This is a genomic window from Lachnobacterium bovis DSM 14045 (genome assembly GCF_900107245.1).
In the GTDB taxonomy this organism is placed as follows: domain Bacteria; phylum Bacillota; class Clostridia; order Lachnospirales; family Lachnospiraceae; genus Roseburia; species Roseburia bovis.
In genome coordinates this window covers 121634-179304 of the sequence record NZ_FNPG01000006.1, presented here as the reverse complement: position 1 = coordinate 179304, position 57671 = coordinate 121634, and the positions used below count along the sequence as shown (strand labels likewise).

46 protein-coding genes, 1 pseudogene and 1 other annotated feature (2 of these 48 running past the window's edge) are annotated in these 57671 nt (G+C 32.5%); of the genes and pseudogenes, 4 read left to right on the top strand and 43 right to left on the bottom strand.

Features of this window, described 5'->3' with window-relative positions; all coding sequences use genetic code 11:
- The 15 genes from tuf to rpmG form a co-directional block, all read right to left on the bottom strand.
- Positions 1-842: the 5' portion of an elongation factor Tu gene (gene tuf, locus BLV79_RS02895; protein ID WP_022749943.1), read on the bottom strand. The gene continues 346 nt to the left of window position 1, outside the view; the window shows 842 of its 1188 coding nt (coding positions 1-842); its start codon is at positions 840-842; its stop codon lies off the left edge, out of view.
- 107 nt (positions 843-949) lie between these two features.
- On the bottom strand, positions 950-3067 hold the full coding sequence (fusA, locus tag BLV79_RS02890; RefSeq protein ID WP_074716023.1) for an elongation factor G: 2118 nt from the start codon (positions 3065-3067) through the stop codon (positions 950-952).
- Positions 3068-3190: 123 nt separating this feature from the next.
- Positions 3191-3661, bottom strand: a complete 471-nt coding sequence (rpsG, locus tag BLV79_RS02885; RefSeq protein WP_207637420.1) for a 30S ribosomal protein S7 — start codon at positions 3659-3661, stop codon at positions 3191-3193.
- Positions 3662-3876: 215 nt separating this feature from the next.
- Positions 3877-4296, bottom strand: coding sequence for a 30S ribosomal protein S12 (gene rpsL, locus BLV79_RS02880; RefSeq protein WP_022749947.1), 420 nt, complete (start codon positions 4294-4296; stop codon positions 3877-3879).
- A 187-nt stretch (positions 4297-4483) separates the two neighbouring features.
- The gene (gene rpoC, locus BLV79_RS02875) at positions 4484-8281 is read right to left on the bottom strand and encodes a DNA-directed RNA polymerase subunit beta' (RefSeq protein WP_074716021.1); all 3798 of its coding nucleotides are present in this window, start codon (positions 8279-8281) and stop codon (positions 4484-4486) included.
- A 15-nt stretch (positions 8282-8296) separates the two neighbouring features.
- Positions 8297-12238 (bottom strand): DNA-directed RNA polymerase subunit beta, encoded by a 3942-nt coding sequence (gene rpoB / locus BLV79_RS02870; protein WP_074716019.1) that lies wholly within the window; start codon positions 12236-12238, stop codon positions 8297-8299.
- Between the two features lie 442 nt (positions 12239-12680).
- Positions 12681-13850 carry a CgeB family protein gene (locus tag BLV79_RS02865; protein ID WP_074716017.1) on the bottom strand — a complete coding sequence of 390 codons (1170 nt, stop codon included), beginning with the start codon at positions 13848-13850 and terminating at the stop codon, positions 12681-12683.
- Positions 13851-13867: 17 nt separating this feature from the next.
- The gene (locus tag BLV79_RS02860; protein WP_074716015.1) at positions 13868-15040 is read right to left on the bottom strand and encodes a glycosyltransferase family protein; all 1173 of its coding nucleotides are present in this window, start codon (positions 15038-15040) and stop codon (positions 13868-13870) included.
- A gap of 245 nt (positions 15041-15285) precedes the next feature.
- On the bottom strand, positions 15286-15660 hold the full coding sequence (gene rplL / locus BLV79_RS02855; RefSeq protein ID WP_074716013.1) for a 50S ribosomal protein L7/L12: 375 nt from the start codon (positions 15658-15660) through the stop codon (positions 15286-15288).
- Positions 15661-15727: 67 nt separating this feature from the next.
- A complete protein-coding gene (rplJ, locus tag BLV79_RS02850) occupies positions 15728-16261 on the bottom strand; it encodes a 50S ribosomal protein L10 (RefSeq protein ID WP_074716012.1) in 534 nt (177 codons plus the stop codon).
- Positions 16262-16320: 59 nt separating this feature from the next.
- Positions 16321-16464 (bottom strand) — a sequence feature (ribosomal protein L10 leader region).
- Positions 16465-16539: 75 nt separating this feature from the next.
- Positions 16540-17235, bottom strand: a complete 696-nt coding sequence (gene rplA, locus BLV79_RS02845) for a 50S ribosomal protein L1 (protein ID WP_022749956.1) — start codon at positions 17233-17235, stop codon at positions 16540-16542.
- Positions 17236-17400: 165 nt separating this feature from the next.
- Entirely contained in the window at positions 17401-17826 is a 426-nt protein-coding gene (gene rplK, locus BLV79_RS02840) for a 50S ribosomal protein L11 (RefSeq protein ID WP_074716011.1), read from the bottom strand.
- Between the two features lie 13 nt (positions 17827-17839).
- Complete coding sequence (nusG, locus tag BLV79_RS02835) at positions 17840-18358, bottom strand: transcription termination/antitermination protein NusG (protein ID WP_074716009.1); 519 nt, start codon at positions 18356-18358, stop codon at positions 17840-17842.
- Between the two features lie 16 nt (positions 18359-18374).
- Entirely contained in the window at positions 18375-18590 is a 216-nt protein-coding gene (secE, locus tag BLV79_RS02830; RefSeq protein WP_074716007.1) for a preprotein translocase subunit SecE, read from the bottom strand.
- Positions 18591-18616: 26 nt separating this feature from the next.
- Complete coding sequence (gene rpmG, locus BLV79_RS02825) at positions 18617-18766, bottom strand: 50S ribosomal protein L33 (RefSeq protein ID WP_022749961.1); 150 nt, start codon at positions 18764-18766, stop codon at positions 18617-18619.
- 568 nt (positions 18767-19334) lie between these two features.
- Here rpmG and BLV79_RS02820 point away from each other — a divergent pair.
- Positions 19335-20633: a hypothetical protein gene (locus BLV79_RS02820; RefSeq protein WP_074716005.1), complete on the top strand. Its 1299-nt coding sequence runs from the start codon at positions 19335-19337 to the stop codon at positions 20631-20633.
- A gap of 308 nt (positions 20634-20941) precedes the next feature.
- Positions 20942-22105, top strand: coding sequence for a glycosyltransferase family protein (locus BLV79_RS02815; protein WP_083354410.1), 1164 nt, complete (start codon positions 20942-20944; stop codon positions 22103-22105).
- A gap of 129 nt (positions 22106-22234) precedes the next feature.
- On the opposite strand, the gene BLV79_RS02810 is transcribed toward BLV79_RS02815, so the two are convergent.
- From BLV79_RS02810 to sufC, 25 genes and pseudogenes are all read right to left on the bottom strand, one after another.
- Positions 22235-25120: a glycosyltransferase gene (locus BLV79_RS02810; protein WP_074716001.1), complete on the bottom strand. Its 2886-nt coding sequence runs from the start codon at positions 25118-25120 to the stop codon at positions 22235-22237.
- Positions 25121-25129: 9 nt separating this feature from the next.
- Positions 25130-26254, bottom strand: a complete 1125-nt coding sequence (aepY, locus tag BLV79_RS02805) for a phosphonopyruvate decarboxylase (protein ID WP_074715999.1) — start codon at positions 26252-26254, stop codon at positions 25130-25132.
- A 14-nt stretch (positions 26255-26268) separates the two neighbouring features.
- Entirely contained in the window at positions 26269-27210 is a 942-nt protein-coding gene (locus BLV79_RS02800) for a LicD family protein (RefSeq protein ID WP_074715997.1), read from the bottom strand.
- A gap of 16 nt (positions 27211-27226) precedes the next feature.
- Positions 27227-28336, bottom strand: a complete 1110-nt coding sequence (locus BLV79_RS02795) for a CDP-glycerol glycerophosphotransferase family protein (protein WP_159429319.1) — start codon at positions 28334-28336, stop codon at positions 27227-27229.
- A 46-nt stretch (positions 28337-28382) separates the two neighbouring features.
- Positions 28383-29825, bottom strand: coding sequence for a lipopolysaccharide biosynthesis protein (locus BLV79_RS02790; protein WP_074715993.1), 1443 nt, complete (start codon positions 29823-29825; stop codon positions 28383-28385).
- Entirely contained in the window at positions 29826-30776 is a 951-nt protein-coding gene (locus BLV79_RS02785) for a glycosyltransferase family 2 protein (RefSeq protein ID WP_074715992.1), read from the bottom strand.
- A gap of 16 nt (positions 30777-30792) precedes the next feature.
- The gene (locus BLV79_RS02780; RefSeq protein WP_074715990.1) at positions 30793-31950 is read right to left on the bottom strand and encodes a glycosyltransferase family protein; all 1158 of its coding nucleotides are present in this window, start codon (positions 31948-31950) and stop codon (positions 30793-30795) included.
- 85 nt (positions 31951-32035) lie between these two features.
- The gene (locus tag BLV79_RS02775; protein WP_074715988.1) at positions 32036-32848 is read right to left on the bottom strand and encodes a flagellin N-terminal helical domain-containing protein; all 813 of its coding nucleotides are present in this window, start codon (positions 32846-32848) and stop codon (positions 32036-32038) included.
- Between the two features lie 304 nt (positions 32849-33152).
- Positions 33153-33965, bottom strand: coding sequence for a flagellin N-terminal helical domain-containing protein (locus BLV79_RS02770; RefSeq protein ID WP_074715986.1), 813 nt, complete (start codon positions 33963-33965; stop codon positions 33153-33155).
- Positions 33966-34146: 181 nt separating this feature from the next.
- Complete coding sequence (gene flgN, locus BLV79_RS02765) at positions 34147-34623, bottom strand: flagellar export chaperone FlgN (RefSeq protein ID WP_074715984.1); 477 nt, start codon at positions 34621-34623, stop codon at positions 34147-34149.
- Between the two features lie 32 nt (positions 34624-34655).
- On the bottom strand, positions 34656-35054 hold the full coding sequence (fliS, locus tag BLV79_RS02760; RefSeq protein ID WP_074715982.1) for a flagellar export chaperone FliS: 399 nt from the start codon (positions 35052-35054) through the stop codon (positions 34656-34658).
- Positions 35055-35134: 80 nt separating this feature from the next.
- The gene (gene fliD / locus BLV79_RS02755) at positions 35135-36616 is read right to left on the bottom strand and encodes a flagellar filament capping protein FliD (protein WP_074715980.1); all 1482 of its coding nucleotides are present in this window, start codon (positions 36614-36616) and stop codon (positions 35135-35137) included.
- A gap of 37 nt (positions 36617-36653) precedes the next feature.
- Positions 36654-37085 (bottom strand): flagellar protein FlaG, encoded by a 432-nt coding sequence (locus BLV79_RS02750; RefSeq protein ID WP_074715978.1) that lies wholly within the window; start codon positions 37083-37085, stop codon positions 36654-36656.
- 226 nt (positions 37086-37311) lie between these two features.
- Complete coding sequence (csrA, locus tag BLV79_RS02745; protein WP_074715976.1) at positions 37312-37560, bottom strand: carbon storage regulator CsrA; 249 nt, start codon at positions 37558-37560, stop codon at positions 37312-37314.
- A 2-nt stretch (positions 37561-37562) separates the two neighbouring features.
- On the bottom strand, positions 37563-38060 hold the full coding sequence (fliW, locus tag BLV79_RS02740) for a flagellar assembly protein FliW (protein ID WP_074715974.1): 498 nt from the start codon (positions 38058-38060) through the stop codon (positions 37563-37565).
- A 146-nt stretch (positions 38061-38206) separates the two neighbouring features.
- Complete coding sequence (locus BLV79_RS02735; RefSeq protein ID WP_074715972.1) at positions 38207-39709, bottom strand: flagellin N-terminal helical domain-containing protein; 1503 nt, start codon at positions 39707-39709, stop codon at positions 38207-38209.
- A gap of 21 nt (positions 39710-39730) precedes the next feature.
- Positions 39731-41575 carry a flagellar hook-associated protein FlgK gene (gene flgK, locus BLV79_RS02730; protein ID WP_074715970.1) on the bottom strand — a complete coding sequence of 615 codons (1845 nt, stop codon included), beginning with the start codon at positions 41573-41575 and terminating at the stop codon, positions 39731-39733.
- A 12-nt stretch (positions 41576-41587) separates the two neighbouring features.
- Positions 41588-43447, bottom strand: coding sequence for a flagellar hook-associated protein FlgK (locus tag BLV79_RS02725; RefSeq protein WP_074715969.1), 1860 nt, complete (start codon positions 43445-43447; stop codon positions 41588-41590).
- Positions 43448-43491: 44 nt separating this feature from the next.
- The gene (locus BLV79_RS02720; protein ID WP_074715967.1) at positions 43492-44004 is read right to left on the bottom strand and encodes a flagellar protein FlgN; all 513 of its coding nucleotides are present in this window, start codon (positions 44002-44004) and stop codon (positions 43492-43494) included.
- A gap of 72 nt (positions 44005-44076) precedes the next feature.
- On the bottom strand, positions 44077-44352 hold the full coding sequence (gene flgM, locus BLV79_RS02715; RefSeq protein WP_074715964.1) for a flagellar biosynthesis anti-sigma factor FlgM: 276 nt from the start codon (positions 44350-44352) through the stop codon (positions 44077-44079).
- Positions 44353-44787: 435 nt separating this feature from the next.
- A complete protein-coding gene (gene sufU / locus BLV79_RS02710; RefSeq protein WP_074715962.1) occupies positions 44788-45210 on the bottom strand; it encodes a Fe-S cluster assembly sulfur transfer protein SufU in 423 nt (140 codons plus the stop codon).
- Positions 45200-46408: an aminotransferase class V-fold PLP-dependent enzyme gene (locus BLV79_RS13275; RefSeq protein WP_074716037.1), complete on the bottom strand. Its 1209-nt coding sequence runs from the start codon at positions 46406-46408 to the stop codon at positions 45200-45202. Before BLV79_RS13275 ends, sufU begins: the two co-directional genes overlap by 11 nt.
- 105 nt (positions 46409-46513) lie before the next feature.
- A pseudogene (locus tag BLV79_RS13270) lies at positions 46514-47578 on the bottom strand (SufB/SufD family protein); the annotation flags it as partial.
- Between the two features lie 96 nt (positions 47579-47674).
- A complete protein-coding gene (gene sufB, locus BLV79_RS02695; RefSeq protein WP_074715960.1) occupies positions 47675-49087 on the bottom strand; it encodes a Fe-S cluster assembly protein SufB in 1413 nt (470 codons plus the stop codon).
- A 75-nt stretch (positions 49088-49162) separates the two neighbouring features.
- A complete protein-coding gene (gene sufC, locus BLV79_RS02690; protein WP_074715957.1) occupies positions 49163-49912 on the bottom strand; it encodes a Fe-S cluster assembly ATPase SufC in 750 nt (249 codons plus the stop codon).
- A 236-nt stretch (positions 49913-50148) separates the two neighbouring features.
- Here sufC and BLV79_RS02685 point away from each other — a divergent pair, with 236 nt between their 5' ends.
- Both BLV79_RS02685 and BLV79_RS02680 read left to right on the top strand, forming a co-directional pair.
- Complete coding sequence (locus BLV79_RS02685; protein ID WP_074715956.1) at positions 50149-51678, top strand: sodium/proline symporter; 1530 nt, start codon at positions 50149-50151, stop codon at positions 51676-51678.
- Between the two features lie 148 nt (positions 51679-51826).
- Positions 51827-52930, top strand: coding sequence for an iron-containing alcohol dehydrogenase family protein (locus BLV79_RS02680; RefSeq protein ID WP_074715955.1), 1104 nt, complete (start codon positions 51827-51829; stop codon positions 52928-52930).
- A gap of 213 nt (positions 52931-53143) precedes the next feature.
- Here the strand turns inward: BLV79_RS02680 and BLV79_RS02675 are convergent, their stop codons facing one another.
- From BLV79_RS02675 to BLV79_RS02665, 3 genes are all read right to left on the bottom strand, one after another.
- On the bottom strand, positions 53144-55006 hold the full coding sequence (locus tag BLV79_RS02675) for a bifunctional homocysteine S-methyltransferase/methylenetetrahydrofolate reductase (RefSeq protein WP_143470204.1): 1863 nt from the start codon (positions 55004-55006) through the stop codon (positions 53144-53146).
- A gap of 111 nt (positions 55007-55117) precedes the next feature.
- Positions 55118-57562 carry a homocysteine S-methyltransferase family protein gene (locus tag BLV79_RS02670; RefSeq protein WP_074715951.1) on the bottom strand — a complete coding sequence of 815 codons (2445 nt, stop codon included), beginning with the start codon at positions 57560-57562 and terminating at the stop codon, positions 55118-55120.
- On the bottom strand, positions 57555-57671 hold the final stretch of the coding sequence (locus BLV79_RS02665; protein WP_074715949.1) for a vitamin B12 dependent-methionine synthase activation domain-containing protein. The gene runs 555 nt beyond the window's last position; 117 of the gene's 672 nt are visible here — the last part of the coding sequence; its start codon lies off the right edge, out of view — the gene reads right to left on this strand; it ends in the stop codon at positions 57555-57557. Before BLV79_RS02665 ends, BLV79_RS02670 begins: the two co-directional genes overlap by 8 nt.

Sequence of the window (57671 nt, the reverse complement as noted above, 5' to 3'; positions counted from 1 at the left end):
CGAAGTAAAGCACCGATGTTATCACCAGCCATAGCTTCGTCTAACTGTTTACGGAACATTTCGATACCAGTTACAACAGTTTTACCAACTTCTTCTTTAACACCTAAGATTTCAAGTTCATCGTTAAGGTGTAATGTACCACGCTCTACTCTACCAGTAGCAACAGTACCACGACCTGTGATTGTGAAGATATCTTCTACAGGCATTAAGAATGGTTTATCTGTTTCACGTTCTGGATCTGGGATATACTCATCAACTGTTGACATAAGTTCCATGATTTTATCTCCCCATTCTCCGTTTGGATCTTCAAGAGCTTTTAAAGCTGATCCTTGGATGATTGGGCAATCTTCGAAACCATATTCCTCTAACTGCTCTGTTACTTCCATTTCTACTAATTCGATAAGTTCTGGATCATCAACCATATCACATTTGTTTAAGAATACAACGATATATGGTACACCTACCTGACGAGAAAGTAAGATGTGCTCTTTAGTCTGAGCCATTACACCGTCAGTAGCAGCTACTACAAGGATAGCACCATCCATCTGAGCAGCACCTGTGATCATGTTTTTAACGTAATCAGCATGTCCAGGACAGTCAACGTGAGCATAGTGTCTGTTATCTGTTTCGTACTCAACGTGAGCTGTAGAGATTGTGATACCTCTTTCTCTTTCTTCTGGAGCTTTATCAATATTTGCGAAATCTACAGCAGCATTACCTTCTACTCTTGCAGATAATACTTTTGTAATTGCAGCTGTTAATGTTGTTTTACCATGATCTACGTGACCAATAGTACCAATGTTACAATGTGGTTTTCTTCTTTCGAACTTAGCTTTTGCCATTTTAAACGTCCTCCTTAATTTGTCTGCTCAAAAAGAGCATAGTTTTTATTTACTCGACTATAAGTGATTATAGTAAATAATTATTAGCTTTTCAATACTCAAAACAATTAATTTGCTTTAGAATTAATAATTTTTTCTTGAACACTCTTAGGTACTTGTTCATATCTTTCAAAGAACATTGAGTAGTTACCACGACCCTGAGTTGATGAACGAAGATCTGTAGCATATCCGAACATTTCTGCTAAAGGAACATATGCTTTAACAATCTTACCATTACCAACATCTTCCATACCTTCGATACGTCCACGACGAGAGTTGATATCGCCGATAACATCACCCATGTATTCTTCTGGCATTGTTACTTCAACTTTCATAATTGGCTCTAAAATAGCTGGTTCAGCTTTTGTCATAGCCTCTTTGAAACACATTGAACCTGCAATGTGGAATGCCATTTCTGAAGAATCGACTTCATGGTATGATCCATCATAAACTGTAGCTTTAATACCAAGTACTGGGAATCCAGCAAGGATACCTGACTGAGCAGCTTCTTCAATACCAGCACCAACTGATGGAATATATTCCTTAGGAATAGCACCACCAACGATAGCTGATTCAAACTTGAATAAGTCTTCACCGTTAGGATCCATTGGCTCAAATTTAACTTTACAATGTCCGTATTGTCCACGACCACCTGACTGTTTAGCATATTTATACTCTTGATCAACTGGTTTAGTAAATGTTTCTTTGTAAGAAACCTGTGGAGCACCTACGTTTGCTTCTACTTTGAATTCACGTAACAAACGATCAACGATGATATCTAAGTGTAACTCACCCATACCTGCGATAATTGTTTGTCCTGTTTCTTCATCAGTATGTGCACGGAATGTAGGATCCTCTTCTGCTAATTTAGCAAGAGCTTCACCCATCTTCTGCTGTCCAGCTTTTGTCTTAGGCTCAATAGCTAACTCAATAACTGGTTCTGGGAATTCCATTGATTCAAGAATAACTGGATGTTTTTCATCACAAATTGTATCACCAGTTGTTGTTGTCTTAAATCCAACAGCAGCTGCGATATCACCAGCATATACTTTATCAATTTCCTGTCTCTTATTAGCATGCATCTGTAAGATACGACCTACACGCTCTTTTTTATCTTTTGTTGCATTAAGAACATATGAACCTGAGTTCATTGTTCCTGAATATACACGGAAGAATGCTAATTTTCCAACGAAAGGATCTGTCATAATCTTAAATGCTAATGCTGAGAAAGGTTCATCATCTGATGAATGTCTTTCGATTTCGTTACCATCCATATCAACACCTTTGATATCTGGAATATCTGTTGGAGCTGGCATATATTCAACGATCGCATCGATTAATTTCTGAATACCTTTATTCTGATGAGCTGATCCACAACATACAGGCACACCTTTGTTATCAATTGTAGCCTGACGAAGTGCAGCCTTTAATTCATCAATTGTTGGTTCTTCACCATCTAGATATTTCATCATCAAATCATCATCAAATTCGCAAATCTTCTCTACTAATTCTAAATGATAAGCTTCAGCTTCTTCTTTCATGTTTTCAGGAATTTCAACAATTGAAATATCTTCACCCTTAGCATCATTATAGATATAGGCTTCCATTTCAAATAAATCAATAATTCCTTCAAAGTAATCTTCTTTACCAATTGGTAATTGGATTACAACAGCGTTTTTACCAAGTTTAGTACCAATTTCATCAACTGTGTTGTAGAAATCTGCACCTAAAATGTCCATCTTGTTAACGAACGCCATACGAGGTACATTATATGTGTCAGCTTGACGCCATACATTCTCAGACTGTGGTTCAACACCACCTTTAGCATCAAATACACCAATAGCACCATCAAGTACACGAAGTGAACGCTCTACTTCAACTGTAAAGTCAACGTGTCCTGGTGTATCAATGATATTGATACGATTCTCTAAAGCTCCTGGTTTAAGCTTAGCATGATCCTGTAATGTCCAGTGACAAGTTGTAGCTGCAGAAGTAATTGTGATACCTCTTTCTTGTTCCTGTTCCATCCAGTCCATTGTAGCTGTACCTTCGTGAGTTTCACCAATTTTATAATTTACACCAGTATAATAAAGGATACGCTCTGTTAATGTTGTCTTACCAGCATCAATATGAGCCATGATACCAATATTTCTGGTTCTGTCAAGTGGATACTCTCTTCCTGCCAAGATTCTTTCCTCCTAATGTTATTGAACTGCTTTATATAACACAAAGCCTGTGATTAAACCATACATGATTTAATCACAGAATTACTGATTAACTTCAAAAAGTAATCAACAAACGACTCAAAACTAGAATCTATAATGTGCAAAAGCTTTATTAGCCTCAGCCATTTTGTGCATATCTTCTTTACGTTTAACTGATGCACCTGTATTGTTAGCTGCATCCATAATTTCGTTTGCAAGTCTTTCTTCTTGAGTTTTTTCTCCTCTAGCACGTGAGAAATTTGTTAACCAACGTAAACCTAATGCTTGACGACGATCTGGACGAACCTCGATAGGTACCTGATATGTAGCACCACCGATACGTCTAGCTTTTACTTCAAGTTGAGGCATAACATTGTTCATTGCCTCTTCAAAAACCTCAAGGGCTGGTTTACCAGTTTTTTCTTCTACTCTAGCGAAAGCTCCGTATACAATTTTCTGAGCAACTCCTTTTTTTCCATCTAACATGATGTTGTTAATAAGCTTAGTTACTACTTTGTTATTGTACATTGGATCTGCTAAAACATCTCTTTTCTGAATATGTCCTTTACGTGGCACGGTACTTCCCTCCTTAATCATGTATTTCTTGCATTTGCAAGTCTGTTTTTCGATTAATTCAACGGTACTCACATGTGTCTTTCTAATGTGTTCGTGCGGAATATTTATCTTCTAGTGAAAATCCCTCTCGGGCAATCCCAACACTAAACCTTTAGTTCTGTTTGTGAGACTATTGCTTGTAAATAATAAATAAATTATTGCTTTCTTAAATAAAATTATTTAGAAGCTTTTGGTCTCTTAGCACCATATTTAGAACGAGCCTGTCTTCTATCAGCAACACCTGCAGTATCAAGTGTACCTCTGATTACGTGATAACGTGTACCAGGTAAATCCTTTACTCTACCACCACGAATTAAAACAACGCTATGTTCCTGTAAGTTGTGTCCCTCACCTGGAATATATGAAGTAACTTCAATACCGTTTGAAAGACGAACTCTGGCAATTTTTCTAAGAGCTGAGTTAGGTTTTTTAGGAGTAGCTGTTTTAACAGCTGTACATACACCACGTTTTTGTGGAGAAGAATTAGCTACAGATTTTTTCTGTAATGAGTTGTAACTTCTCTGAAGTGCTGGTGCAGTAGACTTTTTAGTTGTAGTCTTACGTCCTTTTCTTACTAACTGGTTAAATGTTGGCATTATTTTCACCTCCTATAATCTTATCAATGTGTAATTTTATACACACTAGTATAGTATATATTTAGACATTAAAAAAGTCAAGCATATTTATACTATTAGTATTTCTTTTTATGCTTTTTTAATAATTTTGTTGTTTTATAACAAAAAGATTAGGTGCAAAATGCACCTAATCTCATCAAATCATCAATTATTCTTCTGATGTTGTATCAAATGAAACTATTTCTTGATCATCAAACGAAATCTCTTCATCTTCAATTATTTCACTATCTAATCTTACGTCTCTGTATCTCTTCATACCTGTACCAGCTGGAACAAGTTTACCAATTAATACATTTTCTTTCATACCTATTAATGGATCAATTTTACCTTTAATAGCTGCATCTGTAAGAACTTTTGTAGTCTCTTGGAATGAAGCAGCTGACAAGAACGAATTTGTTGCTAAAGAAGCTTTTGTAATACCAAGTAATACCTGTGATCCTTCAGCTAACTCTTTTCCTTCTTCTTCTAGTTTTTCATTTAACTCTAAGAAATCAAGAGAATCAACCATAATTCCTGGTAATAAATCTGAATCTCCTGGATTTTCGATTCTAACCTTCTGTAACATTTGACGAACTAATACTTCAATATGCTTATCATTGATGTCTACACCTTGTAAACGGTAAACTCTTTGAACTTCTCGTAACATATAATCTTGAACAGCTCTAACACCTTTAATCTTAAGAATGTCATGTGGATTTACTGAACCTTCTGTAAGTTCATCACCAGCTTCAAGCTTCTGACCATCTGTAATCTTAATGTGTGAACCATATGGAATCAAATATGTTTTTGTATCGCCAGTCTCTGAATTTGTTACAATTACTTCACGTTTTTTCTTTGTATCTTTAATTGTCGCAATACCAGCAATTTCTGTAATAATTGCTAAACCTTTTGGTTTACGAGCTTCAAAAATCTCCTCAACACGAGGAAGACCTTGTGTAATATCGTTTCCGGCTACACCACCAGTATGGAACGTACGCATTGTAAGCTGTGTACCAGGCTCACCAATTGACTGAGCAGCAATAATACCTATTGCTTCACCAACTTGTACAGCCTGACCTGTTGCCATGTTTGCACCATAACACTTAGCGCATACTCCCATGTGTGATCTACAAGTTAAAATAGTACGAATCTTCACTTCTTTGATAGGTTGACCATCTTTTCCTACTCCTCTAGAAATAACTTCTTGAGCTCTAAGAGGTGTAATCATATGGTTAGCTTTTACTATAATGTTTCCATCTTTATCTACAATATTTTCGCATGCAAATCTACCTGTAATACGATCTTGAAGTGACTCAATCTCCTCTTTTCCGTCCATAAACGCCGAAACATACATACCAGGAATCTCTCTTCCTGTTCCTTCGCAGCAATCTGATTCACGTACTATCATATGCTGCGATACATCAACCATTCGACGTGTTAAGTATCCTGAATCGGCTGTACGTAAAGCTGTATCTGAAAGTCCTTTACGAGCACCATGCGCAGACATGAAATACTCCAATACATCAAGACCTTCACGGAAGTTTGATTTAATAGGCAACTCAATTGTCTTACCTGTTGTATCAGCCATCAAACCACGCATACCTGCAAGCTGTTTGATCTGTTTATCAGAACCACGGGCTCCGGAATCAGCCATCATGAAGATATTATTATATTTATCAAGACCTGTTAATAGGGCTTTTGTTAACTCATCATCAGTTTCTTTCCATGTTTCAACAACTTCTTTATATCTTTCTTCTTCAGTTATTAAACCACGTTTATATTGTCTAGAAATCTTATCTACTGTATTCTGAGCATTCTCAATCATTTGAGGCTTCTGAGGTGGTACAGTCATATCTGAAACTGATACTGTCATAGCCGCTCTTGTCGAATAACCATATCCCATAGCTTTAACCGCATCTAATACTTCTGCTGTCTTTGTCGAACCATGAATATTAATAACTTTTTCAAGAATTTTCTTAATCTGTTTTTTACCAACATGGAAATCAACCTCTAACTTAAGAGCTTCATCTGGATTTGATCTATCAACGAAACCTAAATCCTGAGGAATTACTTCATTGAAAATCAATAAACCTAATGTTGTTTCAACAAAACCTGAAATCTTTTCACCATTTGTCATTTCAACTGTTCTATATACATAAATCTTCTGGTGTAAAGTAATCTCCTTGTTCTCATAAGCAAGATAAGCTTGATTCATGCTACCATATCTGTATCCAATTAAATCGATTGGTTTACATAATACTTTTCTATTGTTATCTTCAATATCTTCGAACCAAATATAATCATATAAACCTAATTCTGCTTCATCATTCGCGTTTTTAGGTTCTACAAGATTCTTGATTTCTTCAATATCAGTATAAACCTTATCTGATACAGCATTAATTGACTTGTCATCAGAATAATCAGCCAATTTACGCATTGTTAAGTAATATAATCCTAAAATCATATCTTGAGATGGAACAGCAACCAAACCACCATCTGATGGTTTCAATAAGTTGTTTGGTGACAATAACATAAATCTACATTCTGATTGTGCCTCTACAGATAATGGTAAATGCACAGCCATCTGATCACCATCGAAATCGGCATTAAAAGCTGTACAAACTAATGGATGAAGTTTAATAGCCTTACCTTCTACCAAAACTGGCTCAAATGCTTGAATACCTAATCTATGAAGTGTAGGAGCACGGTTTAACATTACTGGATGCTCTTTAATTACATCTTCTAAGACATCCCATACTTCTGTTTGTAATCTTTCTACCATTTTCTTGGCTGATTTAATATTATGTGCTGTACCATTGGCTACTAATTCTTTCATAACGAAAGGTTTAAATAATTCAATTGCCATTTCTTTTGGTAAACCGCATTGATAAATTTTCAATTTTGGTTCTACACAAATTACGGAACGTCCTGAATAGTCAACACGTTTTCCTAATAAGTTCTGACGGAAACGTCCACCTTTACCTTTTAACATGTCTGATAAAGATTTAAGTGCTCTATTACCTGGACCTGTAACTGGGCGTCCTCTTCTACCGTTATCAATTAAAGCATCAACAGCTTCTTGAAGCATTCTTTTCTCATTTCTAACAATAATATCAGGTGCTCCAAGATCTAATAATCTTCTTAAACGGTTATTTCTATTAATAATTCTTCTATATAAGTCATTTAAGTCAGATGTAGCAAATCTACCACCATCTAATTGTACCATTGGTCTTAAATCAGGTGGGATTACAGGAATTACTGTCATAATCATCCATTCTGGACGATTTCCAGATTCTCTGAAAGCTTCAATTACTTCAAGTCTCTTAATAATTCTAGCTCTCTTCTGACCTGTTGCATTCTCTAATTCAGCTTGTAATTCTGCGGATTCCGCATCTAAATCAATTGCTTCTAGTAATTCTCTAATTGCTTCTGCACCCATTCCAGCTCTAAATGCACTTCCATACTGTTCTCTTGCTTCCTGGAAATCAGCTTCTGTTAAAATCTGTTTATATGAAAGGTTTGTATCTCCTGGATCAAGTACAACGTATGCAGCAAAATATAGTACTCTTTCAAGAACTCTAGGTGATAAATCTAAGATAAGTCCCATTCTTGAAGGTATACCTTTGAAGTACCAAATGTGAGATACTGGAGCAGCAAGTTCAATGTGGCCCATGCGTTCTCTTCGAACGCTGGCCTTTGTAATTTCTACTCCACATCTATCACACACTACACCCTTGTATCTGATTTTCTTATATTTTCCACAATGACATTCCCAGTCTTTAGTTGGTCCAAATATTTTTTCACAATAAAGACCATCTTTTTCTGGTTTAAGTGTTCTATAGTTAATTGTCTCTGGTTTTTTAACTTCACCATGTGACCATTCTCTAATCTTTTCTGGAGAAGCCAAACCAATCTGAATTGCATCAAATTGTACTGCTTGATTCATTTCTTCTTTTATATCTGGCATTTATAATACTCCCTTCTACTCAAGGTCTGAAACATCTAGTGAATCGTCAAACGCGTCATCTAGTTGTTCATCATCAGTATCTTCTATATTGACTAACTCTTCTTTTTCAGAATCAAATTCTTGTTTTGTAAAGCCGTGCTCTTCAAATGATTCTTGATTCTCAAATGCAAAGTTCTTATCATTTCCAATTATTGCATTAAGATCTGTGTTTCCATATTCGCTAGTTTCCATAAGTTGTACTTCATCACGATTTTCATCCAATAATTTAACATCAAGTCCGAGCGCTTGTAACTCTTTAAGGAGTACCTTGAATGACTCTGGAATACCTGGTTCAGGAATATTGTCGCCCTTAATAATAGCTTCATATGTCTTAACACGACCAACAACATCATCGGATTTTACAGTTAAGATTTCTTGTAATGTGTAGGCTGCTCCATACGCTTCAAGAGCCCAAACCTCCATTTCTCCGAATCTCTGTCCACCGAACTGTGCTTTACCACCTAATGGCTGCTGTGTAACTAATGAGTATGGTCCAGTTGAACGTGCATGAATCTTGTCATCTACTAAGTGATGCAATTTCAAGTAATGCATGTGTCCAATTGTTACTTTTCCATCAAAGAACTCTCCGGTACGTCCATCTCTAAGCTGAACTTTACCATCTCTAGAAAGTGGAACACCTCTCCACTCTTCTCTATGAGCTCTATTAGTATATAAGTAATCAATAACTTCTGGTCTTAATATGTCTTTATATTTTTCTTCAAAAATACCATCGAAATCATCAACACTCTTGTCCTCTTTAGCAGCCCATGTTTCGGCTTCTTCTCTATTGAATGGCCAATTAACATAATCATTTGCTACTTCAAGAATATCTCCGATATCTTCTTCGTTTGCACCGTCAAATACTGGCGTTTCAATATTAAATCCAAGTGCTTTTGCTGCAAGTGACAAGTGGATTTCAAGGACCTGTCCAATATTCATACGCGATGGTACACCCAAAGGATTTAATACAATATCTAATGGTCTACCATTTGGTAAAAATGGCATATCTTCAACTGGTAACACACGTGAAACTACACCCTTATTACCATGTCGTCCGGCCATCTTATCACCAACTGAAATTTTTCTCTTCTGAGCTATATAAATTCTAACAGATTGATTTACTCCTGGTGGTAATTCGTCTCCATTTTCTCTTGTAAATACTTTTGCATCTACAACAATACCGTATTCACCATGTGGAACCTTTAATGAAGTATCTCTTACTTCACGCGCTTTTTCACCAAAAATAGCTCTTAATAATCTTTCTTCTGCAGTTAATTCTGTTTCTCCCTTTGGAGTAACTTTTCCTACAAGGATATCACCCGCACGCACCTCAGCACCTACACGAATAATTCCTCTCTCATCAAGGTCTTTAAGAGCATCTTCACCAACACCAGGAACATCTCTTGTTATTTCTTCTGGTCCTAACTTAGTGTCTCTAGATTCAGATTCATATTCCTCTAAGTGAACTGATGTGTAAACATCATTCTGTACAAGTTTTTCACTAAGTAAAACGGCATCCTCGTAGTTGTAACCTTCCCAAGTCATGAATCCAATTAATGGGTTCTTTCCTAAACCTAATTCACCATTTGATGTAGAAGGACCATCTGCAATAACTTCTCCAGCTTTAATTCTATCTCCTTTAAATACGATAGGTCTCTGGTTATAACAGTTAGATTGGTTAGAACGTGCAAATTTTGTCAACACATATTCTCTTCTGTTTCCATCATCTTCTTTTACAACAATTCTATTTGATTCAGCACTTAAAACTACACCATCAGCTTTTGCTACAACAGAATCTCCAGAGTCAACAGATGCTTTTGTTTCCATTCCTGTACCTACTGCAGGTGCTTCTGTTGTCAACAATGGTACTGCCTGACGCTGCATGTTTGATCCCATTAACGCACGGTTCGCATCATCATTCTGTAAGAATGGAATCATCGCTGTCGCAACAGAAAATACCATCTTAGGTGATACATCCATGTAGTCAAACATTGATTTATCATATTCTTGTGTTTCTTCTCTATAACGACCTGATACAGAATTTCTAACGAAGTGTCCTTCTTCGTCTAATTTTTCGTTAGCCTGAGCTACATGATAATTATCTTCTTCATCTGCAGTCATATAAACTACTTCATCTGTAACTTTTGGATTTTCCGGATCAGTTTTGTCAATCTTACGATATGGTGCTTCTATAAAGCCATACTCGTTAATTCTTGCATAACTAGCAAGTGAGTTAATCAAACCAATGTTAGGACCTTCAGGTGTCTCGATAGGGCACATTCTACCATAATGTGAATAATGTACATCTCGAACCTCGAATCCAGCACGATCTCTTGATAAACCACCTGGTCCTAATGCTGATAAACGTCTTTTATGTGTAATTTCTGATAAAGGATTGTTTTGATCCATGAACTGTGAAAGTTGTGATGAACCAAAGAATTCTTTAACAGCAGCTGTAACAGGTTTAATATTAATCAATGATTGTGGAGATATTGTTTCAATATCTTGTGTTGTCATTCTTTCACGAACAACTCTTTCTAATCTTGATAAACCAATTCGATATTGATTTTGTAACAACTCACCTACTGCACGAATACGTCTGTTTCCTAAATGATCAATATCATCATCTTTTCCACATCCCCACTCTAAATGCATATTGTAGTTAATTGAGGCAAAAATATCTTCTTTTGTAATATGTTTTGGAATCAAATCATTAATATTAGCTTTAATCCTATCAATCTTACTCATTGAATCATCTTCTTGCTCTAATAATTCAATTAACGCAGGATAATATACAAGCTCTTTAATTCCTAGTTCTTCTGGATTTTCAATTTCAGGAACCCATTTTGTAATATCTACCATCATAGATGATAAAATTTTTACATTTCTTGTTTCTGTTTGAATCCACACATAAGGAACAGCAGCATTTTGAATCTCATCTGCTAATTCTCTTGTTACTATATCTCCCTTTTCAGCGATAAATTCACCAGTTGAAGGATCTGTAACATTTTCAGCAAGAACTTGACCACTAATTCTATTTTTAAGTGCTAACTTCTTATTGAATTTATATCTACCTACTTTAGCCAAATCATATCTTCTTGCATCAAAGAACATTGACGAAATTAAACTTTCCGCACTATCTACAGAAAGTGGTTCACCTGGACGAATCTTCTTGTAAAGTTCCAATAATCCGCCTTCATAACTTCCCTGTGGATCTTTTTCAGTAATAGTTGGATCCTTTTCAAAAGAAGCTAAAATCTTTGGTTCTTCACCAAATAATTCAACAATCTGCTGATTTGTACCAATTCCAAGAGCTCTGATGAACACTGTAATAGGTACCTTTCTTGTTCTATCTACACGAACATTGAAAACGTCATTGGAATCAGTTTCGTATTCTAACCATGCACCGCGATTTGGAATTACTGTACATGAAAAAAGTTCTTTTCCAACTTTATCATGATCTATTCCATAGTAGATACCTGGCGAACGAACTAATTGACTTACAATTACTCGCTCTGCACCATTGATAACAAAGGTACCAGTCTCTGTCATTAAAGGTAAATCTCCCATGAATATTTCATGCTCATTTATTTCATCTGTCTCTTTATTATGAAGTCTTACCTTAACCTTCAAAGGAGCAGCATATGTAGCATCTCTTTCTTTACATTCTGGAATTGTATATTTAACATCATCTTCGCATAATGTAAACCCTACAAAATCCAAGCTAAGATGTCCACTATAATCAGTTATTGGAGATATATCTGCAAAGGCTTCTTTTAAACCTTCATCCAAAAACCATTGATAGGAATCCTTTTGAACTTCTATCAGATTTGGCATCTCTAATACCTCTTTTTGTCTCGAGTAACTCATACGCATGCCTTTTCCAGCCTTGACCGGACGTAATCTGTTTTTCTCCATTGACGTTTCACCTCTCGTTTTTATTTTCATTATTAATTATTAACTAGTTTTTTGAGGCTTTTTTCTATCATTTAAGCCTACTGCACCATAATAGTGCAATTTATAGTATACAACCAAAACAACTTAATTGCAAGCTTAATTTACTAGAATCTTGTACTCTTATCATTTTTTATATAATTTATATATTTTCATAATAATTATCCAATTTTTGTTATCAATTTTATATAGAAAACATAAATAAAGCGCATGGCTTTTCTTTTCTGTTTCAATTATTATCTATAATAATTGATTCAACAAAATCCATACGCTCTGTAAAAAAACACTTGTTTTTTCATAATTATTTTTTTCTTCTATATAATATGTACATAACAATAAATCCGACATATAAATTGTAATACACGCGAGCGACACAAAACTGCACCACCAGTCACTTATTACATTCTTATTTTTTTACAATATCCATTATCTCATTCATAATATGATCAAATGTATAATTTTCTCTTATTTTTTTTCTTGCATTTTTTGCTATTTCTTTTCTTTCTTCCTCATTTGCAAGATAGTATTTAATTTTATTAACCAAATCATCATCGTCTTCATACATCACAAAATCTTTGCCCTCTTCAAAAAAATCATACATATCTTTTTGATAATTTGTTAATAAGAATCCTTCACTTCCCATTATATCCATGCAGCGTAGAGGTATACCATTTTTTATGCTTCTTAACGTTATATTTAAATTAATTTTACTTAAGTAAAACGCAAGATTCATTTCCGTCTCATAGAATGCAACCCCCATATTTTTGATACCAGAAATTATTGTATCTTTTTCCCAAGTAAACAATTTGCATTTTTGTGGAAACTCTTTTCCAACTCTTTCTAAAATTCTTCGCCGTTCTTTCTGGGTGATTTTTCTATTTATTACATAATTTTCATATATGTATTCTAAATCGAACGCTCCACGAGGGGTCCCATATTTAAGTTCTTTTTCTAACATTTCAATTATTTCAGGTGTCAAAACTTGCTTAACAAAACTGTATCCATAAATCTTTTCCTGTGCTGCTACCACAGCATCCATATATCCATTTAGAAATTCATTATTCTTTTGCTGAATCATATCATAGTAATTATGTTGTTCATCATATAACTGTCCCATAAAAGAAATATCACTCACCAATTTTTCTTCATCATAGTCGCTCTTTAATTCTTCATCAATCACATCTGGGTCAGTTGGAAGTATCATATAATACACATTTTCCAACCCGCCCTCATAAAGTTCACGATATTGATAACTATCAAACAAAAACACATAGTTAGTTGGATATTTCAGCTGATATGAATACAACAAAACATACGGACAATCATACACAAACGAAACATATTTCATGTTATTTTTGTAGCAATAATCTGCCAATATTGGATAAAAGTTAAACGAAAAACAAATATCGATATTATTCTGTTTACAAAAAGAGTCTATCTCTCTATCAAAAGCTTCGCTTTTATCTTCTTGATAATCCTTGTGCATAAATTCGAACACTTCGTTATTCATTTTTTTTAAGGCCCTAATGGTTCCCTCTTTAGCGTAACACATCCAATCCAAAAACAAAATATTCATATTCCAACCCCCTTTTTTTAATTATCAAACGCCATTTCTAGCATACGCGTCAACTGTTTTTTCATAGTGTAGTTTTTTTCTAGAAATTCATACCCAGCTTCTGAAATATCTCTTCTTTCTTTTTCATGCGACAAAAAATACTCTATTTTTTCATCCAGTTCATCTAAAGTTGAATACGTTTCCAAACACTTTCCTACTTCAAACATCTCTGCAATTTCTTGCTGATAGTTTGAAATCAAAAAACCCTTACAACTCAAAACATCATATACCCTAAGCGAAACACCCGTCCTTATGGATTTTGACGTCGTATTTATGTTGATTCTAGAATTCCTAAAAATAAACGGCATCTCCGTCTCAGTCTTTGCATTGCCATGATTATGTATATTCTTTATTTCACTCGTATCGCTATATGTATATATATCTATTTCAAAATTATCCGACAAATGCCTAAATGTATCAATTCTTTCCTTAGCAGTAACCGCCGCACCTAAATAATACTGGCTAAAGATTACCTTGTCTGACAAATTTTCGTAGGAATTTATATCTTCAAAATTCCTTACAAATGGTTTTATTTTTTTTACAAAACTTTCATCCACAACTTCATCTAAAAAATAGGCTCCATAGCACCATTCTTGACAATCTATTAGCCCTTCTAAATAGCCTCTGTAAAACTCAGGCATATTTTTTAAATAACTCGCAAGTGGATTTTTTTCTGTATAAAGCGACCCTACAAATGAAACGTTATGCTTATACTTACTCACATCTTCTGTATTAAGCATCTTATTTCTTTCTTCAAGCCTTGCTCCCAATGGTAAATGAAAAACTCTAGAACTGTTATATTTTGAAATTTCCATAGCTAGCGTTCTGTCAAATATAAAAATTCTGTTATTATCATTTGCAACAGTCTTGCTATATAATTCTAAAACCGGAGAATCAACCACCCAAGTCAAATATCTAATATTAAATATTCTTGTCATTTCTGATAAAAAAGGAAAAAAATTTATTGAAAACACAAACAATACTTTATTCTCTTCTAAAAGTTCCGCCACTTCAGTTACTGCACGCTCAATCGGATAGTTCTTGTCTATAACCTCTTTATCATACACTATAATCTCAATTCCAAACTCTTCAAACGTTCTCATTATGTCTTTTTCACAAATACTTCCATATCTGTAAAATAGCATTTTCATAAAATGTTTTCTCCTTTTTTACCATTTTAGCTTCTCAAACAAACCTCATCAATTCTAACATCAAAACCTGTGTTCATTAAGGTACCATACCTTTTGTTTATCGTCCTATAAAACTATTTCTTTATATCTCTACGAATTTTTTTAATATTTTTTAACTCACATCTTTTTACTTGTTTATTAATTAAAAAAGGCAAGAACTAATGAATAGTTCTTGCCTTTTTGATAGAATAAGCTATATACTAAAATTATTTAAGAGTAACTTTAGCTCCTACTTCTTCAAGTTTAGCTTTGATTTCATCAGCTGAAGCTTTGTCAGCCTGCTCTTTGATAACCTTTGGAGCGTTATCTACAACATCTTTAGCTTCTTTTAAGCCTAATCCTGTTACTTCACGAACAACTTTGATAACTTTAACTTTCTGAGAACCAACTTCTGTTAATTCAACATCAAATTCAGTTTTTTCTTCTGCTGCTCCGCCTGCTGCTCCACCTGCTACTGCTACAACACCTGCTGCTGCAGAAACGCCGAATTCTTCTTCGCAAGCTTTTACTAAATCATTTAATTCTAATACGCTTAACTCTTTGATAGCATCGATAAATTCTTCTGTAGTTAATTTTGCCATTATTATTTCCTCCATTTTGAAATATAAATATTTATGACTATTGTCATTATTACTTTTTCAACACCTATTATTCAGCTGGTGTCTCTGCTGGTGCAGCCTCTTCAGCTACATCTGAAGCATCACCTTTTTCTGCAATCTGCTTGATAACACGAGCAAAGTTTGCAATTGGTGACTGTAAGCTTCCAAGTAATCTTGAAAGTAACTCTTCTCTTCCTGGAATTTCTGAGATAGCTTTCATTCCTTCTGTATCGTAAAGTGTACCTTCTACGATACCAGCTTTAATCTCTAATGCTGTTGCTGTCTTAGCAAATTTTGCAATAATTCTAGCTGGTGCTGTTGCATCATCTTTTGAAATTGCGAAAGCATTAGGACCTTCAAGAGATTCATTTAATCCTTCAAACTCAGTACCTTCGATTGCTCTCTTAACTAAAGTATTTTTATATACTTTATAAGTCACACCAGCTTCTCTTAACTGTTTACGTAACTGTGTATCTTCTGCAACAGTAAGTCCACTATAATCAACAACTACTACTGACTGAGCATCTTTGATTGTTTCTGAAATTTCCTGTACTATAGGCTGTTTAAGTTCTACTTTTGCCACGAATCGTGCACCTCCTTTTATTATTTGCATAAAAGACATGAGGTATAAGATTTATATTTCTATAAATCAAAGAAACCTCTCTGCCTAGACAGAGAGGTATAAGTCATTTTAAGCGATGGTTATCCCATCTTAAAACTTCCTCGGTAGGCACTACGTTTACGCCTTTCGGCACCTACTGTCTTCGGCAATATGCATTGCTATTATAACATTATATATCACGGATGTCAATAAAAAATTTTCCGCAAAACATGTCTGCTCAAATAGGTCTATTGTAATTATTACTCAGTAATCTTTGTAACGTTTAACTTCACTCCAGGTCCCATTGTCGAAGTGATTACTGCACTCTTAATGTACTGACCTTTCACGCTAGCAGGTCTTGCTTTGTTAACTGCACCCATAAGAGCGCGGAAGTTGTCGCTTAATTGATCTTCTGTGAAAGAAGCTTTTCCAACTGGCACGTGAATGATATTTGCTTTATCTAATCTATATTCAATCTTACCAGCTTTGATATCATTAACAGCTTTTGTAACGTCCATTGTAACTGTACCAGCTTTAGGGTTTGGCATTAAACCTTTTGGTCCAAGTACACGTCCTAAACGTCCTACAACACCCATCATATCAGGTGTAGCTACTACAACATCAAAGTCTAACCAACCATCGTTTTGGATCTTAGGAATTAATTCCTCACCGCCAACAAAATCAGCACCTGCAGCCTGAGCTTCATCAGCTTTAGCACCTTTAGCGAAAACTAAAACTTTAACACTCTTACCAGTTCCGTGTGGTAAAACTACTGCTCCACGAACCTGCTGATCTGCATGACGTCCATCACAACCAGTTCTAAGATGAAGTTCGATTGTTTCGTCAAATTTTGCTGTAGCATTCTTCTTAACAATATCGATAGCATCTTTAATTTCGTAAAGAGCTTTCTTGTCAAAACTTTTTACAGCGTCTTGATATTTCTTTCCTCTTTTCATGAAAAATAACCTCCTGGTGGTATTATCGGGAGAGGGCCCTCCCACTTGTTATTATTTTTAATGCCCTTTAATTTGTCATCTATCAATGCCTATCTGCTTTATGTTTTATTTCTCTCAGAGTTTATAAAACCAAGCAGAAAGAAATATTACTAATCGATTACAAAATTAGTCTACTACTTCAACACCCATAGATCTAGCAGTACCAGCGATCATGCTAATAGCTGAATCAATGTTAGCTGCATTTAAATCTGGCATTTTCAACTCAGCGATTTCTTGAAGCTGAGCTCTTGTAATCTTTGCAACTTTTGTTTTGTTTGGTTCACCTGAACCACTCTTAATGTTGCATGCTTTTTTAATTAATACTGGTGCTGGTGGAGTTTTAGTTACAAAACTGAAACTTCTATCTGCATATACAGTAATAACTACAGGAATTAATAAATCTCCCTGGTCTGCTGTTTTTGCGTTAAATTGTTTTGTAAACTCTACGATATTTACACCATGCTGTCCAAGTGCAGGTCCAACTGGAGGAGCTGGAGTTGCTTTACCTGCAGGGATCTGCAATTTAATATATCCTTCAACTTTTTTTGCCATTGGAATTGCCTCCTTAATTCATTTTCTTAACATCTGCGAAACTTACTTCAACCGGTGTTTCGCGACCGAACAGTTCAACCTTAATTGTAACTGTTTGTTTGTGTTCATTGATTGTTTGGATAACTCCTACTGTATCTTTCCAAACGCCACCGATAACAACAATTGTATCACCGACTTCAAAATCAATAACAACGCTTTCTGATTTGATACCTAATGGTTTCATTTCAGCTTCAGTGAGAGGAACGGGTTTACTTCCCGGTCCAACGAATCCAGTCACGCCACGAGTGTTTCTTACCACGTACCATGTGTCATCATTCATAATCATATGAACTAAAACATATCCTGGAAACATTTTCTTGGAAACCTGTTTCTTGGTACCGTTCTTCACTTCTAGTACTTCTTCCATAGGAACTCGTACTTCTAAGATTTGATCTTCAAGATGTCTGTTTTCAATTGTCTTTTCGATATTTGCTTTGACCTTGTTCTCATATCCTGAGTATGTATGAACTACATACCAATTTGTTTCTGACATAAATCGTCTTCCTCCATTACAATGTAAATCCTACTATGTAGTCTACGCCATATTGAATAGCTCTATCCATTAAAGCGATGATTGCTCCTGCTACGATAGAAATCACAATAACAGCTGTAGTCTGTCTTGTAAGTGTTTTTTGATCTGGCCAGATAATCTTTTTGAACTCAGTCTTAAGACCGGTAAACCAGCTCGTTTTTGGAGCTTTTTCTAACTTTTCGGTTTCTCCCATTTTCTCACTCCTTCACTCTATTCAGACTATTTTGTTTCTTTATGTACTGTATGTGTCTTGCAGAATCTGCAGTACTTCTTTGTTTCCATTCTGTCCGGATGAGCTTTTTTGTCCTTTGTCATGTTATAATTACGACGCTGGCACTCTGTGCAAGCTAATGTAATCTTTGTGCGCACAACTTCCACCTCCGTTTAATTTCTTTGTTGCTTAACCCATTTATTTGGGCATAAAAAAAAGACCTACTTTTAAGCCTTCTAAATATAACACAATATTATTTTCTCGTCAATATATTTTTTTTGATTTTACCACTTTTTACAAAAAAAAGCAAGTATAATTATTAATATATATTGATTTTTTTACTTATATGTTATATAATGTTTCTATAGATTATACTTATCTTTATAAGAAGTACTATATTTAATACTTTTCCTTATGTGATATGTTATAATACTTGTTGAAGTTTTAATTTTTTTACATGTTACATTTTGAATATACTATTTTTTTTCATCTAAGTTGCTTCTTTTCACTTGTTATTTTTACTTATTTATTTTTTCACGTATAATTATCTGAACATACTTTTTTACATCTAAGTTACCCCTTTTTACTTGTTATTTTTCACGTTTAATTATTAGAACATATAATTGTGTTATTTACTAATTTTCAATAGGATTTTAATAGTAGTTTTTAAATGGCGTATTTTTTCCGTTTACTCTCCATAGTAAGTTTCAGAAAGGAGGGGAGAAGATGCCAAAAATCGAGAATGCGTATACTTATTTTTTACAATCCAGTAATAGTAGGAAATCGTCCAAGTATGATAGTCATTCTAAAAATGACCTAAAAAAAGTTTATACCAAAATGATTCAGGTAAATAAAAACTCTCCTCTTTTCAAACTTACTGAACCTTCTACTGCAAAACGATTTGCAATTGATATAAAGGAGAGCTCTAGAAATCTTTTACACATTGTAGCTTCCTTATCGGAAAACGAAGATATTAATAGCTGTTTTGAAAAAAAGGTCGCTTACTCATCTAATCCGATTGTTGCAAAAGCTTTATTTACTGGTGAATCATCGCTTGATAATGGCGATTCTTTTTATTTATGCGTTAATTCGCTAGCTAAACCTCAGATTAATACTGGGAATTATTTAAAAGACAACAATATGTCTCTTCCAATAGGTAATTATTCTTTTGACTTGAAAACCCAATCTGCTACATATGAATTTCAATTTAACGTTAAACTTGGGGAAGACAATCTCTCTGTTCAACGTAAATTGGTAAATTTGATTAATTCAGCTCATATTGGTGTTGAAGCATCTCTTGTTAGTGATGACGACAATAAACACGCTATTAGGATTTCTTCTATCAACACGGGAGTACCAGAAACCGGCGCAAACCAATTTAATATTTTTCCTTCTTCTAAGGCTAATGATATTGCTGTAATGAATATTTTGGGGATTTCAAATGTTACACAATCTCCAACAAATGCAAATTTTACAATTAATGACGATGAATACTCAACTACGTCTAACTCTTTTTCGTTAGATAATGGATTAGAAATCGAACTACTTAAAGAAGGGAAAAATTCAACATCAAAAATTGGATTCAAAAACAATTTTGATGCTATTTTTGATAATGTCACAAATTTAACTACAGCATACAACAATATGCTAACTTTGGCTCAAAAATATGCCACTATTCCTAATCGAAACACAAATAGAAGTCAGTTTTTTATCAATATGGCTAGTGTTTCTACCAGCATGAAGTCTCAACTTGATTCAATTGGGCTTGAAGTTAATGATAATGGATACGTTTTTGTAAACGATATTTTGTTAGAAGATGCAATTTCTTCAGAAAATATTGAAACAACTTTTGCTACATTAAACAATTTTAAAAACTCTATTGGAAATAAAGCTGATGATATTTCCATTAATCCATTCGCCTATATGGATCGAATAATTTATGAATATAAGCCACCATATAATAATTTTCCTACTCCTTACCTACCTTCTTCATTTGTTGGTTTATTTCTTGATAATTATGTTTGATCCGCCGTGGCTTTTACAGGTGTTTTATTTTAACAATTTAGGTGGAGATATCACACTTAGCGTGGTATCTCCCTTTTATATATCTTCAGTTTTCTGATAATGGTATTCTGATTTTGAATCTTATTAAATTTTTTGTTTTCTCTTTTTAAAGGTACAATTTTATTTATTCAAAGTTTTTTTATTTTCTCTTTTTTTGGATATTTCCAAAAGATAATTCCAAAAACTAATTTTGAGCAAAAAGAATCCGAAATAGAGTGTAGAAACGTTAGAGCAAAAGGCTCTTAGAATATTATTTAAGGGAGGCTATTATGATGAACATTCTATATTTCACATGGTCTGAAATTAATTTTTCTCCTGTATTAAAGGCATTAGAAGAAAACGGTCATAATGTTATTGTATATAACGGTGATTACATTGCTCATTACTCTCTACAAAGTGTAGCAAAACTTGATTCAGATTTTAACGATATTATTAATAAACATCCTATTGATTTTATTTTTAGCATCAATTATTTTCCTTTTATTGCTGATTATGCTCACAAGAATGGAATTCTATATCTTAGTTGGAGTTTTGATTGTCCCCTTTTTACTCTTTATTCAGATACGATTTTATATCCTGAGGTATATATTTTTCACTTTGACAAATTTGAGTGTAAAAAACTAAAAGGATTTGGCGCGTCTAACGTTTTTCACATGCCTCTTGCAACTTCTATTACTGATATTGATTTTTTGAACGAGAAACAAACTATGCCTTATACACCTGATATTAGTTTTGTGGGTCGTCTATATTTAGGCATTCCGTTTGATGAAATAAAATCTTTACCAGATTATTTACACGGATTCATAAATGGATTAATGAGTTCTCAACACAATCTCTTGAGTTATGATTTAATCACTCCTTGTATAACAGATGATATTTTATCTAAATTTCAAGAGTATATTGATATTCCTAATGAGGTTGGTTCATTTTTAACCTACCGAGATTTTATTGTAGATATTATTCAATGTAAATTATCTCAAATAGAACGCATTAACGCCCTTGAGATGTTACGGGGTAATCTTAATTATAGTGTACACTTATTTTCTGATGCACCTTATGATTTTAAGAATCATATTATACCTCATCTACCAGTTGACTATGATACAAGTATGCATCAGGTTTTCAATCAATCATCAATAAATTTGAATTTTACAGCACGCACAGTACCTTCAGGAATTATTCAACGACCACTTGATGTAATAGCTGACAAAGGATTTTTAATTACTTCATACTCTCCTGAAATATTAGATTATTTTACAAATGGTGAAGATATTGTTTACTTTGAAAACTATAACGATCTCGTTATATTAAGTGAGTATTATTTGGAGCACGAAAAACAGCGTAAAGAAATCATTGAAAACGGCTTAGAAGTAATTAAAAAACACTTTACATACAACCAACGTATAGAGCAGATTATAGAGTGTGTCTTTTAATTAATACTATAAAAAAGATTTATTAACGACTAGACAATCAATAAATACAAAAGCTACATTTACAAACATTTTAACCGTTGGACTTATGTTTTTATATAGCGGTTTTGTTTGTAAATGTAGCTTTTTTCCTTAATCAAATAATTTTTCATCTATTTCTTTCACATAATTCAAAAAAATATCCTTCCATTCTAAGTATTCTACTGCTGCTTCACCATTTACCGTCACATAGTGGTGTATATTTATTTTTCCATTATCAAAAAATGCGCACTCATAACCTCTTTTTACATATTCCACACATTCTGATATGTCATAAAAGTGCCAGTTCGTAAATACGTCTTCTCTCCATGGAACATCTATTGTAGTAAACATAAAAACCCCATCTATTGCTTTTGCTCGGTATAGTTTTATTTTATCATTTAGTGTTCCGACACAATCTACGTCTTTTCCAATATATTCAGTTAAATGTGTTTCTATCTCATAGTTCTGACATAATTTAGCAAAATTTTTTTCTAAATTTTCTCCTACAAACCAACAACCACCTATATAAAAATTTCCTGAACCTACAACACCAACTAACTTTAAATCCTCAAATTTTTGAACTGTCTGTATTAACTCTAATAAAACATTAGGTTCTATAATCCATACATCATGGTGAATATATAGTTTATACTTTGCATCTGTATTGATAATAGCTGCATTATATCCACTTGTCATGCTTTTTGCATTAACAACTTCAATTACTTCTAATGAATAATCGTCTGGGACTTTCAAGGTTCTCAAATAAGCTTCACATTCTAGACGCATTTCATTATCATTTGTGCAAAATATAATTGCTATTTTTTTGTTATCTACGTTCTTGCTACCATCAGTTATTATCCTTTTTATTTCATCCCATTCTTTTATAGTGCAATTCAAGATTTCACACTCATTACCCCCTTTTTCTGTTTTGCTTTTTTCATACTCTATTATTTCACTTCTTTTTGACTCATCTAAATTTAATATGGTCTTTTTAAAAGCAAACTCTTCTTTTACTTCTTGAAACAACACTTCTTTTTTTCCTTGTTCCATTTCCTTCAAAATAGGTAGAAACATTTCATATCTTTTGATAAATTTCTCACTAATAGTCTTTCCTCTAACTCTTTCATTTTCTAAATAATTTAAAATTCTCTTATATACAGAATAATTATTACAATCAAGTGGAACAGTTCCTCTTATAAATACTAATAACATCTCCGGCGTAATATCATTTTCCACTATGACATCTACTAAAGTTCTTTTTCTTATTTCTTTAATCCCGTAACAAATTCTTTCTATACAAAATCTAACTTTCTTTAATACTTCAAAAAATTTTTTAGTATTATCTTTATATCTTATAATACTATTATATTTTTCAATACTTTCTTCTCTATTAGATAAAATAACACACCCATTATTTATTTCTGTCAAACCAATCTCTAACATCATAGACATAGTAACAAGCTCTCGATCCATAAAAACTTTTCCTAACTCTATTTCCAAACACTCTGATTTAAGGAAAAATGAAACATACATTTCAGATAATTCATACGCTTTAAGATCAATCAATTTTTTTAACAACTTTATTGTTTTTTTTCTAATGTTAGTTTTTCTTAATATTCTATTGTTTCTCAAATCAATATAAGTATTTTCTACATCATCTTCATCTTTTTTTGTCAGTTTAATTTTTTTGTCTTCTTTCAAAAACTTTATAAGCAAAATCCATAGAAATTGTTCTTCATAATCTTCCTCTGCCTCCGCTAATAAACTCTTAATAAAATACCATCTATAATCATACGGATACTTTATTAATGCTTCAAACAACGCTCTATCTAATTCTTCATTTTTTTTATATTCTATCAAATCTGAAATTAGTTTAAAATAGTCATCAGCTGATATATTTGCTGTTTTATCTATCATTCTCAACAAAATATCCTTCACTTTCTTTAAATAATTTTCTTCTTCATACTCTAATACCGAATCTCTACATAGTTTAGGATCTGGAATTTTTATTTCTCCATTTGCAATTCTATCAAGAAGTTGTGCTAACTGAATACCATCTGTATTATCAAAAAAATACCCATTAACACCTTCTTTTATATAATCAATAACAGTTCGAGTAGTCAACACCATAATACCATTTGCTAATGCTTCAGCCCCCACCAATAAAAAACCTTCGTAATCTGACGCCGATACCAATGCCACTTCATCTTCTAAATAATCCCACGGTTCGTCTTTCCACCCTAAATATTCAATATTATTTCTTAATTCCAAATATTCTACTATATCAAATAATTCTTTTTTATATTCCCCATCTCCAATAATTTTTAGTTTCCAATTACTTTTTGCTCTATACATCGCCTCTAATATAATATCTAATCTTTTTTCTGCAGATACTCTTCCAACGAAAATTAACTTGTTTTGTTTTTTCCTTATTTTTCCATTTTCATAATTCCTTTTTAGAAAAATTTTTTCTTCTGGAAATTCAATAGGATTTCCAATATTAAATATTTTGTTTTCGTTAATTCCTGCCTCTTTTAGTTGTTTTATTAATGTTTTATTTATACATAAGTGGTAATCTGCTTCTGCAAGTTCAATTAATCCCCCAAGTCCAACTGTTTCATACATATTTACATCACTATGCACAAATGAAACTATTTTAAACTCATCTTTATTTTCTTTAGTTAATAATTTCTGAGATACTCTAATAATTTTTGACATGATTGGATAATTTAAAGCAATACTTAAATTAGGGGGGCCATATTTCAAGACAAACTTTGAATAAGTTTCTGCCATTTTACTCGTTTGGGATACCATATCTTTATTACTATCATAAACGTCAAATTCATACGCTTCTCTATAACCATCTAAATATGCAATCCCTCGCCCTAAATGCACAAATCTAATATTAATATTTTTTATTTTTTTCCATGATTTTAATACTTTCTCTATTCCACTTTTTCCACCACCGCAAGGAGACACTATATCAACTGTATACATATTTTCCACCTATCCTTTTAATCTTTCCATAAAATTCTCTTTATTTTCAGTTGGAGATAATGTTGGACGTCCCAAATCTTTCCTTGCTCCTATTGCACTCATAACTTCAATCATTGTTAATCCTTTGTTTTTTTCAACTTTTATCAATGCCTCTTCTAATTCCCACATATTTGAAACTTTATACACATATTTATATCCACATGCTTTGGCAATTCCTGAAAAATCACATCCTATCTGAGCAACAGTAGGCATTCCTCCGACTGATTCATGTGCTCCATTATTAATAATCACATGAATAAAATTTGATGGTTTTACCGCCCCTATAACAGGTATAGCTCCCATATGCATAATAGCTGCGCCATCTCCATCTATGCACCATATTTTTTCATCAGATTTACTAATCGCTATCCCAAGAGCAATAGAAGATGAATGTCCCATAGATCCTACTGTTAAAAAATCGTTTTTATGTGACATCTTTTTATTTTTTCTAATTTCAAATAGCTCTCTACTTGCCTTGCCTGTAGTCGAGACTATAACATTATCATTTGCCACTTCAACAATTTTTTTTATAATTTCTTCACGTTTTAGCTTATTATCATTTTTATATTCCATTATTTTTTCAAACGAAAATGCATTTTCCTTTGCTAAAAATGCAACACTTTTTCCTTTTTCAAGATCTTTTTTCAAATCTTCTATATTCTTTGATAGCATTCCTTCAGTTGTATCCTTTGTAAGTGTTACATTCTCTATTTGCATTAAATCCATTAAATCTTTTGTTATCTTACCCTGAAATTTATGTTGTGGTTCATCCCTTAATCCGTCTTCTCCTCGCCATCCTATAACGAAAATCATTGGAATATTATATACATCTGGAGAAATTAATGAAGCGATAGGATTAATAATGTTGCCTTCTCCACTGTTTTGTAAGTATACTAAAGGGACCTTCTTCGTTGCCAAATAATAACCTGCTGCGATTGCAACACAATTTCCTTCATTTGCTGCTATCAAGTGATGCTTGTTATCTATTCCATATTTATACATTAAATAATTAACTAATTTTTTTAATTTTGAATCAGGTACTCCTACAAAAAAATCAACCCCTAACATTGATATAAATTTTTCGACACTAACCATTTTTTTCTCCTTCTTTAACTAATAATCCCGTTAATCTTCATTAATTCTCTTTGTTGATTTTCATAATAAGGATAATCATGCTCAGCGGTTCCTCTTTTCGGAATCATGTAATCATCTCCGTACAAAAACTTCAATATACTTTCATAACCACTTGGAATTAAAACCGTAGTGTTTTCAAATGGTACCTCTACTGCTTTTGAAAAACAATTCTTATCAAAAATAAAATCTTTTTCTTTTGTGGCTCTCTGCAACACACATTGCACTCTACTAGTTTCATCTTCATTATATATCTGAGAAACATTATCACATAATTTAAACAATTGGTTATTTATATCTTTTCCTCTGTCTATTGTTATTGCACATATTTCTTCTATTTTAGCTATTGATTCATTTAATTCATCTAGCGTTATTTCTTCATTATCATTTAATTTATTTTTGTTGTATCTGTTAAGCAAACCTTCTGTATTAACAATAATATCAACTACCATTTTTTGCATCTCATCATCTTCGTTATTGTCGCTTACATTATCTAGAATTTCTATATCAATACCTGCAATATATGGAAATCCATGATATCTTTTTAGCTTCTCTCCTGTTATTGGAATTATTGTACTATTAACTATTCTTGTAAAAAAATTCCTATATTCTGTTTCATCTGAATAACTAAGGATTTTATAACTTTCTGGAAGCTCATCTGTATGTTTAATAAATTCATTCCAATCATTTCTCTTAAAAAGAATATCAATATCATCATCCCATGGTACAAATCCCTTATGCCTAACTGCACCTAATAACGTTCCCCAATTGGCAAAATATACCAGTTCATATTTTCTGCAAATTCGTTCAATTTCTTTTAACACTTCCAATTGCGCAGCCCATGCTCGTTTCATCATAGGCTCTATATAAAAGCCCTCCCTTGTTTCTCCCTCGAAAAACTTTTCTTCAAAAAACAACATATAGCTTACTCCTTTACTATTTTGACATTTTTCCAATTAACCATTCAGTTATTTTTTCGGACGATTTTCCTGTTTCATATATTTTCAATTCTTCTAACCACTCTTTTACATCTCTTCTATACTTCAATAAATCAAAACGATTTATTACTTCTATTAATTTTTCATTAGTTGTAGCAAGTGGAAAAGGATACTCCTCTAATTTTTTATATAATCCTCTTTCTTTCGTATAATCCTTATAATCTTTTGCAAAAAAGATACCTATTTTTCCCAAAATAGCAAAATCATATATGTAACTTGAATAATCTGTAATTATTGCATCCGCGCCAATACCCAATTTCACAGAATCTGAAAAATCGGAGACTTCTAATGCAACCTTTTTATTTACCAATTCCTTACAATAGCTTATGCCTATGTTTTTTATATTTGGATGTAATTTGATTAAAATTATAACTTTTTGATGAGTTTTTCTTTCAAATATATCAACTACACTTTCAAAATCTACACAATATACATCTTTATTTTGCGTATTTCTAAATGTTGGTGCATACAACACAACAAAATCCTTTTCTCCAATACCTAACATCTTTCTAACATTTTTTCTAATATTATCTACCCTATTTTTATCATAAAAGACATCATTTCTCGGTGTTCCATATCTTAAAATCTGATTCTTGTTTTTTAAATAAAATGCTCTTCTAAAAATCTTTTCCTGATTACTATTTCCACATGTAATTCCATCGATAATTTTGCCATCATATATTGCATTTAATAAATATCTTAAATTTAACTTATCACTTGCATCTTTTTCTATTTTTTTAATTGAAAAACTTCCATGCCAAAGTTGCAAATAAACCTGTTTCTTTTTCTTTAAAACTAGATGCTCATCTCTAACATTATCCACCCACGCATTAGCAGTACCTAATTCATAACACGCTTTTACCGATCTATACTTTACCTTTCTAATATATTTTGGCATTGGCTCATCTAAATCTTTTACAAGCCATACCAAATCTAATCCTTTATAGTATTTTAGTTTTTTAGCAATTTCTGCAGGTGAATCCCCAAACCCTGAACCTTGAAAATTTGAGAACACTATTTTTCCTTTTTTTATTGGTAGTAAACTCATAAATTTTGACAAAAACAAAAAAATGATTATATGATATACCTTTACACTAAATATTCTCACCATTTCCATACTTTTTACCTTCAACTTTTCTTTTTTTATCTTTTTTTCCTATAAGATAAAACACTAAATAAATTGCACCTAGCGCCAAAAGATTATACACTATTTTTTCATTTTCCATTTTTAGTAAACAATTTAATTCATACAAACTAAATACCAATACTAAACTTAACAGTCCTGGTATTAGCAAATCTTTAACTTGCTCGATAAAGCTATAATTTATTACTTTCCCCATAATCTCTAAATTTATAAGTGCCACAATAATGCTATAGATACACGTAATTTGTGCAATTGCAAGTACACCTTTTTTCAATGCTATCATAAGCATTATTAAATACAGTGGTTTTTTTAATAATTCTATCTTCAATACTATATCACTTCGACCAGTTGCCTTTACTACTTGTATACATATTTCCCCTATTAAACAAAAAGCCACCCCTACAACTCCATACTTCATAAACTTCACACAACTTTTCCATTTTGAAGTAAATAACACTATTATCACTACATCTGACACTGTCAATAACACCGCTACAGCCGGGAAAAAAATATATGCAATTTTTTTTACAACTTGTCTTGTTAGCTCTTTTTTTTGTACATTATTTACACATTTAGAAAATGCTGAAAATAATACACTACTCATAGAACCTGTTATATTATTAAAAATGGCATTTGGAATTTGATTACCTTTATTATAAAATGCTAACTGTGTTGCATTATAATATCCTCCAATAAAAACCGTTTGAATTTGATTAAAAAAAGTTCCTAAAAAATCTGCACACATTATTTTCCAGCCATAACCAACCAAAACTTTTGCTCTTTCCATAGAGAAGACTTTTTGGGGATGCCAACTAATTATAAACGATAGCACGAAACTATCTATTGCCGAATTAGACAAGTATTGAACTACTAATGCCCATACTCCCAAACCATTTAAAGCCAAAATTATACCTAGCAATGCAGAAATTATTGTTCCTACTAAAGTACCCCAAAAGAACTTTTGAAATTCCATCTTTTTTATAATATATGCATGTTGAACTGTATTATATGCGCCTAAAATAACTCTTAAGGAAAAAATTCTAATTAAAATACTTAGTTCTTTAATTTTATAAAACTTTGCAATTAAAGGTGAAAAACTAAATAATAAAAAATACATAATAACAGACAATATTAAACTGCAATAAAAAATTGTAGAAAAATCTTCGTCTTTCGCATTTTGATCTTGTATTAATGCCGTACCTAATCCACTTGAAACGAGCACATCCGCCAATGTGATAAACAAACAAATTATTGCGACTTTACCATAATCTTCTGGCATTAATATTCTAGCCAAAAGAATTGAGACCACAAACGCTACTCCCTGTGCAATTATTCTCTCAGCAAATTTCCACCCTATCCCTTTTATTATGCTTTTTTTTAGGCCTTCATACACTCAATAACTCCTCCATTTTTTCACTTTAGAATACAATTTAAAATGGTTAACTAATAAATATGTTTTCAATCTAATTGTTAAATCTTTAGATCTATTTTCCTTATTTCTATATTCCAAAAAAACTCTTTTTTTTAGGACTTTATAATCTATATTTTTATCTAGTTTTTCTTCATCAAAACGAATTATATAAATCATATGCATAAGAGTATATGACTGTATGTCTAAATACTTTTTATGTTTCAAATACAAATATCTATCCCATAAAGCCATCAAAGCACACATTATTTCTGTTGATGTTTTTTCAATATTTGTTATACTATCCTCTCTGATTCTATATACATAATACACTCCACTTACTTTAGCAATTTTATCAACTCTTGGCATTATATCGTTTAAAAAAAATTCATCCTCATGTATTCGTCCCGGTAAAAATCTAACATTATCTAGTAAACTCCTTCTATACAACTTCGTACAAGCCACATTATATATAACTCCCTTTTCTTTTAACATTGAGCTCCAAAAACCATGTTCATCTACAACTTCAAATTTCTTCACTGGCTCAAATTCTTTTTTCTTCTTTCCATAATATTTTACAATACCTGTCACGGAAAAATCTGCCTCACTAATAATCAATGTCTCGTAAAGTTTTTCATACATTTTTGAATAAATCACATCATCAGCGTCTACAAAACCTATATATTCTCCCTTTGCTTTTTCTAAGCCTTTATTACGTGCTTCTGATAAACCTTTATTATCCTGATGAAACACTCTAATCCTTTTATCCTTTCTTGCTAATTCTTCACAAATTAAACCTGATGTATCTGTTGATCCATCATCAACAAGTATTATTTCTAAATTATCATATGTTTGTCTCTCTATAGATTCCACACATTTTCCTATATATTTTTCCACATTATATACGGGAACAATCACAGAAATTAAATCTTTCATTTTATTCACCTTCATTTTATTTTTTTAACATAACCTCAATTTGGTTTTTTATAGTTCCTAAACTCTTTAATCTTTTTATTCCATTTTCTCTAATCCTATTTCTTTCAGCATCATTTTTTAAATAAAAATCTGTCAACTCCGCTAATTGTTCTACATCATCATACATCACAATATCATTTCCTATATCAAAATATTCCGCTATTTCCTCTTGAAAATTCGAAATTACAAAACCATTTGATCCTATGATTTCCCACACTCTAAGAGGAATTCCTGTTCTAATAGTTTTAAGTGTTATATTAAGGTTGATTTTGGAATTATTAAATGCTAGAGGAAGTTGTGTATTATAATCAATGTAACCTTTATTAACTACCTTTTTTAAATCTTTATCTGTTTCATTTGAATACAAAAATGTTTTATTCTTATGTGAAACAATACTTAATGCTATTATTCTCTCTCTTCTAGTTATTTCGCACGCAACTAGGTATTCTATTTCTCTCCTATCTACCCTAAATTTTTCTTTCAACCTTTCCCTATATGCTTTATTCATTTTTATTACTAGATTATTTGTTATCAGTTCCTCTAAAAGGTACACACCATACAATTGTTTTTGTGATCGTATAATCCCTTCAATATATCCTTTTTCATAATCATAAATTGGTGTCATTATTGATCCATAATCATTATTATATAGCTTCCCGACAAACGAAATATCTGTTTTATAAACTTCCTTTTGTATATTTGTAGAGTTGTTTATAGTCTGATGCAATCTACTATAGTCACATCTAAGTGGCAAATGAAAACTTTCTATTCCTTGCTTTCTATAAACTTCTACTTGTCCTCTATCAAATATAAAAATTCTATTTGTTTTATATTTCATAGAACTTAAATCCCTTATGTGAATCGGCGAATCATAAATCCATGAAATGTATACTATATCTTTATCTTTTGCCACCTTTGCTATTATTGGATTATAATTTATAGAAAAAATAACATCTATTTTCTGTTGCGTTGAATTAATATCCACTGTTTTTTCAAATTCTAGTTCAAATTCTTTATTATTTTCCCACTCAGTTATATTCTTTTCATATGCTATATAATCTAATTTTAGCTCCCTTAATGCATCTTCTACCGATTCATTAAAAAAAGAATTCCATTTCCAATATAACAATCTCATTTTCACTGCTCCTTATTTTAGCCAAAAAAGGCAAGTACAAAACTTGCCTTTCTTGTGTGTTTGCGACAACATTTTTTTACAGTTATTATTTAATCAGTGAAAGAACTCCTTGCGTCTGGGTATTAGCCTGTGCTAACATTGCCTGACCTGCCTGCTGGATAATACTTGTAGCTGAGTATTGTACCATTTCTTCAGCCATATTTGTGTCTCTTATACGAGATTCGGCTGCTTGTGTATTTTCAGCTGTTGTATCAAGGTTCTTAATAGTATGGCTCAAACGGTTTTGAAGTGCACCAAGCGTGGCTCTTTGATCAGATACTTGTTGAATTGCTGATTGTACACTAGACATAGCTGCTCCCGCATTAGAATTATCCGATACAGCTAAATTGTTTACGCCTAATGTAGATGCATTCATGTTACCAATTGAAATTTCAATTATCTGTCCACTCAATGATCCAACTTGTAATTTCTTACCTGTGAAAGAACCATCGATAAGATTCATTGTATTAAACTGTGTTGTACATTGAATTCTATCAATTTCTGAAACTAATTGATCAATTTCAAGCTTAATAGCTTTACGATCATCTGATGTATTAGTATCTGTAGCCGCCTGAGTTGCTAACTCGTTCATACGTTGTAAAATTGCATGACTTTCATTTAATGCACCTTCAGCTACTTGAATTAATGAAATTGCATCTTGAGCATTTGTTGATGCTTTCTTTAAACCTCTAATTTGGCTTCTCATCTTTTCTGAAATTGAAAGACCTGCTGCATCATCAGCTGCTCTATTAACTCTATATCCAGAAGATAATTTCTCGGTATTCACCGCAAGTGCTGCTGTACTGATTCCTAACTGCCTATTAGTATTCATTGCCGCAATGTTGTGTTGTACTACCATGATAATTTCCTCCTTGAACTAAATGTGACATCCTTGCCACAACTATTTTTCACTTGTCTTTTAAGTTAACAAAGACTCTTGTACGTAAACACACAACTATATTTACATACACTAGTTATATCGGAATTATTTATTTTTCATTAACCATTAATTCATCCTTTTTTTCTTTTTTATTTATACTAATTGCTATTAATTTATTTGTTTTAATTAATCGTTAATAAAGATAAATTCCCATAAAAAAGAGGTTGGTAAAAACCAACCTCTCTGATAGTCCTTTAATTGTAAGCGCTAGCTTTAAACACTATTATCTAATTAATGACATTACACCTTGAGTCTGGCTGTTTGCCTGAGCTAACATAGCCTGACCAGCTTGTTGGATAATACTTGTAGCTGAGTATGATACCATCTCTTCAGCCATATTTGTATCACGAATACGTGATTCAGCTGCCTGAGTATTCTCTGCTGCTGTATCAAGATTCTTAATTGTGTGATTCAAACGATTCTGTAATGCACCAAGTTTTGATCTTTCAGATGAAACTGTCTTAATAGCTGCCTGAACCTTAGACATTGCCGCACCAGCTGTTGTGTTTTTACTTACAGTCAATGCACTAACACCTAATGAAGTTGCATCCATTTTTCCAATAGAAACATCAATAACCTGTCCTGATAATGAACCAACCTGTAATTTCTTTCCTGTGAAAGAACCATCGATAAGATTCATTGTATTAAACTGTGTTGTAGAATAAATTCTATTAATTTCAGATGTTAACTGATCAAGCTCATTCTTGATTGCACTTCTGTCATCGCTTGTGTTTGTATCTGTAGCAGCTTGTGTTGATAATTCATTCATACGCTGTAAGATTGCATGTGTCTCATTAAGAGCACCTTCAGCTGTTTGAATTAATGAAATACCATTTTGAGCATTCTCAGAAGCTTTCTTTAAACCTCTAATCTGGCTTCTCATTTTCTCAGAAATTGACAATCCAGCTGCATCATCAGATGCACGGTTTACTTTGTATCCTGATGATAATTTCTCTGTATGTCCAGCTAATGCTGTTGTGCTAAGACCTAACTGTCTATTTGTGTTCATAGCTGCCATGTTGTGTTGTACTACCATAATTTTTTCCTCCTTGAATAAAACACCGTAGCTTCCTTGCTACTAATAAAATAAAATGTTGTAACTGTAAATCCACCTCACCTTACGCGCGAATCAGTGAAACTTCATTACTTCAAAAACAAATCACTTTGTTTTCTCACTATGTATATCGGTAAAAGTTTTTAAAACTTAACCTTCGATTTTATTTTTTATTATCTAAAAAATGCGGATCTACATATTCCACCTTTTTCATTGCCTGATTGTATTTTTTTAATGCTCCTTGATTAGATCTAATATCTTTAACTTGACGCCTTATAGTACTAAATTTTTTCTTCATCAAATCTTTATTTCTTGCCTCTTGCGCTTGTATTTGAACGCTCTTATCTGTAATACGTCTTATACAATCCTGCATTTGACGAATCTCCTGTGCATACAAATCTCTGTTTGCATCTATTTCGTCACTTATCTTATTAAATATTTCCTGAAAACCTTCATCTATCAAATTTAGTTCATCTATACAATTAGATTTCTGCTCAACAATCACATCAAAATCATCTGGCTTGATACTTTGATCTATTAGAGCAGCCCTTTGTAATTCATCTAATTCTATGATTCTATCTAATATCAATTCTTTTTTTCGTAAACTCTGTAACATAACATCTATATATGTCTCTTGCATATCAAGCTCCTTATGTTTGACTACGAATCAATTTATTTACCTGCGAGTGCCCTCTTCATTACCTCTTTCCATGTATCTCTCATTTTCCTCAAATGTTTTAATATTTCTTCTAAAACTTCCTTATCCTTACTTATATTCGCATCTATTAGTCTTTGTTGAATATATTGATATACATTATCAAAATCCTGTGCAACCGGATATTTTTTATCTAAGCTTAATTGCAACTCTTCGATAATTTTCTCAACTTTTAAAATATTTTCATGAGCCTTCTCAATATCTTTACTAGGGTGTTCTTCTGTAATTTCTACTGCTGAAATAGCTATATTTGTAAATTTTATTGCTGCCTCATAAAGCATTAAAACTAATTCAGCAGGAGATGCTGTCAAAATTTTATTGTTTGCATATGCCGCATAACCCTGGTTTTGTACCATAAAAAAGCCTCCTCATATTTATTACTAGTTTATTTATGGTTACTAGCGAAGAAAAGCCTCCGCTAGTAACCTTATAAACTTTATTTAAAGAAATTTGTCAGTGAACTGCTAGAATTTTGTAGTTTGGCAAGTGCTGTTTCCATTGCAGAAAACTTATTATAATAATAATCTTCTTTCTCAGCAATTCTCGTCTCCCATTCAGCAATAAGTTTTTGGTAATTGTCGTACTCTGATGCCAATTGCTTATCATTATAAACTTTAAATGCAGACCTAATTTTTGTGCTTTTCATCTGTTTATCGATATTATCGTAAAGCTTATTTGAAAGCTGTTTCATAAAATCAATAACTTTATCTGGATCAGAATTAATAGCTGTCATCAATTTATCTGTCTTTCCTGATGATATACTATCATCTGCATCACCTGCAATATGAAATGCATTATACTCATTTTCTGCTGCTGTCAAGATACTTTCAGTAGAAATTCCAAAACTAGATAATGAATACTTCTTTCCATCAATTTCAAATGCTGAATTCATAGCAGAAGTCATAGCACTCATTATTGTGCTTAGCGAAGAATCATTTCTAAGTAACGAATCCTTTATCTTTGTTTCCCACTGTTCAACTTCCTTGTCACTCATTTGTTCCTTTTCATCATCAGTTAATGGATCATATCCCTTAGATGAAGGAGCATTATAAAGTTTTGTCATCTCATTAATCAAGCTATTATACTGTGTAATAAAATCTTTGATTTTATCATATAATCCTTGTGAATCTGAACTAGTATTTATGGTAATAGGACCACTATTTACTGTTGTTGATTGAACTGTGATATTTAATCCATTAATACTAAAATTATTAGAACTATTTGTATACTCAACTCCATTTAATTTAATGGTAGCATCTTTTCCTTCAATCTTAGTTCCACTGTTAATTCCAAGCTTATCTAATGCACTAGTCCCACCTGTATTGGTAGAAGTAATAGTAAAATCATTATCTTTACCCGACTTATCAGATCCAATGAAAATTCTTCTATTATCTGTATCAAAGTTTACTTTAAGTCCAGAAGATGATAACTTTTGAGTTAAATCCTTTACTGTCATATCAGCTGTAACCTCAATCTGTTCTGTCTTAGCATTAGCTCCTGTTCCCTTAGTTACAGTAATAGTTTCTGAACCTGAAACACCTAATTCACTTAAAGTTGTTCCTTCTTTGACATTTTCTCCAAGCAAATCTCCTGTTAAATACGCAGTCTGTGCCAAATTGCTTATTTCTAAGCTTTGTACACCATTTATAGCCTTATTTGTTGCAGAAACAGTCGCTTTAGTTGAATCTGAAACTGTACTCTTTTTAACAACATAAGCCCCCTGATATTTTAAATTTCCCACATCGGTATAGAGCTTATATACTTTTGAATTCAAAGTTTTCCAAGCATCTTGTTTCCAAGACAACTTGGTTTGTTCTTTTTTATATGTATCCTTCTTTTGACTATACGATGAAACCAAGGCCTTAACCAAGGAATCTGTGTCCATTCCAGATATCATACCGGATAACCTAACTGCCATATTTTATACTCCTTTATAAAAAAACTAAATTACTATATTATAATTTTTTATCTACTAATAATCCTGCATTTTCAAGAACTTGTCCGATCTTATCTAGAACTTCCTCTTGAGGAAATTCTCTAACAACTTCTCTTGTAGTTTTATCTACAATTTTAATTGTCGATCTTCTCGTTTGTTCATGCACACCATAAATAACTTCTTGATTTTCAGCTGTATGTTTCTTTAGCTCTTCAATCATTTTTTTTATCTGCGGATTATCTTTGTCTTTATATAATTCCTGTTGTTCCCCGCCGTTTCCTCTATTCTGACCACCAAATTGTGCAATATCTGTAGTTTTTACAGCTAACTCTTTTGAAACGGCCTCATTAGATGCTAATTGTTCTTTAGGCTGCATCTGCACCTTCCTTACCGCCGAAGACGAACTTCCCTGTATCGTCATTCCAGCTCCTTTTATAGCTTCTAGGGCCATACATAACACCTCCATGTGAAAAAATCTTCCCTGAAATGTAACAAAATAAGCTTTACAAAAGGACATATCTAACTATAATACCTATCGACTATCACTAATTCTTATATTATTAAAAAACAATAAAAAAAACCAAAATATTACTAAACATAATAATATCTTGGTTTCTTTACTATAAATTCCATTTTATAACTATCTTATTAAATCCTTTTACTAGGGTTCACACTTACTATTTTTCTTCTACTTTTTTAGTACTTTTTCTTTCTATCAAACTTTGTAATGCCTTCATACCTTCTGCATCAACTGCTGCCTTGTTTTCTTCTTTAATCTGCACATATACTTCCTCTCTGTATATTGGTACCTCTTTCGGTGCAGTTATACCAACCTTAACTTGATCTCCGCGAACCTCTAAAATAGTGACTACGATATTGTTATTAATCACTAACGACTCGCCTTTTTTTCGTGTTAATGCTAACATATCTACTCACCTGCCTTTCCATCCTCGATGTCTTCACGTTTTTTATTGCCTTTGACAAGATCATAGATTTTAAATTTCACAGGGAAATCATCTTCTACTATTATTTGAACCCCCTTATGAGTATCTGCGTTTATGATTATAGGTGCTTTCAAATTAATAGATAAATCCTCGATCTTAGAAGGTACCGTAACCGTAACTAAAATATAAGTATTCTCATCATTTAATTCTCCAAGTGGTGCTAGAATTTCTTCATTTACCTTAGGATTATAATCAGGCATAACGGTTTGAGGAACCATCACAGGAAAAGCCGTATCTGGATCATCTAACGACTGAAGCCACATGATGTTCGTAGTTTCCTGGTCTTCCTCTTTTGCTTTTTCTTCGTCAAAAATCAAAGCAAACTTTTTAAATAATGGTAGACCAATCATTCCTGTTTCCATAGTAATAATTTTTTCATCTGCAATGTCAACTGTTCCAAATACTCTTGTTTCTGCCTTCATGGTAATTTCCTCCTTCGTCTCCGACGACGTGTATTTGAAACGATGCCAAGCATCAAAAAGTAAACTTCTCTTTTCCTTGATAAGCATCGATTCATGCAAACCCATAATTCATAATAAAAGAAAACTAAAAATTATACAACCTTTTTTTATAAATAGTCCAAAAGCGATTGACGACCTACTTGTGCTGCTGCTGTTAATGAAGACTGATACGCATTATTTGCAGTATAAAAATCAAGAATAATATCCGATAATTCTCTGTCATCATTTTTTACCTTTAATTCATTAACAGTTACTCTTTGGTTTTCTACACGCGTCTTTATTAAACTTAATCTTACTTGTGTACTACCTAAATTTGTTACTGCAAGGTTGATGTCCTGCTGATATTCATCAAAATTAGTAATATACTGACTATATGTCTTTTGAAGATTGTCATCGGCATATGCAACTTCTTTCGAAGCTGCGTCTAAATAAGTTTTCAAATTTGCTTGACTTACTTCATCAGAATATCTTGATTGTTTCATCATATTAACAATCTTGTCATATTTGTCATGTGCAACAATTGCTGAATTAATAATGTCTATCATTTCCTCAACATCTCTTGCAATATCTGTTGTAAAAACATCACTAGCCTGCGTATTAATTGTTAAATGTGTATTAACTGCAACCGTATACTTAATTTGCTGATCTTCCTTAGTATACTCAATCGGATTACTTGAATCAGTAATATCCTTGCAATCAAAATAATACTCTGGTCTTACATCACCCTTTGCAAAACCTTTTTTAACATAAGTTATTTCGGCAATATAATCATTCGATTTTATCGTATCAGAAATATTTTTCCCAAATATCATTTCGCCAGTATTTCTGATTACAACTATATCATTATCTTCTAAAGATTTTGTTCCTGTATCTCTTTGCCACTCTTCTTCGCTTGAATAATATCTATATTGAGGATTAATATTTGATGTAACATCTAACGTTGAATCCGCTGAATCATATAACTTCAATTCAGGCTCATTATCTTTCTCTACTCCATTATATGCTAATCTAAACCTATCATAATTGTGTTCTTGCGAAATTGTCCCACTATACTGAGTACTTGCATCATTTGGCACCTCAGAACCCTTTGTGTAATAACGTCTATGTTCAATATCACTTTCCTTAAATCTCTGAGTAATTTCATATGTTGTATCCTGAGTAGCTTTTGTAAAAACAAGTTGACAATTCGTTCTATAACCTGTAAAAACAGTTCTTCCAGCATAATCTGCATTTCCTTCTGCATAAACTTGCTCGCTTAGTGCTGTAAGTTCTTTCCAAATAGTATTTCTATCCTCTGGTTGAAGGGTATCATGCGCTCCTGCCACACATTTTGATCTTATATCTGTCAAAACCTTATTCATATTTAAAAGAGAAGTTTTAGTAACATCCAACCATGATTCTACATCAGGAATATTATTATCTACAAACTGTTCCATATGACTTAAATTAGTAGATAATCTCAATGATCTCATAGCAATTACAGGATCCTCAGATGCTTTTTCTATCTTCTGTTGGGTTGTCATCTGTGTATTTAATCTATCAACTGACATTTTATTTAAGTTAATATTATATTTTGTTTTATTCATAATCATATTATCAGTAACACGCATAGTCTATTCCTCCTTCCTCTTTTAAACTCCAGTTTCATTTATCAACTTGTCATACATCTGAGCTAAAACTGAAATTATTTTCGAAGACAAATTATACGCATTTTGGAATTTGATTAAATTCATTGCTTCTTCATCTCTATCCACACCTGAAATTGATTCTCTTTGTCTTGAAATAGAATTTGTTAAATTATAATAATTCTTCCTAAATACGCTTGTTCTTTGCGCATCAATTGCAGCATCCGATAATACAGTTTCCAAAAATGAACTAGCTTTTTCACCCCTGAAAAAAATAACATCTGATTGCAATTTCTTAAGTTCTTCAACAACTTCGTTTCTATCAACACCATTCACAAGTTCTGTAGCTGTTGCAAATCTTACCGGATTTCTTAAACATTCATCATTAATCTTAACGTTATCCGCTGTCATACAATAATAAGTTGTATCATTCGAAGTATATATTCCATCTGCATAAATAGCTCTATCACTTACCTTATCTGACATGCAAAAACAATTCATATCTTGTAGAGTGTTAGCTGTAAAAAACGTAGTCATCGGTTGTCCTTCTAAATCAACACCTGTAAGTTCAATTGCATTAAACATACTACAAAAAGCTCTTACAAATTCTGTAGCTTGTTTTTGGTAATAAGGGATTCCATAATTAGCTACCCCTATACCACACTCAACTCTTGAATTGTATGTCGTCATCTTATCTTTGTCACTGTCCGTTACTTCTGTTGTAAGATTGAATTTAACACTATCAACTTTTCCATCCTTCACTTCAGCTTCCCAACTAGTATAATTATATTTTTTATTATTTATATATAAAATTCCTTCTTTATCGTTTAAAAATCCATTAATTGAATCTGTATTTAAGTTTTCAATAACAACTGAATATGTATCAGCCTCTCGAATTGTTCCTTTAAGATTTTCATTGTTATTTCCATCTCTTTCAAAAATCAATGCCTTTAGCATACCCCCAGCATTTAACGTTGATACAGCAAAATCTGTCTTAGTATCTTCCCATATTATGTCATAAAGTCCATCTGCATCTAACTGATTCATTCTTACTTTTCTAGAAACACACTCTAAAGTTCTATAGTCATTTCCATCGACCAATAGCTGACCATTTATTCTAACTTCATAATTTGTTCCACCCAAATAATTATCTGGATCGTTTGTATTTAAAATTTTGTATTCTTTTGTTGTAACATTACAAATCAAAGATAATTCATCAATCAATAAATTTCTTTCGTCTCTTAATTCGTTAGCTCTTCCACCATTCATCTCAATTTGATTGATTTCTTTATTTAAAATAGAAATCTTTTGGGAAATAACATTGATATTTTCAGTGTAAGATTTGACTTCTTCGTTACAATCATCCTGAATACTTCTTAAACTAGATGAAAAGTTATTAAAATATGTACACAAACTCTGCGCTTGATTAATAAACGTATTTCTTATTGTTCTATCCGCATTACTTTTACTTATATCATCTAGATTATTAAACATTTGATTAAAAATCGTAGCAAATCCACTTAAAACCTTATCATCTTTTAACAAAGTTTCAACCTGCTCTGCATAATATAACTTTTTATCATATAATCCCTGCTTAGAATTCGCCTCCCAATACTTCATGTCATAAAATAGATTTCTCTCTTGTGTTATTGAAGTAACTTCTACACCCGTACCAACACTACCATACTTTGCAGCGACCCTTATAGCATCTGTCGACTGCAATGTAGCTGTTTGTCTTGTATAGCCTTTTGTAGTTGTATTTGAAACATTATTTGCTGTAGTTGTAACGGACGCTTGAAAAGCACTAAGTCCGGATGCTCCTATATTTAATCCAAAAAATGTTGATGGCATATGCTTCCTCCTTTATCTCAATTGCGTCACTATAAGTTCTGTCATCTCACTGATAACTGTCATGAACCTACTAGAAGCATTATATGCTGATTGGTATTTAATCATTTTAGTTAATTCTTCATCTGAAGAAACACCAATAACTTCCTGTCTCTTTTTATCTAAAGCTGCTGCTGAGCGCTCTAATGTTTGACCTGCACTATGATATGTAGAACCTCTGTTAGCTGTTCTTCCAACGATTTTATCGTAAAAAGCACTAATATTACATGGTATTGTATCATCCGGTCCTATAATCATGTCTTTAACCTCCCATGCAAGAACTAGATTCTCCGATAGTTTCCTGTCAACTGCTCCATTTTTAGTATAGCAAGGCATTAATCCTGCCTGATTTTTTATCTCAGGATTAATCTCTACCCTACTAAGAGCATAATGTGTTGAAGGATTATCTATTCTTTCTCCGTTATATACATAATAAACTTTGCCATCAGAAGCAGTTAATTTTGTATATCTTTCAGAACCATATCTTAAAAATAGTTCACGAGGTGGTAATTCCATATCAGTTCCATAAGAAGCATTTTCTTCATCTAATATTAAAATAGAATTTGCTTTTCGATATTCCTTACCTGCAACACCATTTTGTTTATCTAAATATTCATCCTCGTTCCTATAAATATAAGTGTCTACTACTCCATTTTGATTAGTATGTTGATAAGTTACAACACCATTGTCATATGTAAAAGAAGCTTGCGTGCCATCATCAAGTGTTCCTTCTATTGTATCTAAGCCAGATTCTTTTAATGGAGAAAAATGGTTATTTACCGTATTAACAATTCTTCTAAATAAAACTGCTATTTCAGCTTGGACCTCCATAATTGAGCTTTTCTTAAGCTCTTTATATGGTGTACCATCATTATCATCACCATTTAAATAATCAGCAGTTCCATATTCACTTCCTCGAGATAACATCAACGCTTTTACTTTACCTACATCTGAATCAAATTCTGGGGAAATAACTGCATCTAGATTATAGACATCCTGATATCTTTTAACTCTAGTATCCGATAAATGTTTCCAATATGGAGTGTAAAATCCTGTATGATCATCTTTTCTTAATTCAATCTCATATGCTCTATCTGATCCAACCAGATCTATATTTTCAAATGAAATGTACGCAAAACCTGTTGCATCTTCTTCCACACTAATCTTTCCATATGAAGCCAACTCATCAATCTTGGCATCTCTAATATCTCTAACTGTCATTGCTGTCTCTAGTTTTCCTGCTTCGACCTTTTGAATCTCCAAATTTAATTTATATATATCTTTTGCTAACTTATTAATATTATCAATTGAGTCTTTTATCTGGTCATTAAGATTATCCTGATAACTAATAAGATCTGAGTATAACGCATCACACCTACTTAAAAATAATTCTGTTTTTTCTACTACTAAATTTTGATTTGTTGAGTTTTCCGGTTCTTTTTCATATTCCTGGAATGACTGCCATAATTCAAGAATACTCTCTTTAAATTCCATTCCATTTAATTCTTGTAAAAAATCTTCAATCTGTTCGACTACTTCATATGATGTATTATAAAAAGAAGACCTTCCTTCTTCTAATCTGTAAGCTTTATCTAAAAAAATATCTCTTATATGAACAACGTCACCAATAGATACGCCCAAACCGTGTTGCTGCATGTTCGTTCTAGGGGTGACGTCCTTAATTTTATTATATGTTTCATCTGCAAAAATAACTTGTTCCCTAACATAACCTATCGTATCCATATTAGCCAAGTTATTAGCGGTCGTATTAATTGCATTTTGTGCACCTCTAAGACCTGAAGACCCTACATATAAACTACCAAAACCATTAGCCATACTATATAAACCTCCCACACTAACTGTCTGCGCATTTACTATTACTATTGTTTCGCGTCGAAACCGCTCGTGCCTAACAAACTTCTCGTGTTATTGGCATGTTCATCGTAATTGGCAGTCTCTGGTGCCTGCCGTAAACTTTTAAACAACGCTATCTCAAAATTATTCAATTCAATAGCTTGTTCAATCAAGATTTTATTTTGCTCGTTTGCTTCGTTTACTTTTTTCGCAGTTTCAATGAGACGATTACGGGCTATGGTCAACTTCTCTTGCATTTCAGGTTGAGAATCTAGCAGATCTATTAACTTTGTGACTGTCATTTCACTTTCGCCTTTACCTAATACATTGGCAATATCTTTCAAAAGTTGAATTTGCTTATTACTACAGGAAACAAGTACATCACTACTTTGTTGTTCTGCATTAGTAATTTTTTCAAGTTCTACAATATTTGCTTCAACTAATATCTGTACTTTCTTCTCCGCATAACCAAGCATCTTTTTGTAAATTTTTTCTTCTTTTTTTAAAATAGCTACAAGTTCTTCTACTAAACTAGCCACACCCTAAACCTCTCTTTTCTTTAAAAATAGTTTCTACTTTTAACTTTAATAAACTATCTAATACATAAAATTCTATACACTTTGAATTTTATCAAGTAATTTTGAAGCAAAATCACTTGGATCAACATGGTATTCTCCAGTTTGAATCTGATTTCTAAGATACTCAACTTTATCTTCTCTTACATCCTGACTTTCAGAAACAGCTTTTTTAGCAACTGTATAATCACGTCCAAAAGCTGAAATTAAAAACTGATCATTACCTTTATTGACTCTCGTTGACTGATAAACTTTGTTCGTTGAATGAGCACTGTAAATATGTGCAATCTGATTATAAGCATCTATACGCACTATCTAGCATCTCCTTTCCGAAGCTTCACACATCCGAAACCTTAAACGCTTTGACTTCCTCTTTTCAATCGTATTCGTCACCAAATATGTTCGGCTTTTATTTAACTTATTTATCGGTTATAAATTCTTTTACTTTAGAGTGTGGCTCTCAAGCTTAAATAGTATGAATATTTCTCTTTTCATTTATCATTATTACACAATTATAAACTCATGTCATTAATTTCTTAAAATTTTGTTAATTTTGTATATTCAATCTTAAATTTTTATATAATTTTCATAAAAAAAATACTTATCCACATTATCAACTGTTGAAAAAATCCACCTAAAACTCTGTTTAGGTGGACAATTATCCACATTTAATTGTGGATTACTTTATTTTTATTATTATAAAAATTGTATTTATTTACAAGTTTAAAATTTTATGATTGTAATTCATTATTTTAGCATTTCTTCTAGTGTTCTCCAACCTAGTACTGCACATTTTACTCTTGCTGGCATGTGTGAAATATCCGATAACAAAGCACATTCATCTAAATCTTCCATCTCATCTTCATTTAACGACTCACCTTTTATCATTCGCATAAAGTTATCTGCAGTTTCAAGTGCTTCTGGAGCACTTTTTCCAATTATATTATCAAGCATCATATCGACAGATGCTTGAGAAATAGCACATCCTACTCCTGTAAAAGAGCCATCCTCTATAACACCTTCTTCTATTTTCAAATATAATGAAATATTATCCCCACAACTCGGATTGACCCCTTGCAAAATCACATCCGGATTATCCATTTTTCCCTTATGTGATGGTGTAAGATTATGATCATTAACTATCTCTCTATATAATTGCTTAAGCTCCATAGCCCATTACCTCTCTTACTTTTTTAATTTTATCCAAGAATTCATCTACTTCTTCTACTGTATTGTAAAAATACAAACTAACTCTTACAGTTGAAGGAGCTCCTAAGAAATCAACTAGCGGTTGAGCGCAGTGATTTCCAGCTCTAACACAAATTTTATCCTCATTTAAAATTGTAGAAACATCATGTGGATGTACGCCATCAACAGTAAAAGTTACAATTCCGCAATGTTTCTCAGGATCACTAGAGCCATACACTTTAATGAATTCATATTTCTTTAAGCCCTCTAGTACGCGTTTTGTCAACAATAATTCTTGCTGTTTTATTGCATTAAATCCAACATTTTTTATGTATTTGATTGCTTCAGCTAATCCAACCGCATCTGCTGCATTAACTGTTCCCGCTTCAAATTTATGCGGAACTTCAGCATAAGTTGCGCCTTCTTTAGTAACATACTCTATCATTTCTCCGCCGACTAAAAACGGTGGCATTTGTTCTAAGAGCTCCAATCTACCATATAATACTCCAATTCCCATAGGAGCAAGCATTTTGTGACCAGAAAATGCAAAGAAATCTGCTCCTAAATCCTTAACATCAATCTCCATATGAGGAGTAGACTGAGCTCCATCTACAACAACAATTGCACCTTTTTTATGCGCATACTCTGCTATTTCTTTAACTGGATTTGTTACGCCTAAAACATTAGAAACATGTCCAATTGCAACAATTTTTGTTTTGTCTGTTATCTTACTCTCATACTCGCTTTTTTCTATTACTCCCTCTTTATTAGGCTCTAAATAGATCAACTTCGCTTTTTTAGTTTTTGCAACCATCTGCCATGGAAGCATATTACTGTGATGTTCCATTATTGTTGTCACAATTTCATCACCCTCATTGACATTGCTAAGTCCATAACTGTAAGCTACCAAATTTAATGATTCGCTAGTATTTCTTGTAAAAACTATTTCTTTTTTACTACTTGCTCCAATAAAATCTGCGACAGCTTCTCTTGCATCTTCATAACGATCTGTAGCATCAATACTTAAATCATATAAGCCTCTAAGTGGATTAGCATTTGATCTATTGTAAAAATCAATAACAGCGTCTGTAACCTGTTTTGGCTTTTGACTTGTTGCTGCACTATCTAAGTATACATAATCTCCTTGTAAAATTGGAAAATCTTCTCTAATCTTATACACATCAAAATCACTATTAATTCTTTTATCAATGAAATTCTCAATTCTTCCCTTTTCATCCTCTACTGGTATCAATTCTGCAATTGAATTAAGTTGTGCTTTAATCATAATCTTTTGTGCCTCCTCTCTCGAAATCCCTCTTGATTGAAAATAAAATAATTCTTCTTCCTCTAACTGTCCAATCGATGTCCCATGTCTTCCATCAACATCTTCTTCATGACATAGAATAATAGGTATTGATTTGTTGACAATATCTGGACTCACTAAAAGAACATCCTCTTGTTCATCACCTGTTGATCCGCTTGAACCTTTATGAAAATCAATTGTGCCACGCCATACCTTTTGTGCTTCATCTTTTAACGCACCTTTAAAAATCATTTTAGAATCAGTTTTTTTGCCTCTATGCGAAACTACATAATTCATATCTAGCTTCTGTTTATCTTGCATATAATATCCCATATTATTATCGAAAACAGCTTCATCGCCAACCAATTCTACAAAAGCACCTGTCCAATTATTTTGACCTCCGACTTCAATTTGTACTAAATCAAACTCTGCATTATCTCTACAAACTGATCCAATATCATCAAAATGCAATACTTTATTGCCTAAAGTCTGAACCTTAACTAATTTTAGCTTTGCATTATCCTCAAGCAAAACTTTTGTGCTTATTGCATTCAAGCCCTCTGCATCAATATCTGAATCATATATCATCAACACAGTTGCTCTCGAGTTTTCTTTAACATGAATTAATTGTGAATATAATCCTATTGTTCGATTTTCATGTGAAACTTTTATTACAACTGGACTTTCTAGAACACTATTTTCTTTAACTTCTATTAACTTTGTAACCACATTTTCTTTTTTTAAAAAAGAATCAAATTCTTTTCCCAATCCAGTTTTAATAACCTGATTATTATCGCTATAAGACTCTCCATTTGGTGCCTCAATATCTCTACTGTTTTCTAAAATATCTTTATTGAAAGAGCTGGCGAGATTAATAACATCATCATCTGTTAAATCACGAGTTAACACTTTATCTGAGTCTATATTTAATTCAAACTTTTCATTTATACATGAAAATTCAACATTCTCATTTACCTGATTGCTATTCACTTTAAGCCAATTATAGGTAGCAACAGGCAATTTATTTATTCTAAAATTAATATCCATTTTTCCATCTCCTTAGCCTTCTCTAATATTTGCATACTTTCCTTATCAAATCGATGCTATTGTTATAAATCATTTGATTACTACATTATTCTAACCCTACATATTCTTATCCATTTCAAGTTTAATTAAATTATTCATCTCAACAGCATACTCTAGTGGAAGTTCTTTCGAAATTGGTTCTGCAAAGCCACTTACAATCATACTTTTTGCATTTTCTTCACTTATGCCACGGCTCATTAAATAAAAAATAGCTTCTTCCGAAATCCTACCAATTTTTGCTTCGTGCCCTACTTTAGCATCATTTGTCCTAATATCCATTCCTGGAATAGTATCAGAGCGAGAAATAGAATCTAACATAAGAGATTGACAGTCTACTGTAGATTTCGCATTCTTTGCATTTTTTAAAACCTTGATTGAACTTCTAAACGTTCCAATTCCACCATCTTTTGAAATAGATTTAGCATTCAATAAAGAAGATGTATTCGGAGCAGCATGTACGACTTTAGCACCTGTATCTAGATTCTGTCCCTCTCCTGAAAAAGTAATACCATTGTAAGTCATTTTTGAATTCTTACCACTAAGAATAGTCATTGGGTACAAATATGAAACTTTTGATCCAAAAGATCCAGAAACCCATTCCATAATACCATCTTCCTCAACTTTAGCTCTCTTAGTATTCAAGTTATACATATTTTTTGACCAGTTTTCAACGGTTGAGTATCTTAGCTTTGCCCCTTTTTTTACAAAAAGTTCAACGCAACCAGCATGAAGATTTGCTACATTATATTTAGGAGCCGAACAACCTTCGATAAAATGTAAATCAGCACCTTCATCAACAATTATAAGCGTGTGTTCAAATTGACCCGCACCTGCTGCATTTAATCTAAAATATGACTGCAATGGTACTTCAACTTTAACACCCTTAGGAACATATACAAAAGATCCACCTGACCAAACAGCACCATGCAAAGCAGCATATTTATGATCAGTAGGAGGTACTAATGACATAAAATACTCTTTTACCATATCTGCATAAGGACCATTTACTGCACTTTCCATATCTGTATAAACTACACCAGTCTCAGCAACTTCTTTTTTCAAATTGTGGTACACTAGTTCCGAATCATACTGAGCTCCAACACCCGCTAATGATTTTCTTTCGGCCTTAGGAATACCCAATTTTTCAAAAGTGTTTTTAATATCCTCTGGCACATCTTCCCATTGTGCCTGCATAGGAGTTTTAGATTTAACATATGTTACAATCTTGTCCATATCTAAGCCATCAATTGCAGGTCCCCAGTTAGGCATTTCCAATTCATTATAAATTTTTAATGATTTCAAGCGAAAATCAAGCATCCATTTTGGCTCATTTTTTTCTTTAGAAATCCTTCTAATTACTTCCTCATCGAGCCCTTCTTTTTCTCTAATAAAATTTAATGATGATTCTTCATCTTTAAAATCATAAATATTTTCACTATTTCTTTCAAATAAAATCTTTTTTTCTACCATATTCTTCTCCATATAATTCTTATCGTGTTTGATACCTTATAATACTTTTATTATTTATCAGTTATCACTTGTTAATTACGCCGTTAAGAATCTTTCAAAACCGTTTTCATTAACTTCATCTACTAAACTTGCGTCGCCTGTGTAAACAATTTTTCCATCAACTAAAATATGTGTATAATCAACATGAAGTGATTCAAGGATTTTTGTACTATGTGTTATTATAAGTAATGCACTATCTTCTTTATTCTGAAATTCTTTTATTCCATTTGAAACTGTTCTAACAGCATCAATGTCTAATCCCGAATCTGTTTCATCTAAAATTGCAAGTTTAGGATTAAGCATCAGCATTTGTAATATTTCCGCTTTCTTTTTTTCTCCTCCAGAAAATCCAACATTCAAATCTCTATCCGCATAGTTTTCTTCCATATTCAAAAGTTCCATATTTTTTTTCAATTCTTTTCTCATTGCAAAAAGTTTAATTGGCTTTTGTGTTTTTTCATGGATAGCATTTTTAATAAAGCTTCCTAATGATATTCCAGCTACTTCGAGTGGATTTTGAAATGACAAAAAAATACCTTTTTTAGCTCGTTTATCAGTTGTATCTTTAGTAATATCTTCCCCCTCTAAAGAAATATCTCCTTCAACGACTTCATATCTTGGATTTCCCATAATGCTGTATCCAAGAGTAGATTTGCCTGCTCCATTTGGTCCCATAATAACATGAGTCTCTCCTGGTTTTATATCTAAATTAATACCTTTTAAAATATTTTTTTCTTCCACATTTACCTTTAAATTTCTTATCTGTAATAACGAATTATTGTTCATAATGTTTTCCTTTCTTATTCCTACTAATTTACTAGGAATAATAATAACATTGATTTTTTCATTTTTCAACCCCTGTTTTTTAAAAAAAACACAATATTTTAAAATGCAATAGCATGGGCTTTTCTTGACAATATACTAATTTAATTGTATTCTATTGTGGCTAGTAGTTTTACGCTTTACCAAGCTAAAATTTAAAAAATATAAAAGGAGGCGCTGCTTTTTAGCAGCATGAAATTATGACAATATCACAAATTGCTATGCTCGCAGCGATGTCAATTTATTTGCTCGCTATGGTTGGAATTGGAATCAAACTATCCAACAAGAACGAAACAGTTAATGATTTTTACTTAGGTGGTAGACAACTTGGACCGTTAGTTACTGCCATGAGTGCAGAAGCCTCAGATATGAGTAGTTGGTTACTTATGGGACTTCCAGGTGTTGCCTATTTAGCCGGTATATCTAGTGCAGGTTATACTGCTCTAGGACTTGCAATCGGTACATATGTTAACTGGTTAATTGTTGCCAAACGCCTACGTCGCTACACAGCTATAAATCACAGCATCACATTGCCTCAATTCTTTTCAAGACGTTATCACGATAAAAAGAATATCTTAGCTTTCGTTGCTGCGATTGAAATTGTAATATTCTTTATTCCATACACTGCATCAGGTTTTGCAGCATGTGGAAAACTATTTAACAGTTTATTTGGTATTAATTATCACGTTGCAATGATAATCAGTGCTATTGTAATTATTTTATATACAACTTTAGGTGGATTTTTAGCAGCTAGTACAACAGACCTTATTCAAAGTATTGTTATGACAGTTGCATTATTTATCATTTTATTATTTGGAATTAACACTGTTGGCGGTATTGATAACGTAATCAATAACGCAAAAGCATTGCCTGGATACTTAGGGCTAGCTAGTGCTTATGATCCTGTAACCAAAAGTTCAACATCAATATCACTTTTATCCATATTGTCAAATCTTGCATGGGGGCTTGGATACTTTGGTATGCCACATATTCTTGTAAGATTTATGGCTATTGAAAACGAAAACAAAATCGCTCTTTCTAGAAGGGTTGCTTCAATTTGGGCATTTATCTCTATGGCCGTATCAATTGTAATTGGTGTAATCGGTTTATCTATGTCTAAATATGGAAAAATTGATCATTTAAAAGGATCAGCTTCTGAAACAGTTATTGTAAAAATTTCTGCATTATTAAGTACACATGGTGTTCTTTTTGCAGTTATAGCAGGTATTGTACTATCAGGTATCCTTGCATCAACAATGTCAACATCTGATTCGCAGTTACTTGCAGCTTCATCAGCTATTTCAAATGACATTTATGTCGGATTCTTCAAAGCAAAAGTAAGCGATAAAAAACTAATGATTCTATCAAGAATTACTCTATTATTAATCGCAATAATCGGAATCTTTTTAGCATGGAATCCAAATAGCTCTGTCTTTGGTATAGTATCGTTTGCTTGGGCTGGTTTTGGTGCTACATTTGGACCTATTGTTTTACTTGCATTATTCTGGAGACGTTCAAATATGCAAGGAGCTCTAGCAGGATTGATAGTTGGTGGAATCATGGTATTCTTATGGAAATTCGTAATATCAACTTTAGGTGGCTTATTCGGAATCTATGAATTATTACCCGCTTTTGTTGTTGCACTACTTACCAATATTTTAGTAAGTTTTCTAACAACTGCCCCTTCTGATGATGTTACAAAAGAATTCGATTCGATTTGTGGAAAATAGACAATAATTTTCTATTTACTTTTTACTTTCATTGTAAATAGTCGAAAAGTTGCTATAATTTTTGGTTAGTTTACCGATAAAGTCATGTTAAATATATGCTATTTTTGTGCTATAATCATAATTGGAATTAGGAATGGAGGATTTTTATATGAAACTATATATGCCAACAGCAGTGTTTTGCGAAAAAGATTGTGTTCGCTTACACTCAGACGAATTAACAAAACTAGGAACTAAGGGAATGATTGTTACAGGAAAACACTCATCTCGATTCAATGGATCACTAAACAACGTAGAAGATGCTTTAAAATCACAAAATATTCCATATATTATTTATGATGATGTTGAAGCTAATCCTTCTGTAGAAACAGTTGTGAAAGCTTCAAAAATAGCACAAACTGAAGGGGTGGACTTTTTTATAGGTATAGGTGGTGGCTCACCAATGGATGCAGCTAAAGCCATTTCTCTTTTAGCTAAAAACCCAGATAAGGACTCAAGCGTATTATTCAAAAATACAACTCTTGAATACTATCCAATCGCTGAAGTTCCAACGACATCTGGCACAGGTTCAGAGGTTACACCTTATGCGATTTTAACTTTGCACGAAAAACACACAAAACAAAGTATCTCTCATGAAATATACCCAGCAGTTGCTTTAGTTGATTACACTTATCTAAAAACAGCTAAACGCTCTGGATTTATAAATACATGCGTTGACACATTAGCGCACTTAATCGAAGCATATTTAAACACAAATGCAAATGACTATAACAGAATATATGCTCGCGAAGGATTCCGCTTATGGGGTTCCGTTAAAAACGCATTAGTTCCATGTATGAATAAAAACGAGAACGATACTGAATCAATTGAATTAACAGATGAAGAATACGAAACATTTATGCATGCATCGTTAGTTGCTGGAATGGCTATTACTCACACAGGTACAAGCCTTCCACATGGATTAAGTTATCCAATAACTTATGAACTAGGAGTACCACATGGAAAAGCTGTAGGAATATTCTTACCTGGCTTTTTAAGAAATTATGAAAACCTATCTGAAGTACACGATGTGCTTGAATTACTTGGTTTTTCTTCAATAAATTCATTTGAGAATTATATCAGAACTATTATTGGTTCAGTAGAAATTCCAATTGAAATTTGGGAAACTGATAAAAAATCTGTTTTAGACAATCCTGCGAAATTAAAGAATTATCCATTTGAGATTAATGCAGAAATTTTATCAACATACAGATAGAATTTTACTGTTGGAAAACAAATATTTATCAATAAAAAATATAAACCTACGAAATAAATAAATCAATGATGTACACTAATTCAGAAATTAAAACATTATTTAACAAAAAGCTAACTGTTAACTGCCATACTTAACATAGCAAAACTAAAAGCAGCATTGTAATTTTCATATGAAAATTGTGATGCTGCTTTTTTATCACTATATATATTTTTTTTACAGTTGTGCCTTAATTTCTTCGATAATATCGATAATAATATCTGTCCTGTTAAACGGAGTCATCAAATAATATCCCTCAACATAATCTTCTATTTTTTTTGCAATATCTACTGATATTTCTACCGCAAGTTGTCTTGATTCTTCCTTAGTTTTTCCGACATATCGTTCTATAATTTTCTCATCCACATCTATACCGTTAATCTCACTCTGCATAAATCTAGCATTTCTCTCGCTTACAACTGGTATTATTCCACCTAAAATTATAGCATCATTTAATTCTTGCTTAGCCTTCCTAAGATTCTCTAATCCCATCTCTGTTAAAATAGGCTGAGTTAAAAATCCACACATACCTTCTTGCATCTTTTGTTTTGCCCTATCTAATTCAACATGAAAATTTACCGCATTAACATTTAATGCCCCAAATATGTTGATTTTTCCATTTAGTAATTCCTGATTTAATGAACTAACATATCTTGCTAATTTTCGAGAATTAAATTGATAAACACTCTTAACTTCATCTCTTTGTGCCGAAGGAATAGGATCTCCTGTTATAAGCAAAACATTTCTAATACCTTCTGCTGAAATTCCTAACAACAAGGCTTTTGTAGCATTAATATTTCTGTCACGACACGTCATATGTGGAATAACATCTAAACCTAGTTCTCGTTTGACTTTGCATGCCAATAAACTCGAATCCATTCTTGGTCTTGCAATAGGGCAATCTGCAATTGTAATTTTATCCACTCCGGCGTTTTGTAATTTTTTTGCGTTCTCCATAAAAACAGACAAGTCATCATCTTTAGGAGAGTCTAACTCAACCGCAAATAATTTCTTTTTGAACTTAAAAGATTCATTTTTATCGTTGTTTTTTTTATCGCTACTATTGTAGCCATTATTAGACGTATATTTTTTTCCCTTATCTAATTGGATTTCATCCCTATAAAGCTCATCCTTTATCTCACTATTTATTGTTTCCTTTATAGATTCAGAATTGCTTTTTTTATTGTTTTCTTTTAAATTATTAATTCTATCTTTAATTTGTTTAATATACTTTGGAGTTGTTCCACAACAACCACCTACAATAGCTACCCCTAGCTCTATTGCATGTTCAATTTGTTTTCCAAAGAAATCAATATTACCTTCAAAAAATGTCCTATATCCTCTTACCACTGGATAACCTGCATTAGGCATAAAAGAACATGGTTTCTTTTTTATATCAAATCTATAATTATTAATCAATCGTAATAATAAACTATTCAAATGAATTGCACTAGAAATACAATTTAAACCAATCGCATCAATATTTTCATCATTTGATGCTTCTTCTAATAAATCCTTTATGAAAAATCCATCAGCAGAATATCCGTCAGGCATTACACCAAAAGAAACAACAATTGTTGCCTCTTTTTCCCTTTCTCTAATATAACTAGTTACCTCAGATAATGCTCTTGCATCGCCTAATGTTTCAAAAAGGAAATTCTTTGCTCCTAATTTCAAAAAAACATCTATAGTTTTTATATATTCTTCTACCTGATTTTCTATCTCATCCCCAACTACTGGTCCCAAATCAGCAAAAATATCAACTTGCGAATTACACTCTTCTTTTGCTTTGATTGCTAAATTATATCCTGTTTTAATAATATTTACATAATCATTTCCATAGTTTTCAAAAAATGCTCCGAATGTATTAGTTTTTATTGCATCCGCACCTGCGCAAATATATTCCTTATGAATATCTACAACTCTTTGCGGATACTTTATATTTACAATTTCACATCTATGGCTAGGTTCTTCATATTTTTGGCTATAATATGTTCCGAATCCTCCATCAAACAAATAAATCTCTTTTTCTTTAAACATTTCTATCTCCATCTCTCACAAAACTTTTTCTTAAATTTGATCTAAGATATCACCTGCAGTATAGAAAAATTTTATTTTGTTTTATTTTTCATAATCTTTTAAGTGATATTTTTAACCCAACACCTTCTTAGCTATATCTACTGAATCTCTTGCATCTCTCGCATAAAAATCAGCGCCTATTTCCATCGCATAATCCGGAGTCAACACAGCACCTCCTACCCAGATTTTACACTCTGGTGCCACCTTTTTTACTTCTACAATAGTTTCCTTCATAGCTGGTAATGTTGTTGTCATTAAGGCTGAAAGTCCAACTAGTGTAACATTTTCACTTAATACTGTATCAACAACCTTTTCTACCGGCACATCTCTTCCAAGGTCAATTATTTTGTATCCATAATTTTCCAAAATAACTTTAACAATATTCTTTCCAATATCATGAATGTCGCCTTTTACCGTTGCAACTATTATTTTTCCCTTGGATACACTCTCGCCTCCGCGATTTGCAATTCTTTCTTTAATCATATCAAACGCTGCACAAGCGGCATTTGCTGAATTAATAAGCTGAGGCAAAAATATCTTTTGCTTTTCATAAAGCTGACCAACTTCATCAAGTGCCGGAATTAGAAATTCATTAATAACTTCTATCTCCGTTTTGCTCCCTGATTCAATTAACTCCTTTGCCAATTTTTTTGTCTCTTCCCCAAGACCTTTTAGAACTGCAGTTGATATTTCATTTGTTTCTCCACTAACATCTGATTTATTTGATTTATCTTTTTCTGCCGAACTAACAGTTGTTGTCTCTATACGTCCTGTAAAACGTTCTATATAATTATCACAGTTAACATCTTCTCCAGATAGAACCTTAAAAGAAGACACTGCATCCATCAAGCTTAAAACATTTGGATTAATGATTGGAAAATCGAGTCCACAGTGCATTGCCTGAATCAAAAAATTTTCTGTTATATGCTTTCTTGCTGGTAATCCAAATGAAATATTACTAACTCCAAGCGTACAATGTAATCCCAGTTTTTCTTTTACCATTCGTACAGCTTTAAGTGTTTCAACAGCCTGTTCCTGCTGAGCCGAAACTGTAAGTGTAAGACAATCTATCAAAATATCATCTTTAGGAATTCCATATTCTCTTGCTCTATCATAAATATATTTTGCTTTTTCAAAACGCCCTTCTGCCGTATCTGGTATTCCATTCTCATCTAATGCGAGTCCTATAACTGCTGCCCCATATTTTTTTACCAAAGGCAATACTGCATCAAGTTTTTCATCGTCAGCGCTAACTGAATTAATTATAGGTTTACCCGCATAAACCCTTAATGCTTCCTCAATAACCTTTGGATTTGATGAATCAATTTGAAGTGGAACTGAAACAACTCCCTGCAATTCCTTAATTGCATCTTTCATCAGTTTAATTTCTTCACCACCAGGAATTCCTACATTTACATCCAAAATATCAGCACCTGCTTCCTCTTCTTCAAGTGCCACTTTACAAACGTATTCATAATCGCATTCTTCTAAAGCCTGTTTAAACCTTTTTTTACCAGTAGGATTTAAACGTTCTCCAATTACTCTTACTCCTCCAAACGTAACAACGTTTGTTGTTGAGCAAACACCGTTTTTAATTGCTCCGATTTTATTTTCTTCAACTGCGCCTAATACTTCTTGATTATCTTTGTTTTCTTTTAAAGATTTATTTACGTTATCCACAAGATTTTTAATGTATGAAGGGTTTGTTCCACAACATCCTCCCATAATATCCACACCAAGTGGAATATACTCTAACATCTCCTTTGCAAAATCGACATCTTTCAAATCATATAATCCAGTCGACGGATCAGGCAGACCTGCATTCGGTTTAATAATAATAGGCAAATTAGTCCATTCTTTTAAAATTTTAGCAAATTTCAAAATCTCTTTAGGTCCTAACGAACAGTTAACTCCAAGTGCATCAACACCCAAGCCCGACATAGTAAGCGCCATTGACTCAACAGTAGTCCCCGTAAAAGTTCTACCATTTTTTTCAAAGGTCATAGTCACCCACACTGGTAATTTTGTGTTTTCTTTTGCAGCTAAAACTGCTGCCTTTGCATCAAGTAAATCTGTAAATGTTTCGATAACAACCAAATCTGCTCCTGCTTTTTCTCCTTCTATCATTACTTCCTTATAAACGTCATAGGCCTCTTCAAAACTTAACGTTCCTAACGGTTCTAGTAATTCTCCAATTGGTCCAACATCAAGTGCAACTCTTTTTTTTATTTTTACATCATTTTGACTTTCAAATTTATCAATTGCTTTTTTGGCTGTCTTTATTGCAGAATCAATTGCACATTTTGTATCAATTTTACAGCCTTTTAACTTATGCGAATTTGCTCCAAATGTATTAGCATAAATCACGTCGCTTCCTGCCTTTAGATACTTTTCATGTACTTCACATACAACCTCTGGATTATAATAACCGTATTCTTCAGGATGCTCACCAGGCTTTAAACCAGCCTCCTGAAGCATTGTTCCCATTCCACCGTCTAAAAAAATAATACTATTCACTACAACTTACTCCATTTCTTCTAAATCTACAATTTTCTTTCAAATTGCAATCATTACAACTTCTTTTATTCTTTTTTACTGAACTTTTAGATATCCCCATAATTGCAGT

Excerpts from the sequence above, each read along its gene's own strand:
- rpsL (WP_022749947.1), bottom strand. The coding sequence starts at position 4,296 with ATGCCAACATTTAACCAGTTAGTAAGAAAAGGACGTAAGACTACAACT.
- rpoC (WP_074716021.1), bottom strand. The coding sequence starts at position 8,281 with ATGCCAGATATAAAAGAAGAAATGAATCAAGCAGTACAATTTGATGCA.
- rpoB (WP_074716019.1), bottom strand. The coding sequence starts at position 12,238 with ATGGAGAAAAACAGATTACGTCCGGTCAAGGCTGGAAAAGGCATGCGT.
- BLV79_RS02865 (WP_074716017.1), bottom strand. The coding sequence starts at position 13,850 with ATGAATATTTTGTTTTTGGATTGGATGTGTTACGCTAAAGAGGGAACC.
- BLV79_RS02860 (WP_074716015.1), bottom strand. The coding sequence starts at position 15,040 with ATGAAAATGCTATTTTACAGATATGGAAGTATTTGTGAAAAAGACATA.
- rplL (WP_074716013.1), bottom strand. The coding sequence starts at position 15,660 with ATGGCAAAATTAACTACAGAAGAATTTATCGATGCTATCAAAGAGTTA.
- rplA (WP_022749956.1), bottom strand. The coding sequence starts at position 17,235 with ATGAAAAGAGGAAAGAAATATCAAGACGCTGTAAAAAGTTTTGACAAG.
- rplK (WP_074716011.1), bottom strand. The coding sequence starts at position 17,826 with ATGGCAAAAAAAGTTGAAGGATATATTAAATTGCAGATCCCTGCAGGT.
- nusG (WP_074716009.1), bottom strand. The coding sequence starts at position 18,358 with ATGTCAGAAACAAATTGGTATGTAGTTCATACATACTCAGGATATGAG.
- secE (WP_074716007.1), bottom strand. The coding sequence starts at position 18,590 with ATGGGAGAAACCGAAAAGTTAGAAAAAGCTCCAAAAACGAGCTGGTTT.
- BLV79_RS02820 (WP_074716005.1), top strand. The coding sequence starts at position 19,335 with ATGCCAAAAATCGAGAATGCGTATACTTATTTTTTACAATCCAGTAAT.
- BLV79_RS02815 (WP_083354410.1), top strand. The coding sequence starts at position 20,942 with ATGATGAACATTCTATATTTCACATGGTCTGAAATTAATTTTTCTCCT.
- BLV79_RS02810 (WP_074716001.1), bottom strand. The coding sequence starts at position 25,120 with ATGTATACAGTTGATATAGTGTCTCCTTGCGGTGGTGGAAAAAGTGGA.
- aepY (WP_074715999.1), bottom strand. The coding sequence starts at position 26,254 with ATGGTTAGTGTCGAAAAATTTATATCAATGTTAGGGGTTGATTTTTTT.
- BLV79_RS02800 (WP_074715997.1), bottom strand. The coding sequence starts at position 27,210 with ATGTTGTTTTTTGAAGAAAAGTTTTTCGAGGGAGAAACAAGGGAGGGC.
- BLV79_RS02795 (WP_159429319.1), bottom strand. The coding sequence starts at position 28,336 with ATGAGTTTACTACCAATAAAAAAAGGAAAAATAGTGTTCTCAAATTTT.
- BLV79_RS02785 (WP_074715992.1), bottom strand. The coding sequence starts at position 30,776 with ATGAAAGATTTAATTTCTGTGATTGTTCCCGTATATAATGTGGAAAAA.
- BLV79_RS02780 (WP_074715990.1), bottom strand. The coding sequence starts at position 31,950 with ATGAGATTGTTATATTGGAAATGGAATTCTTTTTTTAATGAATCGGTA.
- BLV79_RS02775 (WP_074715988.1), bottom strand. The coding sequence starts at position 32,848 with ATGGTAGTACAACACAACATTGCGGCAATGAATACTAATAGGCAGTTA.
- BLV79_RS02770 (WP_074715986.1), bottom strand. The coding sequence starts at position 33,965 with ATGGTAGTACAACACAACATGGCAGCTATGAACACAAATAGACAGTTA.
- flgN (WP_074715984.1), bottom strand. The coding sequence starts at position 34,623 with ATGCAAGAGACATATATAGATGTTATGTTACAGAGTTTACGAAAAAAA.
- fliS (WP_074715982.1), bottom strand. The coding sequence starts at position 35,054 with ATGGTACAAAACCAGGGTTATGCGGCATATGCAAACAATAAAATTTTG.
- fliD (WP_074715980.1), bottom strand. The coding sequence starts at position 36,616 with ATGGCAGTTAGGTTATCCGGTATGATATCTGGAATGGACACAGATTCC.
- BLV79_RS02750 (WP_074715978.1), bottom strand. The coding sequence starts at position 37,085 with ATGGCCCTAGAAGCTATAAAAGGAGCTGGAATGACGATACAGGGAAGT.
- csrA (WP_074715976.1), bottom strand. The coding sequence starts at position 37,560 with ATGTTAGCATTAACACGAAAAAAAGGCGAGTCGTTAGTGATTAATAAC.
- fliW (WP_074715974.1), bottom strand. The coding sequence starts at position 38,060 with ATGAAGGCAGAAACAAGAGTATTTGGAACAGTTGACATTGCAGATGAA.
- BLV79_RS02735 (WP_074715972.1), bottom strand. The coding sequence starts at position 39,709 with ATGCGTGTTACTGATAATATGATTATGAATAAAACAAAATATAATATT.
- flgK (WP_074715970.1), bottom strand. The coding sequence starts at position 41,575 with ATGCCATCAACATTTTTTGGATTAAATATAGGAGCATCCGGACTTAGT.
- BLV79_RS02725 (WP_074715969.1), bottom strand. The coding sequence starts at position 43,447 with ATGGCTAATGGTTTTGGTAGTTTATATGTAGGGTCTTCAGGTCTTAGA.
- sufU (WP_074715962.1), bottom strand. The coding sequence starts at position 45,210 with ATGGAGCTTAAGCAATTATATAGAGAGATAGTTAATGATCATAATCTT.
- sufB (WP_074715960.1), bottom strand. The coding sequence starts at position 49,087 with ATGGTAGAAAAAAAGATTTTATTTGAAAGAAATAGTGAAAATATTTAT.
- sufC (WP_074715957.1), bottom strand. The coding sequence starts at position 49,912 with ATGAACAATAATTCGTTATTACAGATAAGAAATTTAAAGGTAAATGTG.
- BLV79_RS02685 (WP_074715956.1), top strand. The coding sequence starts at position 50,149 with ATGACAATATCACAAATTGCTATGCTCGCAGCGATGTCAATTTATTTG.
- BLV79_RS02680 (WP_074715955.1), top strand. The coding sequence starts at position 51,827 with ATGAAACTATATATGCCAACAGCAGTGTTTTGCGAAAAAGATTGTGTT.
- BLV79_RS02675 (WP_143470204.1), bottom strand. The coding sequence starts at position 55,006 with ATGTTTAAAGAAAAAGAGATTTATTTGTTTGATGGAGGATTCGGAACA.